This is a genomic window from Pseudomonas baetica (assembly GCF_019733355.1).
In the GTDB taxonomy this organism is placed as follows: domain Bacteria; phylum Pseudomonadota; class Gammaproteobacteria; order Pseudomonadales; family Pseudomonadaceae; genus Aquipseudomonas; species Aquipseudomonas baetica_A.
The window spans coordinates 1-57,671 of record NZ_JAIHLQ010000016.1 but is presented as its reverse complement, the minus strand read 5'-3'; the positions used below and the strand labels follow the sequence as shown (position 1 = coordinate 57,671).

Genomic DNA, 57,671 nt, shown 5'->3' with positions numbered 1-57,671 from the left:
CCCCGCCAGCCCCCCCGGGAACGGCAGACGCTGTTCCCGAAACGACTTGCCTCGCACCACGCAAGGCCACTCACGAACTTTTCACATTCCCTTCGTAATACTGCGCCCATTCTGGCCGTACGTACGCGTGCGGCTTTCGTTCGTCGGCTACATGGATGCTCCGGCGGTGGTTGTAACGAGTGAGCTGGAGCGCCGAATGGCATTGTTCAAACGCAGCAAAACGACTGCGACAGGTTTTGATTGGGCCGGACTTCTCTGGCTGTTCGTGTTTTTCTGGTACTTCTCGGGTATCACCCAACTGCTGATCCAGTTGACCGGCACATCCGGCTTCTCCGGGTTCCGCCAGGCGTTCTTCATGAGTGCGCTGTGGCTGGCGCCAATGCTGATGTTCCCCAAGCGCACAAAAATGCTGGCCGCCATCATCGGCGTGGTGTTGTGGGCCTGCTCGATGGCGAGTCTGGGCTACTTCTTCATCTATCAGCAGGAATTCTCGCAGAGCGTCATCTTCATCATGTTCGAGTCGAACGTGTCCGAAGCCGGCGAGTACATGACCCAGTACTTTGCCTGGTGGATGGTTCCGGCGTTCCTCGCTCACACCGCATTTGCCTATTTCCTTTGGACGCGTTTGCGTCCGGTGCACATGCCCCGTGGCCGCGCGTTCGTGGCCGCAATGGCGATTCTGATTGCCGTAGTGGGTTATCCGCTGGTCAAGCAGACCCTGCGCATGGGCAACTTTGCCCAGGGTTTCGAGAAGTTCGAATCCCGCATCGAGCCTGCCGTGCCATGGCAGATGGCGGTGGCATATCACCGTTATCTCGACACATTGGCCGACATGCAGGACATGCTGCACAGCGCCAGCAAGATTCCTCCGCTGCACAACCTCAAGGCTGCGAATGCCGATCAACCTTCCACACTGGTGTTGGTGATCGGTGAGTCGACCAACCGTCAGCGCATGAGCCTGTACGGCTACCCACGCAATACCACGCCGGAACTGGACAAACTCAAGGATCAACTGGCGATCTTCGACAACGTCGTCACCCCTCGCCCTTACACCATCGAGGCGCTGCAGCAGGTACTGACTTTCGCTGACGAAGAACATCCGGATCTGTACCTGGCCACGCCATCGCTCGTCAGCATGATGAAACAGGCGGGTTACAAGACCTTCTGGATCACCAACCAGCAGACCATGACCAAGCGCAACACCATGCTCACGACCTTCTCCGAACAGGCCGACGAGCAGGTGTACCTGAACAACAACCGCAATCAGAACGCCGCCCAGTACGACGGCGACGTGATCGAGCCATTTAACAAAGCATTGGCCGATGCTGCACCGCGCAAGCTGATCGTCGTGCATCTGCTCGGCACCCACATGAGCTACCAGTACCGCTATCCGCCGAGCTTCGACAAGTTCCAGGATCGCAACGGGGTGCCGGCCGGTGTGCGTGACGATCAGGTACCGACCTACAACAGCTACGACAACGCCGTGCTGTACAACGACTTTGTGGTTTCGAGCCTGATCAAGGATTACGCCAAATCCGATCAGAATGGTTTCCTGCTTTACCTGTCGGACCACGGCGAAGACGTGTTCGACTCGGTGGGTCATAGCACCCTCGGGCGCAACGAAAACAAGCCGACCGCGCCGATGTACACCATTCCGTTCATGGCATGGGCCTCGCCGAAATGGCGGGAGAACCATGACTGGAACCTCGCCGGTGACCTGCAGCGGCCTTATAGCAGCTCGCATCTGATCCACACTTGGGCCGACATGGCAGGTTTGAGCTTCGATGAGTTCGACCCTAGCAAGAGTCTGGTCAGTGACAGCTTCAAACCTCGTCCACTGCTGATCGGTAACCCCTACCAGCGCCAGCAGAAGGCATTGATCGACTTCAGCCTGATGAAGCCGAAAACGCCCGAAAGTCCGACACGCGCAGTGGTTAAGCAATAAAACCGAGAAGGGGCCGAGACTGGCCCCTTTTTCATGCCCGAAATATCTACAAATAATAATAATTCGCGTTTATCACTAAATAGCAGTTCCTCGCTTCGTCTTTGAACAAACGGATTTTTTCTCAAAGACAAGGAGTCGGCTGCGATGCTTGCGCCCATCACCCGTTCCATAACCCTCACTCTCGGCTTCTTTGCAACCGCTCTGAGCCCCGATCTTTTGGCTGAAGCCGAGCCCGACAAAGCCCCGCCGCCAGCGCCTGCGCTGGAGCTGGCATCGACCCACGTCACCGCCCAAGGCCTGGGTCGCACCACCGAAAACACCGACGCCTACACCACCGGAGCCATGAGCACCGCGACACGGCTTAACCTGTCGATCAAGCAAACCCCGCAATCGGTGTCCGTGGTCACCCGCCAGCAGATGGATGATTTCAAGCTCAGCACGTTATCCGAAGCCATGAGCCAGACCACAGGTATTGTGGTGCAACACAACGACTCGGACCGTGTCAGCTATTCGTCACGCGGTTACTCGATCAACAATTTCCAGATCGACGGGATGCTAAACACCTTTGATCGCATGAAGACCGACGCCGACACCATCATCTACGACCGCATTGAAGTTGTGCGCGGCGCCACTGGCCTGACCACCGGCGCGGGCGATCCCTCGGCGACCATCAACATGGTGCGCAAGCGCCCGACGGCGCAATGGCAGACGCTCGCGGGGGTCAGTGGCGGCAGTTACGACGATTACTACAGCTACGTGGATGTCGGCGGCCCGCTGGCCTTCGAGGGTCGCTTGCGTGGGCGCACCGTGTTGGCTTATCGCGACAGCCAATCGTTTCGCGACAAGTACGCGCTACAACGCGAAGTCGGCTACGGGATTATTGAGGCGGATCTGAGCGAATCCACCGTGCTGGCGGTGGGTTATGACTATCAGGACAAACAGGTGCAGGGCTCGTCCTGGGGCACCGTGCCCTACTGGAACGCAGACGGTAGCAAGGCCAGGCTCGGCCGATCGACGAATATGGCGACATCCTGGAGTTCGTGGCCGCTCAAGGACAAGACCGCATTCGCCACCCTTGATCAGGAACTGGCGGGAGGATGGCACCTGAAAGCCGCTTACACTCACCGCCAAAGCGACGTAGACGGCAAGGTTTACTACGGTGGTGAAGGTTTTCCCGAGGCTGACCGTAGCGGCATGGTCGCCTATAGCTCGCACATGATCGGCACGCAGAAAATGAACGTCTATGACTTCAACGTTTCAGGCCCTTATTCGCTACTCGGTCGCGAGCACGAAATGATGTTCGGTTACGGCGAGGCCCAGCACCGCTCCTACTCCCCCAAAACCGTCAATGGTCCGCGCGTTGCGGATTACGGCAACCTAAGCGACTGGAAATACATGGGCGATATCGCCAGGTTCCCCGATACCGTCACCGGACTGACCGGTTCCAAGGGCAGCACCCGTCAGAAGGCTGGTTACATTGCTACCCGCTTGAGCCTGACAGACGAACTGCAGGCCGTGCTCGGCAGTCGTTATGGCAGTTGGGAAGGCAAAAATGCCGATCACTACTATGACGGAAACCTGCAACTGACCAGCGTTGACACAACCCGCCAACACCAAAACGACATCTGGACGCCCTACGCCGGCCTGCTCTATGACCTGACGCCGCAATACACCGCCTACATCAGCTACACCGATATTTTCAAACCACAGAGCAACCGTGACAGCAGCCGCAATTATCTGGAACCGGTCGTTGGCAGCAACTACGAAGTGGGACTCAAAGGCAGTTTGCTCGAAGAACGCCTCAACATGGCAACGGCGCTGTTCTGGAGCAAGCAGGACAACGTTGCCGAAGTCGACAATTCGGTGCCGCCAGACCCCGTCACCCGCGAGCAGTTCTACAAATCCGGCGGCAAGGGCAACAAGGTCAATGGCTTCGAAGCCGAAGTCTCAGGCGAAATCCTCAACGGCTGGAATGTGACCGCCGGTTATACCTACACCCACTCGGCCAACGGCGAAAAAAAGCGCACCCACGAAAACCAGCCACTGCACCTGCTGCGGCTGTCCACGGCATATCGTTTGCCGGGCGAATGGCAAGCGTTGACCGTAGGCGGAGCAGTGAATTGGCAAAGCCGTATCTTCGGCGATTCGAATCGCCCGGTCAGGCGCAATGCTGCGGGTGACTTTGTCACCGAAAATGCCCGAATTAACCAGGGCGCTTACACCGTGGTCAAGCTGATGTCGCGCTATGCAATCGACAAAAATCTCTCGGCCTCGCTGAACGTCGACAACCTGTTCGACAAGAAGTACTACGAGAATGTGGGCTTCTACAACGGTGTGTTCTGGGGCGATCCGCGCACGGTGACGTTGAGTCTGGACTGGAGGCTCTGATGCTGATTGGCGGGACGAGGGGCTTGCTCCCTCACCCAAAATCCACTGTGAACAGACTGCCTCCCAAGATCTGATAGTCCCGTTCTGGCTTGGAGATAGCCAGTTGGGCGCCCTCTCGAGGCGCCTTTTTTACGACTACAGTTCCTTGATCCAGAACAGCATGCGCCCATGAGCCGGGTCGAACATGCCAGGGGCGAAGCCGAACTTGCTGTAGGCGTTCTGTGCCACGGCGTTGCCTTCCAGCACTTCCAGGGTGATCTTGCAGCAGCCGCGCTGCCGGGCAATTTCCTCGACTTTGTGCAGCATCTTCTGGCTCAACCCCAAGCCGCGAAATGTGCTGATCACTGCCACATCGTGGACGTTGACCAAGGGTTTGCAGGCGAACGTGGAAAACCCTTCAAAGCAGGTCACCAGTCCTGCCGGCTCGCCACCGACAAACGCCAACACGCTGAATGCGTGCGGGCGGCGCGCCAGTTCTTCGGGTAGCCGTCGCAATAATTCAGGATCGAGCGAATGGCCGCCACCCATGGGGTCTTCGGCATAGTGGTTGAGCACCACGCCGATGGCCTCGGCATGCAGTGGATTGGTGTAGCTGGCTTGAAGCACAAGAATTTCTGCGGAATCCATTTCCATCCCCGAACACACAAAAGCCCCGGCGCGCAAAGTGCGTACTGAAAGGCTGCTGCGACATTAGCGCGGGGGCCTGCGCGGCGACAACCGGCACTTCAAAAATTATTGTTCAGAGCCCTCGGATCACCCCTTCTGTCCAACCGGGTTCGGCGAAATCCTGCGAACGCAACCCGGCATCGCCCACGCAAAAGAATTCGTCCGAATGATGGATAGCGGCGGGGTCATGATGGCGCCCTCTTCATTCAAGCTTCGGCAAAACGCTGCAACTGCATCTCCTGCAAGCGACTGAGCGTGCGGCGGAACGGGAACTCCAGATAGCCCTCGGTATACAGCGCCTCCATCGGCACCTGCGCCTCGACGTACAGCGGCACCTTTCGGTCGTAGCACTCGTCAACCAGGGCGATAAAGCGCCGTACGCCATCGTCGTGAACCGACAGCTGCGGCAACTCCCGATCGCCCGCCACTACCCGCTCGGCGCCATCTTCGGTGCCACGAGCGATACGGCCCTCGCGTTTCTGCGCGCTGAGGTTCGGCACGTCGCTCACCACAATAGCCCGGTAACGGTCGCACAGCGTGATGAAATCCATGGCGGCGAAGGGTTGCTCGCACAGATCAGCATAACGACACCACAACACCGTTTCAGTGCTTTGCACCACGTTCAACAGCCGATGGCCGATCGCCACGGGATCAGTACAAGAGGGTTGCCCCTCTGTCAGCGCTTCAAAGACCTGCTTCAAGGCGCTGGCCTCGTCTTGTTTAGCGACAAAATAACGCTGCTGGATCGCGCCCGGATGCAAGCGATGATCCTCGGCACCGTTCACCGCCACCACTTGCATATGCGTGTTGATCGCGGCGATCGCCGGGACAAAACGGTCGCGATTGAAGCCATCGGCGTACAAATCATCCGGCGGCAGGTTGGAGGTACAGACAATCACCACGCCTTCGTCGAACATCACCTGAAACAGCCGGCCGAGAATGATCGCGTCGCCGATGTCGTTGACGAACAGCTCATCGAAACACAGCACCCGCACCTCGGCGGCTAACTCTTTAGCCAGCGCCCGCAGCGGATCGGCGATCCCGGTCAATTGAAACGAACGCTGGTGCACCCAGCCCATGAAGTGATGGAAATGTTGACGCCGCGCCGGCACCCGCAGGCTCTGATAAAACTGATCCATCAGCCAGGTCTTGCCGCGCCCGACCGGCCCCCACAGATAAACGCCAGTGACCGAACGCGCATCGGCATGCAGGGCCTCATGGCATTTTTGCAGCGCCCATACGGCATGTTCCTGAGCTTCATCCTGGATGAAGCCCTTGTGTTCGATGGCATGCTGCCAGGCGCTTAGAGGGGAGTCGAAAGTCATGCGCGGGAGTATGCCACGACGGCCTTCTGCATCATGTGGACTTTTGTGGGCGCGGGCTTGCTCGCGCCCACAGGGGCCATTGATGTTTTAGAGGTCGACTTTGTGTTTGGCGGCGTACAGGCAGAGCATTTCCATGGCCAATGTCGCTGCCGCCAAGGAAGTCACTTGCGCTTGATCGTAATCCGGGGCCACTTCAACGACGTCCATGCCCACCAGATTGATCCCGCGCAAGCCGCCCAGAATCTCCAGCGCCTGCACCGTGCTCAAACCACCACACACAGGCGTTCCCGTGCCCGGTGCAAACGCGGGATCAAGGCAGTCGATATCGAATGTGAGGTACACCGGGTTATCACCGACCCGCGCCCGGATTGCGTCAACAATCGCCTCGCAGCCACGTCGATGCACCTGACGGGCGTCGAGCACCTGAAAGCCTTGATGATCGTCGTTGGTGGTGCGTAAGCCGATCTGCACCGACCGCGCCGGATCCACCAGACCTTCGCGCGCCGCGTGCCAGAACATGGTGCCGTGATCGATGCGCTTACCCTCCTCGTCTGGCCAAGTATCGCTGTGCGCATCGAAATGAATCAGCGACAGCGCGCCGTGCTTGCGGGCGTGGGCCTTGAGCAGCGGGTAAGTAATGAAGTGGTCGCCGCCGAAGGTCAGCATCGCGCTGCCGGCATTGAGGATGTGTTCGGCGTGGGCCTCAATGCTTTCGGGGGTCGAGTGCGGCGAGCCGTAATCAAAATCACAGTCACCGTAATCAATCACCGCCAGATGATCGAACGGATCAAACGTCCACGGCCAGTGGCGTTCCCAAGCAATCCCGGTGGACGCGGCGCGAATCCCGCGAGGCCCGAAACGCGCGCCTGGCCGGTTGCTGGTGGCGGTGTCGAATGGCACGCCGCTGACCGCCACGTCGACGCCGCGCAAATCACGGCTGTAGCGGCGGCGCATGAAACTGGTGATGCCGGCGTAGGTACTTTCAGCGGCGGTGCCATAGAGGCTGTCACGGGTTATGGCCTGGTCGTTTTGCATTGGCACGTCCATTGATGTGTTCCTTCTTTTTGATAAGGGGACTATTGGCGGCTACGGAAAGTGGTCCACAAACGGGTGCGTTGACGCATGTCTTTGAGGCTCATGCTGCGGTCGGCATAGAGCCGTCCGCGCACATCGGTCGGCGGGTATATGTCGGGATCAGTGCGAACCGCTTCATCCACCAGCGGCGTCGCTGCCTGGTTGGCGTTGGCAAAAAACAGCGTGTTGGTCAACTCGGCAACCGACTCGGGGCGCAGCATGAATTCAATGAACGCCTGCGCCGCTTCGGGGTGGGGTGCATCGTTGGGAATGGCGAGGTTGTCCTGCCAGATCAGCGTACCTTCCCTGGGAATCCGGTAGGCGACTTTGTAGGGCTTGTTGGCTTTGCGAGCCTGATCGGCCGCCATGCTGGCGTCACCGTTATAGGTCAATGCCAAACACACGTTGCCGCTGGCCAGATCATTGATCTGGCGACCGGTGGCGACGTACAGCACCGACGGCTGAAGTTTGTGCAACAGCGCCTCGGCGGCGGCCAGATCTTGCTTGTCTGTGCTGTAGGGATCTTTACCGAGGTAGTGCAGTGCCAGACCGATGACTTCCTGCGGCGAATCGAGAATCGCCACGCCGCAATCCTTGAGCTTGCTCGCGTACTCGGGGTTGAACAGTAAATCGAGACTGTTCAGCGGCACGCCCGGCAGACGTTTTTTCACGGCCTCAACGTTCATGCCCAGCCCGAGGGTGCCCCAGGTGTAAGGCACCCCAAAGCGGTTGCCAGGATCGACGGCCGCGAGTTTTCCCAGCAGATCCGGATCAAGATTGGCGTAGCCCTTGAGCCCGTCGTGGGGGATCTCTTTCAAAGCGCCAGCCGCCAGCCCGCGGGCTAACACGCTGGAGGACGGCACGACCACGTCGTAACCACTGCCGCCAGTGAGCAGCTTGGTTTCCAGCACTTCGCAAGTATCGAAGGTGTCGTAGCGCACATGAATGCCGGTTTCCTGCTCGAAACGCTGCAAGGTTGGCGGCGGCACGTAATCGGCCCAACTGTAGAGGTTGAGGGTCTTGTCCTCAGCGTGAGCATGGATGGCCACGGACAACAACAGCGCGGGGAAACACAGCTTGGATAGGGGAGCCATGACGAACACCTGACCGGAGGAATTGGTGGCAGAATGCGCCGTCGGATACATTAGAAAAATACCCGAATAATTATCCTGACTTTATCCCGGAGTAATGTGATGTTGGGCCAACTCCACGATGTCGATTTGCAGTTGCTGCGCTTGTTTGTCCGCGTCGTCGAATCCGGTGGGTTCAGTGCCGCACAAGGTGAACTGGGCCTGAGCCAATCGAGCATCAGCCAGCAAATGGCCAAACTGGAAACTCGCTTGGGTTATCGCCTGTGCAGCCGTGGCAAGGGCGGTTTCAGCGTCACGCCCAAGGGCGAGCAACTGTTGATCGCCATCCGCACGTTGTTTGAATCGATTGAAGTGTTTCGTCATCAATCCAACGGCGTTGCCGGGCGCCTGATCGGTGAGGTGCGTTTGGGCATTTCCGAGGCCGTTGATCAATCGGTTTTGCAACGGGTCGCCGAAGCGATCCGACGTTTTCGCGAGCGAGATGAATCTGTGCGCATCGAGTTGATCAGCGCGATGCCCGGCGAGATGGAGCGCTTGCTGCTGCAACAGCGGCTGGACCTGGCCATCGGCTATTTCTCACAGGTACAAAGTGCTTTCGACTATCGCCAGTTGTTCAGCGAAACCCAGCATTTGTATTGCGCAACAGGTCACCCGCTGTTTACCGACGATGCCCCCAGCGATACGGCGCTGCAAGCCTGTGACCGGGTCGATCATCCTTACCGGTTCCTGCGCCACGACGAGCCGTTTCAGGGCAAGCACTGCTCAGCGCGTTCGGAACAGGTCGAAGGCACCCTTGCGTTCATTTTGTCGGGCAAGCATGTGGGTTATCTGCCAGATCACTATGCGCGCGGCTGGCAGGAGAAAGGCCTGTTGCGCCCAGTGCGCGAAGGCACGTTGAGTTTTGACGTGGCGTTTCATCTGGCCCGGCATCGGGCGCAGGTTCCCGGCGATGCGCAGATTGCCTTTGAAGAGGATTTGCTCCACGCGTTTGCTTGAATCGATTTAGCAGGCGCACCCCGCAAAAGCTGACCTTTCAGGCAGTTTTATTGCGTTGCCCTCGCCGCCCTCTTCCGGCATCCTGCGCCTCCATTTTCTGACCCGGCCCCGCCTCACGGCGCGCAAAACACCATGACCGCCTCTGAAAAAGCCCCGCGCAACAACGATCTGATCTACGGCCTCAACGACCGTCCGCACCTCACCGCCACTGTATTTGCCGCGTTGCAACATGTGCTGGCGAGCTTTGTCGGCATCATCACCCCGACCCTGATCATGGGCGGTGCCCTGGGCCTACAAAGCGAAATCCCGTACCTGATCAGCATGGCGCTGTTCGTCTCCGGCCTCGGCACTTTCGTGCAAGCCAAGCGATTCGGCCCGGTAGGCTCAGGTCTGTTATGCCTGCAAGGCACCAGTTTTTCTTTTATCAGCGTGATCCTCAGTGCCGGGTTCATGGTCAAGGCGCGGGGCGGTGGTACTGACGAGATTCTTTCAACGATTTTCGGCGTGTGCTTTTTCGCCGCGTTCATTGAAGTGGTGCTGAGCCAATTCATCGGCAAGCTGCGCATGCTGATCACCCCGGTGGTGACCGGCACAATCATCACGCTGATGGGCCTGTCACTGATCAAAGTGGCAATGACCGACATTGCCGGCGGCTTCGGCGCGGCGGATCTGGGCGCGGCCAGCCATATCCTTCTGGCGGCGCTGGTACTGGGCACCATCGTGGTGCTGAACCGGGTCGATGTGCCGTTCCTGCGTTTGGGCGCGATCGTGATTGGCCTGACCTTCGGCTATGTCGTCGCGTGGCTGATGGGCACCGTCGATTTCGCCAGTTTGCCCCAAGTGCCGCTCGTCAGCGTGCCAGTGCCGTTCAAGTACGGTTTCAACTTCGATTGGGTGGCGTTCGTGCCGGTGGCCGTGATTTTCCTGGTGTCGCCGCTGGAGGCGGCCGGCGATCTGACTGCCAACTCGATGATTTCCCGGCAGCCGGTCAAAGGTCCGCTGTACATCCGCCGGATCAAGTCCGGGCTGCTCGCCGACGGTCTCAACTCGGCCATGGCCGCGGTGTTCAACAGCATGCCGATGGTGACTTTCGCCCAGAACAACGGCGTGATTCAGCTCACCGGCGTGGCGAGCCGCTATGTGGCGTTTTTTATTGCCGGCCTGCTGGTGGTGTTGGGGTTGTTCCCGATGATCGGCGCGGTGCTGCAACTGATGCCTAAGCCGGTACTCGGCGGCGCCGAACTGGTAATGTTCGGCACCGTGGCCGTGGCCGGGATCAAGATCCTCGCCGAAGCAGGCCTGCATCGGCGCAACATGCTGATCGTGGCGATCTCCCTCGGCATGGGTCTGGGCATCGCTGCCGTGCCGGAAGTCCTGCGCGAGTTGCCACAAGCACTGCGCAACATCTTCGAATCGCCGATCACCGTCGGTGCGTTGTGCGCTATCGTGCTGAACATCTTCCTGCCGGAAGAATTCATTGAACTGGAAGAAGACGACTTCGATCCTGAGGCCTCTATTCTTCAAGTGATGGAAAACCCGGATGTTGCGGCCAAAGGTGAACCTGCCTCACCGGCGGCTGTCGCACAGTTGAACCGCTGACGCTGCGCTCTAAACACAAAGGGCTGAGCCGTCAATGGTTCAGCCCTTTTTTGTTGAGAGACTGTTTATGCGCCGCCTCCACGCCGTCATCCTGTCCCTGCTTGTGCTTTCCCTCAGTGCCTGCGCGCTGTTCCCCAACCGTGACCCGGTGAACATCAATGTGGTCGGTATCGAACCGCTGACCAGCCAGGATCTGGAAGTACGCTTCGCCATCAAATTGCGCGTGCAAAACCCTAACGAAACCGCGATCGACTACAACGGCATTGCCTTGGATCTGGAGGTCAACGGCCATTCACTGGCCTCCGGCGTGAGCGACCAGAGCGGCTCGATTCCGCGGTTCTCCGAAGCCATCGTCAGCGTACCGGTCAGCGTTTCGGCGTTTTCCGTTCTGCGCCAGACCCTCGGCCTGAGCCAGACGCAAACCCTCGACAACCTGCCCTACGTGCTGCGCGGCAAGCTCGCGGGCGGCTTGTTCGGCACCATGCGTTTTGTCGACAGCGGCAAACTCAGCCTGCCCAAGACCAGCGCCGCGACGTGGTAAAAATGCGTTAACTTGGCACGTTCAACAAAGACACTCATTGAGGCCGCAGTTTCATGGAAGAAACACCGACGTTAAACACCGAACGGCTGGTCCTGCGCCCACTGCAACTGGCGGATGCAGAAGCCGTGCAGCAAGCATTCGCACATTGGGAGGTGGTTCGCTACCTCAATGCTGCCGTCCCGTGGCCGTACCCTGAGGATGGCGCCCTCACCTACCTGCGCGACATTGCTTTGCCGGCAGTAGCGGCCGGCACACAATGGCACTGGTCCATTCGGCTGAAGTCGGCGCCCGAGCAATTGATCGGCAATATCAGCCTGATGGATCAACCAGACAACAACCGAGGGCTCTGGCTGGCGCCGGCGTGGCAAGGTCAGGGCTTGATGACAGAGGCCTGCGCGGCGGTCAACGATTACTGGTTCAGAACCCTAGGGCGCCCACTGATGCGCGTGCCAAAAGCGGCACCGAACATTGGCTCGCGCAAGCTCTCAGAGCGTGCCGGGATGCGCCTGATTCGTACCGATGAAGATGATTTCGTCAGCGGCCGCTTCCCCCAGGAAACCTGGGAAATCACCCGCGAAGAATGGCTGCACCCGCGATAACCCCGAACACAACACAACCCCCCCTGTGGGAGCGGGCTTGCTCGCGAAGACGGCGTAACAGACAGCATCAGTGTTGAACGTAAACACGCTTTCGCGAGCAAACCCGCTCACATAGGTTTTTATCAGTCGGTGAAACGCACGCCAGGTTTGGCCCGTTCGTCCACGCTCAGCTCGAAGATGTCCGGCCGGGCGTAATGGCCAACCACGTCGTAGTCATACCGCGCGCGCACCAACTCGTCAGTGTCGATTTCAGCAGTGAGCAACCCCGCCTCACCGCGTAATGGCCCCGCCAACACATCGCCCATCGGGCCGACGATCACACTGCCCCCGACAATCAACGGACGATCCGCCGGCCAGTTGGCAATCTCTACGCCCAGTTCATTCGGTGAGGCTTGCACTTGACAGGCGCTGACCACAAAGCAACGGCCCTCATGGGCGATGTGGCGCATGCTGACCTGCCACATCTCGCGCTCATCGACGGTCGGGGCACACCAGACCTCCACGCCCTTGGCGTACATCGCCGTGCGCAGCAACGGCATCATGTTTTCCCAGCACACCAGCGCACCAAGCTTGCCGACCTGACTGTCGAGCACCGGCAACGTCGAGCCGTCGCCCTTGCCCCAAATCAGCCGTTCCGTGCCGGTGGGCATCAGTTTTCGGTGCTTGGCGAGCAGCCCGGCCTGCGGATCGAAATACAGCGCTGTGCAATACAGCGTGCTGCCGGCGCGCTCGATCACGCCGATCACCAGATTGGCCCCGGTGCGCGCAGATAACCCAGCGAGCGCTTCGGTTTCCACCCCCGGCACATCGATGGCGTTGGCGAAATATCGCGCATACGCCTCGCGACCTTCGGGCAAGCGATAACCCAGTTGCGTGCCGAAAGCCTCACCTTTTGGATACCCGCCGAGCAAAGCTTCGGGCATCACCACCAGCGCCGCGCCGGATTCAGTGATAGCCGCTTCCCAATTGAGAATCTGTTCCAGGGTGTCGCCCTTGCCACCGGGCAAGGCGCCGATTTGCAGCGCAGCAACGATTGATTTAGGCATGACGCTCACTCCATCAAGATCAGGTGTTGCTGATTCTCCAGCGCGGCGGGATCATGAATAAAGCCCCGTTTGCTGCTGAATGATATGAGCCATATGAATATCACCACCGTCGACCTCAACCTGCTGAAAGTCTTTGAAGCCCTGCATGAGGAGTCGAGTGCCAGCCGCGCTGCGCTGCGTCTGAGCGTGACGCAATCAGCGGTCAGCGCAGCATTGCGCCGTTTGCGCGAGGTCTATGGCGATCAATTGTTTGTCCGCACTGGGCGCGGCCTGGCGCCGACGCTCAAGGCCAATCAACTGAAACCGGTGATCAGCGAGGCGCTGAACAAATGCCGGCAAAGCCTGGCGATGGTCGACCCAGCGGCCAATCAATACGACGGTCGTTCCGTCACGGTGGGCCTGTCGGATGATTTCGAGATCGCCTACGGCCGGCGCTTGATCGAAGAGATCGCCCGAAGCGCACCGAAACTGCGACTGATCTTCCGTCAGACCCACAGCCAGATCGTCGCCAGCGCCCTGATGGAGCGCAGCATCGACCTGGCGATCACCGCTGGCGGTTTTGCCGAACGCTTGCTCAGCCGTCAGGTGTTGGGTGAAGGGGGTTATGCGTGCCTGGTCGATCCGGCGAGCCTTGCGCCCGGCCAGCAACAGATCGCTCTGCAAGAGTTTGTCGCCCGCGAGCACATTCTGGTGTCGTCCGGCGGTTTTATCGGGATCACCGATGAAGGGCTCGCAGCGCTGGGCTTGAGTCGCCGGGTGTGTGCCTCGACAACGCATTTCGCGGCGCTGCCGTACCTGCTCAAGGGCAGTCAGGCGGTGGCGACGATTCCGGCACATGCCGCCGAGCGCATCGCCGCACTCAGTGGTCTGGCGCTGCTGGCCTGCCCGCTGGCCTTGCCGCGTTATCCGATTGAACTGGGCTGGCGCACCAGCACGCAGATCGATCCGGTGGTGGTCAAGGTCCGCGAGGCGATTGCAGCCAGCTTCAGGTAAAACGTGTTACTTGTTGGCGGCCATCAAGCGGTTGACTTCACTGCGCACCATATTGGCAAACTCCGGCGGCGACATGCCGTCCAGTTCAGCCCGGACCCACTCAGCCCATTTGCCCTTGCGCTTGGCGCGTTCGCCGAACAAACGCGCGGCTTCGCCTTTGGCTTTGCCCAGATTGTTCTGCCAGAGTTCGAACAGACGGGATTTCTCGTCTTCCAGCGCGGCGCGCTCTGCGAGGGATTTGTCGGCCAGATTGAAACTCATGGGGAATTATCCTGCTGCGTAAAATGGCGACATCTTACACGCTCGGCGGAAATCTCCGGCGCAGGTTTTTATTCCTGAGCTAAATTCAGTGCAACTTTTTAGCTGACGCCGGACTCCATTCATCACTGTCCATTCAACTGCAAGGAGTCACCCAATGGCCCGCAAATCCGCCGCTCAAGCCGCCGAAGATCAAATCAAGGATCAAGCCTTCAGCGAACTTCAGGCTCTGATCGAAGAGTCCGACAAACTGCTCAAGAGCAGTGCTTCACTGGTTGGCGAGGAAGCAGAGAACCTGCGCGGACAAATCACTCTCAAACTGCAGCAAGCGCTGGATTCCGTATCAAGCGTGCGCGATCGCACCAAACCGGCCATCGATGCCACCGAGAACTACATCGGCGGCCATCCGTGGCAGACCGTGGCGATCTCGGCCGGTTTCGGTCTGGTGGTCGGTTTGTTGCTCGGTCGCCGTTAAGCCCCGTGCTACATGAAAAAGGCGAGTCTGGTGACTCGCCTTTTTCATGTGGCCGCAACACTCAATAACCGGCCAGTTCCCGCAACTGCGCGCGGGTGTGCTCATCCAGCACAATGCCCTCGACCTGCGATCTGGCACGCTGCAAATGCCGACGATCACCCGGCAATCGTTTAAGCCCGACTCCGTGCATCTGGCGCACCAGTTCTTCGCTGCGTTCGGCAAATCCTTGTCCGGCCGCTTTGCTCGGGTCAATCACGATCAGCAACTGCCCGGTCCACGGTGTTTTCGCGCCGGGGTGGTTCGACCAGTCGAACTCGAATGAGAAATTACCGCCGGTCAGCGCTGCCGCCAGTAGCTCCACCATCATCGACAACGCCGAACCCTTGTGGCCGCCAAACGGCAACAACGCCCCGCCTTCGAGAATCGCCCTGGGGTCCTGAGTTGGCTGACCGAGGCTGTCCACGCCCATGCCTGCCGGTAGCCGTTCGCCTTTGCGCGCAGCGATCTGCACGTCGCCATGAGCAATTGCGCTGGTGGCCAGGTCGAAGACAATCGGTGCAGCGCCGGCCCGTGGCGCGGCAAAGGCAATCGGGTTGGTGCCGAACAATGGCCGATCAGCGCCGTGCGGCACCACACAGGTCATGCTGTTGACCACACTGAGTGCTACCAGACCCTCTTCAGCGAAAGGCTCGACATCCGGCCACAGGGCTGCAAAGTGATGCGAGTTGCGAATCGCCAACACCGCGATCCCTGCACTACGCGCCTTCTCCACCAGCAACGGCCGGGCGGCTGCCAGCGCTGGCTGGGCAAAACCGTTGCCGGCATCGACGCGCACGAAACCCGAGGCGACGTCTTCGACCTGCGGTATGGCATGTCCGTTGACCCAGCCGCTTTTCAGGGTCGAGACATAGCCCGCAATCCTGAACACGCCGTGGCTGTGGGCACCATCACGTTCGGCCCCGGCGCAGTTGGCGGCCAGCACCTTGGCGACCTCCGTCGACGTGCCATGGCGCAGAAAAATCGTTTCAAGCAATTGCGTCAGCGCTTCGAAGGTTAACGAGGACGAGGCAGCAGAAGACACAGGATTGAGTGGCGCAGACATCTGAAGCTCCAGAATGATTATTGGAGGGAACAACAGCGTACCGAGAACTTGCGAACCGATTAACCACGCCCAAGCGCCCCCCTGTCAACCCTGCAACAGCATGACCCGCGCTCGCGCTCGCAATGCGATAACTATCTACCACCTTTGCCCGCAGCACACCGCTTAGTCTCTGGCCTCATTTTTTGCGCCCAGCGCGCCCTACCGAGACTCGATGATGCCTGAGACAGCCTCCCCACTGCTGTTCCCCGAAACCCTGAATTTCCCCGGTCTTTGGGAACAAACAGGCAAGTCCCACAACCTCAACAGTAAGGACTTCAACTGGCTGGCCCATGTAAAACTGGCCACACACGCGCTACGCAGCGAGCAATCGCCGCCCATGCTTGCCCGGAACATTCGCATCAGCGCCGGCACGGCACCGCCCATCACGCTGGCCGGCAGTTTCATATTCAGCGAAACCCCCGACGACAAAGGCGTAATCCTCTACACCCCTTACGAAGACATCAAGAAATACGACAGCCTTGCGACCCTAGAGGCGTTACTCGAAAAACGCTTGGAGGAAGCCAAAGAAGAGGATCAGTTGCTGGCTTTTCTCGCTTTATCCCAGCGCAGAGAAGTGGTCGAACAGAGCAGCCTTACGCTGAGCTACGAAACAATCGAGGGGGATATTTTCGATAGCCAGAAGAGCGCCATTCTGGCGTGCCAGAAATTGAACGCGGCGGCCATGCTTGGCGAATTGAAGCGTTTGCCCTCGCTCACCTCCCTGATAGAAACGATTCTCGATGATCTGTTGAAAGACGGTTTCCCCAACCTGAAGCAGAGGCAAACCCGGGTCAATTTTTACACGGACGCCGCCGTCACCAACCCTGACACCGCCTCAGGTTCGGAACCGGCCCGGCACTGGCATGACTCAACAAGCCTGAGCGAAGCCGTGCTGATGCTTTACCGGCATCGAAGCTGGCCGCCGGACCCATTGCATGAGTTCTCCAATCCCGGGCATGCACCGGTCGAAGGCGATCAGGCGATTTGGGAAGAGGCGCTGCAACAGGCGTCGGGCAAGTTGCAGATGCTGCTGTTTCACGAAATGGAACGCTATTGGAACGCTCCCGCCACGGAGGGATCAACACGGCGCGTCTTCTTCGGTGAAGCACTGAAAGAACAGGCACGCGCCGAACTGCTGATCAAGCGCGAAACCGGCACCCTCGACGCCAGTCAGTTCGCCACACTGCACCAGATGATTCAGCCGGACGCCTTGTCGCCCCCTCGCCCAACCCTCGAGAAAGTGCGCCTGTGGGAGTACGAGCCCAATTATGTCGAGCTGGCGGGCTCTTTGATCATCAGTCACACAGATGCCTGCCTTTACACACCGACCATGGGTTTGCAGGTGCTTGAGGATTACAACGACCTGAAAGATACCGTGTTGAGCAAGCTGCGCGCGCCTGGGCACGAGGACGAATTCTACGGCTTGTTGAACCTTGAAGAGCGTCAACGCTTTATCGGCTTCGACCGGCCTCAGGTGAGCGGCGAAAGCATCGGCGGCGAGATTTTCAACGTGCTGTTCGAGGCCATCATCACCAAACAGAGGCAAAGCATCGAATTTGCCTTGCAGGTATATCGCCACAGCGATGGCTGCGTTGATATCCATGCCATGTTCGATAAGTCCCTGGATATCCGCTCGATGATCAACGAGCGGTTGCTGGAAGTGGATGCCGGTAAACGGTGGTCGACAAGGCCGGTGCTGGCCGGCGTGCAACAACCTTCCAGGGTGCTGGCACACAGGGTCCGGGAGATCGCGAGATCATGCGATGGCATCGATGCCTTGCTCACTGGCTCATTCAGGGGGCAGCCCACCGCCACCGCGAAGGAGCAGCGCAGTTACCTTGAAAAAATGAGATCACAGTTGGCTCACTCGCTGTTTGTCGGGGTAACCGGTGAAGCGGCGTTGCGGGTGCTCAGTGGCTCGCTTAAAACGGCCGAACAGGCGATTGTCGATACCGTGTTCCATCCCGATCAGCCCAGCCGCGACAACAGACGTTCACTCAATGGATTTCGCCCCGACGCCTGGTCACTTACCCTGGAAAGTCGCGGTGCGAAAGAGCCCTTGCCTTTGGCTCACTGCGTTTTGCTGACAGAACGTGGCGGGCTCGACGACCTGCACTCGGGAAGGGTAATTGTGTGGACGCCCGCGCTGGGGCTGGAAGTATTGGCCAATATTACTGTTGCGCGGCAGGCGCTGAGCCGACGGTTGAAGGACAGCGTGGCGCGTCTGGCTTTTCTGGAAAACCTTGCTCCCCAAGCACGCCAGCACCATCAGGCGTACACCCTGGGTCCCTTACGGTTGATCGAGGACAATATTCTGCACAACCGCGCACAATCTGGCATTGAGCACTTCCTTGCACGTTGCGACGCGGTACGCGAACGCCTGAAGGACCGCGCCGGACTCGCGCCAGCCCTGGCCACGCTCAAAAGAACGGCAATCGATACCAACCTGCTGCGAACGATTCACCTGGCAACGGCCATCAACCAGCAACAATCGCTACCCGCCTGGCTGGGCATGGCGCCAGTGGACGAGCAGCAGTTGCATCTCGAACTGCTTGAGCAATGGCGCCGTAGCGTGGTCGATCACAAGGACTACCTCAGCGGCCTGCCCTCTCTGGCCGATTACGTCAGTCAGACGTTGAAGTCATTGCTCGACGCTCGATTCAAAGGCAACCCGCTCGAGCCGCAAGACATCCAGATCATCCCCAATCTGGCCTTGGCGGGCCCTGCCCTCGCGCTCACCGATTTTGCGTTGAACCATATCAACATCGCCCAGGGTACCGGCTTCAAAGTCGCCGCGAGGACGAAAAAGCCACTCCCCGCAGGCCTGGATCAAAATACTGTCCGGCAACTGTTGTTGTCGCTGGCGATTCCGACGGTTTTCGCCAGAAAAATTACCGATGCGCTCTCCGACGACGCTGCTCAGTCCCAAGCACGCAAAGAACGCTTCATTCGGCAGACGCCCTGGCAACTGTTGCAACATGCACATGGATTGAAACTGCAACAGCAATTGTCCGCCAGCGCCTTCGATTGCCTTTGCCAAGTGCTCGACATACCGGACGGCATAGCACGGGCAACCGTTGAGGGAGCTCATGCCATGGCGTATCCGTTGTCGCTGGTCAAAACAGCAGGCGCAAGCGCTGTCGAAACGCTTGGACTTTACATCATTGGCCCGGGCGGCGGTCAGCCCGGGCCACTGGTCCTTTATGCGCCCTATGCGCAACAGCTTTTTCGCGAATTCGCCAATGAGCAGAGCCTGATCGCGGCCGTGAACACGCCGGGCAGCTTTCAGGATCTGGTGATTCGCCGTCTGCCGATAGCACAGCAATCAATATTTCGGGGGCTTTTGCAGGCGAGCGTCGGCGAAACCAGTGAAATGGCACTGTCGGGCCGCGCCATTACCGGCAACCTGTTGCACAGGCTCTTCAGTGACAACCTCAAGCTGCTGCCGCAATTGTTGAGTTGCCAGGCGCTCAGCCATGCTCAAGACGATTGGGAAGCGGCGAAAAACCTGTTCAGTCATGGCCCCCATCCGATCTCGGGGTTGCTGCCGGGCAAACTCTCGTACGTGACATTCCTTTGGCAGGCGTACAAGGATTTCAAGAATTCGGCTGAAAACCTGCAGGATCATCATTGGACGCAAGCCCTGAAATCATTTATCGACGGCGCGGTGCAGATGATCAGTCTGGGCCGCCTGACGAGCGAAGGCGCCGCCTCGGCAGAATCCGCTCTCTCCATTCTTTCTTCAGCCAAAACAGAGAGCACCGCCGGTAACGTTGACGCATTGTCGAACTCGCCCGCCCTGGTGGCCCCGGCGTGGTCGCAGATCCGTTTAACGTCACCCAGGCGCACCGAGCTACAGGCGTTTGAAACCACGGCAGTGGCGCTTGAGGATCTCAAGCGTGACGCTAAAAACGGCACCTATGAGGATCCGATCAGCAAGCGTACGTATACCGCTATCGCCGGCAAGGTTCATCGTGTCGACCAACCGGGGGCGGTCTGGCAGATTCTTAACGATGAAAAGCCCGGTCCGTCATTACGATTGACCGGCTCGCGACTCTTGCTGGCGCCCGATCGCCATGCGGTGCACTACGGCAAAGCAATCTCCAGACTGCACAAGCGATATACCCTGGAGTTGGATCGCAGGGTCATGCTGAACATCGAAGCCATCGGTATGAAGGAAATACGCCGCAACCATCCCCAGAAAGCGCAAATACTGCAACACGCTGTTGATCTTGCCCGCGTATATGCGTTCAACAGCCTGCACAATCTGGTCCAGTTGAAAGCCAACGTTCCTGGCACCCGTCTGGATGGATTTCTCAAAGTGTTTTTCGGCGTGGCCCAAGTCGATAGCGGTTTATTGAGCAAACTCAACAAGGCGATCGTGCCCATTTGCCAGGCGTTGGTGGATCCCGACGATGACCTGTTGAACACTGATCGCTTCGTTGTGGGTTCCAATGCCTTCCAGTCCTGCGTCATTGCGTTTGTGCTGAACAACGACCACCGCAAAATGGTTCACTTCACCGAAAACTTTTTCAACCCGCAGTTGAGCTGGTACGCACCCTCCCTCATCGAGCCTTTCGACATTGATGGCCACGCTCAAGCAGCGACACTGATCCACGAGTTTGCCCACCAGTATTCGAAGGCCAAGGATATTGCCACCCTGGAGGCACGGCGCCCGTTTCACGACTTGATCGAAACCCTCACGGTGTACGGCCAGACTATCCAGCAGGAGTTGCTAGACCTCCAGACTCAGGCGTTGTCGCTCACTACCCCCCGAGAAGCCCTGTTTGCACGCTGGAGCAAGAAAAAAGGTTTATTTTTCAGTCTGGATAAAATCCCGGGGGCTGAAGACATCAGCAAAGACATTCTCGATCTGACCCTCACCCCGACCATGGACGAGGCCCGCAATGCGTTTCTTGATAGGCACTCAGCGGATGTGCGCATCGATGTGATTTTGCGCAACGCCGACTCCATCGCCCGCCTCGTTTGCGAGATGGGTCGGCAACTGGATCCGGTGCCGCTTCCCTGAAAAAGCGCAAAAAAATGCGCAGGGCTCGAAACCTGCGCACGCCTTCACACCCATCACTCGGGTACGCGAATCAGTCCTTCAGGTTGGGTAGCTGAGAAAAAATAAGTTCCGTTTTGATGGGCAAATGCCATGACGGATGTTCTCGGCAACTTCCCGTCAAGGTTAGAATGTGCGAAATCAGGACGACTCAATGACCCAAGACACTCTCTCGGAAGCCGAATACGATGCCGTCACCGATGCCGCTGCGCACTGGTGCATGCGTCTGCACGCCGCTGACTGCACAGATGAAGAGCGTCGCGCTTTCGAGCATTGGCACGCCGCGCATCCGCTGCATGCGTTCGAGTATGAGGCCATGCTGGAGATTTGGGACGTTGCCGGACACCTGCCACGCCCCGAACCTGCCGTTGCTTCGCCGATTCCCCAGCCTGCCCGCTCGTGGCGTCAATACGTTATAGCGGCGACGGTCTGCGCGCTCGCGTTACCGCTGGCGGCCTACACCGGATGGAATCTTGGCTGGCTGCCCAACAGCTATCAGCATCTCTCAGCCACCGACAATGTCCGCCAGGTCACGCTCAGTGACGGCAGTCAGCTCGAACTGAACCTGAACACTGATCTGACCTTCAGCAATTTCAAAAACGAACGGCGCGTCACCCTGAAAAAAGGTGAGGCGTACTTTGCGGTCAGTCACGACCTGTCTCGCCCGTTCATCGTACGTGCTGGCGAGGGCCGGATTCGGGTAACCGGTACGCGTTTCAACGTCTGGAAGTATGAGGATCAAGTGCGGGTCAACCTGATCGAAGGTTCGGTGCGGGTGACCAGCAACACCGCATTACCGGGCGATGGTTTGCGTCTCGGACCGTCCATGCAGGCACGCTACAGACACGGCGACTACACGCCGCAGGTCAGCCAGACATACCCCAACGACACTTCACTGGCCTGGCGCAGCGGCAAACTGGTGCTGGACAACATGGCACTCGATGACGCGTTGCCGCTGATCAACCGTTACCTGGCCAAGCCGTTGATGCTCGCCGACACCCACACCGGTTCGATTCGGGTAGGCGGCATCTACAACATCAAAGAACTCAACAACCTCGCCAACTCTCTGCCCAAAGTCTTGCCCGTCTATCTGACGCGCAACAAGGAAGGCAACCCGGTAATCAATTCGATGCCCAAGCAACCGCCAAAAAGCTGAAGGCCGCGCCCTTGCGGGTGCGGCCTTCATGCCTGGCTCAATTAACGCTGTGCTTATTGCGCAGCCACTTCTGCGGCCTTGCCCAGCGAACCACCAATGGTTTGCACCTGATACTGCGGATCCGCCAGGATCTGTTGTTCCGTAAACGGCAGCACACTCCACCGTTTCTTAGAGAACGCCTCGGTCTGGTCCCGCGAATACTTCGATGCCGGGTCGCTGGACAGCGAGAACGCCAACAGTCCCTGCGCGTGCGGACCTTTCTCATCGAAGGTCACGACTTGCAGATAACTGGTGCCGCTGACCACTTCAAGTTTGCCGTCTTCGCGGGGCACGCTCTGGATGGCATTGTAGATCCCCAGCGTACCCGGTCCGCCATGAATCGGCGTCTGCTGCCCACCACTGCTGGCCACTTGAATATCACCCCAACGGGTTTGCGGCGCGAGACCCATCTTGTCGACCGACGCGACCGACGCCAGCATCGCTTCACGCAGTGCCTTGGCCACCGCTGGCTGCTCGACAGCCAGACCGCGCGGTGTGTGTTGTGCGTCTTTCGGATCGAAGGCCACGCGCCAGATATCCCCTGACGTCTGCAACGCTTGCATGATGTTCTGGAAATGCACCAGACCCAGGCCCGCATCCAGATTGGCCCGACCGTCCCACGCCTTGAGGCTGGCACACAGCGGTTTCAGTGCTTGCGCATCGGCACCAAGGTCGGTGGCGCAGAACGCCAACAGATCGGGTGCAACCTGGCTCGCCAGATAGACCTGATCATCCATCACCATTTGCTGCAGATCCTGCACCGCCACCGACCCTTTTTTACTCAGGCCAGCCAGACGCTCCAGCGCAAACCGGGAGCGCAAGCCCAACGGCTGGCCTTCCTGACTGATCAGCGGCGAGAAACCGGTGAGCGGTTGCGCCGGGTTGGCCAGCCAAGCGGAATCGTTGGAGTGCTGGACGAAGTCCTTGCGCAGCAATTGCGGCAATTGGCTGGACGCATAAATACCCTTTTGCGCTGCTTTCGGATCAATGTCCCAGGCGCAATCGCTGTTGGAGCCGTCCAGCACGATCATCTTGGTACCGGCTCGCGGGTCGCTGCACCTGGCCAGTTTTTCACGGCTGACGTTCGGCACCACGGACAGGTTCATGTACAGCGTTTGCCCCTTGTCATCCGCTGCGAGCGTATTGACCCACGGGATTCCCTGGATCTTGTGCACCGAGTTCTGCAATTGCTCGAGCGAGGAAGCCTGGTTCATTGCATACCATTGCTTGAGCACACGATCGTTATCGAGGTTGGCATCACGCAGGCTGTAGGCAAACTGATTATCCCAGTCGAGCTTGCCCGGCCACTGCACGATCGGCCCGAACTTCGAGCTATAGACGTCACGTACGACCGGCACTACCTGCCCATCAGCCTGTTTGATCTGCACGGTTACCGTCTGCTTGCTCATCGGCACTGATTGACCATCGAGCAAATAGTGCGTCGGGTCTTTCGGATCGAGTTGCAGCCGATACAGGGTGAAGTGCTTGGAAGAGTCGACTGTGTGAGTCCAGGCCAGGTGCTGGTTGAAGCCAATGTTGATCATCGGCAATCCCGGCAAGGCCGCGCCCATGACATCGAGCTTGCCAGGAATGGTCAGGTGCATTTGATAGAAACGCATACCGCCAACCCAGGGAAAGTGAGGGTTGGCCAACAGCATCCCGCGACCGTTGAAGGAGCGTTCACTGCCCACCGCCACGGCATTGCTGCCACGGTCCAGTGCGAAGCGCTGCAGGCGGGCGTCGGCCAACGCGTAGGCGTGACTGACGTGTTCAACCCGAGCCGTGGCATGAGGCGGCGTGGCGCCCGCCAGGGCTTCGGCGAACTGGCCGACACCCCCCTCGACCAACAGGCGACGCGTCAGTTTCACCAGGTCTTGAGGCGAAATATCGCGCACCCACTCGCCCTGACATTGTTGCGGCAGGCCCTGCTCACGGCGCTGGGCTAGATAGCGGTTATAGCCGGCAGCATAACCCTGCACCAGATCCCGCACCTGAGCAGGTTGCGCCCGCCAGAATTCGTTGACCGCCTCAGGTGTATTGAGCCAGGTGAAAAACACATCGCTGACACGGTTTTCGCGCTGTTCGACGGTGAACTGCTCCGGCCCGAAATAGCGTGAACGCTGACCATTGACCGTTACGATCTCGTTGGCCAAAAGACACAGGTTGTCCTGCGCATAGGCGTATCCGATCCCGAAACCGAGACCACGTTCGTCCTGCGCACGGATATGCGGTACGCCAAAACCGGTGCGCCGGATTTCAGCGCTGGTATCGAGGGCCGGGCTGAACGCATGGGCCGACAGGCTCAGCCCAAGAAACATACCGGCAGAGGTCAGTCTGGTTAAGTGCCTGGAAATAATCACGCTCGCTCCTGATCGAAATACCGAAGAGCGGACCCGGCGTTGCTGCGCCAAGCCTGTGAGGGGCCGCGGGTCCGCTCTGGAAACACCCATGCGTCCACGCGCAATGAGCCTGTGATGGAGACGAACCTGTAGAAAAAAATTTAGCCCTCGCAACAGCGGTTATGTGCCGTGATTACACAGAGAGGACGAATTTCCGACAAAATTTCTACATTTTTTCTTTCATGATTTGTCGCGTTGATACGTCTTGTTTGAAAGACCGTCAAAAACCTTTCCCGATCAGGCTCTGAAAAGGAGTAATCGCATGTACAACTCGCAACTACCAACGGACGGTAGCCAGGCCTCACAAGGAGCTTCCATGAGCCCCCACGCGAGCGATTTCGGGCAGCGCGTCGACCGTCACGGCAATGAACGTATCCGGTTGCTGCTGAAAAGTTTCGGCCTGCGCACCAGCCTGATCCGTCTGAAAGTCATCGACGCCCTACTGGTTGCGGCACAAAGTGATCGGCATCTGGGCGTGCGCGGCGTCCACAGCCAATTGCTGGATCTGGGTATTCCGCTGTCGTTTCTCAGTGTGCGCGAAGTCCTCAAGCGTCTGTGCGCCGAGGGTGTGATCACCTTCAATGCAGACAAGAGCTACAGCCTGCATCCGCAGGCTGCTGCCGTTCTCAACAACGATTGATGCGTGCTGCGAGCGCCGTCAGGGTTTGACCTTGCGGCGCATCACGCCGTTGATCACTACCACGACCACCGCCACGCCGATAGCGATGTACTGGAATGTCTTCTCACTGATCATGCCGGCGTTTTGCAGCCAGGACAGGCCGAGCATGATTGCCAGCACGGACACGGCGATCACAATCGAAAAAATCAAGCGTTGCTTCTGGGTCATTGCGGCTTCCTGAAACTTTGGAATGTATCCGGTTTGTATCTGTTTGCATGCCATGCGCTTACCGTTTTACGGGGATGCGCCGCTGCAAACGGGGTCTCATATTACAGCCGCTGAAGAGTTTTGGCTTCATGACGGCGTAACCATGAGGATTTTTGAAATGCTGCGTCGAATCACCTGGCTGATTCCCGTTCTTGCCCTGCTGACCCTGAGTGGTTGCATCATTTTCCCCCACGGCGGCTGGCATGGTGATCACCATCGCCATTACCAGGGAGGCCCTGGCTATTATCAACATCGTTAGAAGAAAGTCGCTCACCCTGCCCGTTTACCAATAATTGCGGCAGGTGGAGGCACACAAAACCGGCCCTATAAACAATGCCCGCCATTCAGCGGGCATTGTTTTATCACCACTCGCCGACAACTTAGTGCGCCTCACAACTTTTCTGATCCATTAAATAACCTGCAAGCATTTGAAATTTAATGTCTCAGCAAAGCGTTAGGTGACAAGAGCACCTACGCCTAGTCTCTGCAAACTTTTCCGCGACTATAAACAAGGAAGTCTATGCAGAGAACATTGATTAAAATCGCCCCACGACAAGTTGTCGGATTCTGTCTGGCCCTTACGGCTTTTGAGTTACTGACTTATATGGCCAGTGACTTGATCATGCCGGCCATGTTGAACGTTACCGCGCAACTACAGGCAGATGCCCGTCATGTACCCAATGCTTTCAACCTTTATCTACTGGGGGGTGTTTGCCTGCAGTGGTTGATCGGAGCGCTATCCGATCACTGGGGACGACGGCGCGTGTTGTTGATCGGCTGCGCGCTGTTCGCCGCCGCCTGCACAGCCGCTTTCACCATCCACAGCATAGAAGCGTTCAATGTGCTGCGACTGGTGCAAGGCATGGGCGTGGGTTTTGTTGTGGCGGTCAGTTATCCGGCGCTTCAGGAAGTGTTCAGCGAGGCCGATGCTGTGCGCTTGATGGCGCTGCTCGGCAACGTTGCGCTGTTGTCGCCGCTGCTGGGGCCGATACTTGGCAGTCTGTTGCTGGAATGGCTGACTTGGCGCGATCTGTTTCTGGGCCTGGGTCTAGCAGCCGCCGCCGTGTGGCTGGGGCTCTATGCCTACATGCCGGAGACCGTCGGCGTTGTGCGCCGAGATGGCAGCCTGCAAGCGCCGGTGCCCTTCTCCTTGCGCCAGATCCGCCGGCGCTACCTTACCCTGCTCGGCAACCGAAGGTTCCTCGGCGCAAGCCTCGCACTAGGATTGATGAGTCTGCCCTTGATCGCCTGGATCGGCCTGGCACCGTTGCTGCTGATCCAGTTGCAGGGCCTGACGCCGCTTGAGTACGGACTATGGCAAATCCCGATTTTCTCTGCCGTGATCGTTGGCAACCTGATTCTCGACCGCTTGCTGGTCACTCACGCGTTACCACAGTTGATTCGTCTGGCGCTTTGGCCGTTCTGCCTGGGCCTGCTGACACTGATAGGTTGCGCACTGTCTGGCGCAGGTGTGGGGCCAGTGGTGGCCGGTCTGTCGCTGTACGCCGTTGGACTGGGTATCAGCAATGCCGCGCTGTATCGCCTGGCGCTATTCAGTACTGACGACAGCAAAGGTCTTGTCTCAGCCATGATCGGCATGCTTTCCATTGCCGTGATGGGTGTCGGCGGCTCGATCATTGCGGCGATGGGAGGCGGCACACGTCTCGAACTCTTCGCCATTTGCGCCGCGCTCAGTGGCCTGATGTGCCTGCCCTTGCTTCACGGGTTCTTGCGAGCAGCAAAAAACTGTTTCGCCCCTCCTCGATAAAGGAATATTGATGATCCACTTACCCTCAAGCGACGCGCTCTGCGCGTTGACACAGCCTTATTGCCCGGATTCAGTGCCCTCGGGGCTGTTTGACCGGGCCATGGCCGAAATCAGCCGGTATCACTGCCAGCAGACGCCGGGCTACGAACACTGGTTGAACGCCAACGGGATCGACGCCAGCGATCTGGACAGCCTGGATGACTGGTCACGACTGCCGCCGATCTTTGCCAACTTCTTCAAACAACAACTGCTGCTCAGCAGCGCTGGAGAGCAGGCTCTGGAACTGACATCGTCCGGCACCAGCGGCCAGAAAAGTCGCATGCGCTATGACGAACGTAGCCTGTCTGCGGCCCAATTCATGGTCGCGCAGATCTTTCGTCATTACGGCTGGGATACCCCGGACACGCCGTGCAACTACCTGCTGCTCAGTTATGAGCCGCAAGGTCGCATCACACTGGGCACCTCATTCACTGATCAGTTTCTATGCCGTTTCGCTCCAGCCAATCGTGTGGTCTACGCCCTGCGCAGCAGCGGTGACGGTCATCAGTTCGACCTGTTTGGTGTCATTGCCGCGTTGCAGGCGTTTGCCGAAGAAGGTCTTGCGGTACGCATTCTCGGCTTTCCGGCATTTTTGTGGCAAACCCTGCAACGGATGGAAGATAGCGGCGTGCCCGATCTGCAACTGCCCGCGGGTTCGTTGGCGTTCTTCGGTGGTGGCTGGAAAACCCAAGCGGCCCAAGAGATACCCAGACAGCAGTTATATGCGCGCATCCACCGGCAATTGGGCATCGAAACGTCGCGCTGTCGCGATGGTTACGGCGCAGTCGAACACGCCGTGCCTTACATCGAATGCGAGCACCATCATTTCCATGTCCCGGTCTATTCGAAGGTGTTCGTGCGCAATCCCCAGGACTTCTCTGTTCAGCCCTATGGCCAGCAAGGCTTGCTGGGATTTGTCTCGCCCTATATCTCGTCCAGCCCCGCGCACGCCGTGGTGATGAGCGATCTGGCCACACTGCACCCTGGCGCGAGTTGTGGCTGCTCACTCGCCGGCGACTGGTTCGAACTGCATGGCCGCGCTGGCACTACGGCAGGCAGAAGCTGCGCGATGGCGGCGTCCGAGTTATTGGGGAGGCACTGATATGTATTTGATCAACGGCCATTTGCATAACGATTTCACGCTCGACCAGGCGCTTGAACACCTCGACCATGACCTGGTGCAACACCTGAGCACGCCGCTTGAAAGCAACACCGTGATGGCGGCTGCCGCACGGTTTGCCGAGCAATTGCGCAGCCCCGATTACACGTCGGTACTCGATGCAGGGCAACGACAAAGCCTGATCGATTTCTGCGACCCGCAAGCGTTGCAAGTCAAATTGCAACGCGAACTCGGCACGCAACCTGAATCATTGCGCCGAATCAATTATCGGCAAGCGTGTTTCGAGTGTTGGAGCCCGCTCGGACTGGTCGTGCACATCACCCCGGGCAACGCGCCGTTACTGGCATTCTGCGCCGTACTGGAAAGCCTGCTGGCTGGCAACGTCAACTGGTTGCGCCCCAGCAGCAGCGATCGGAACCTGACCGCGCAACTGCTCGGTGCATTCGTGCAATGCGATCTTACCGGTCAACTCGCGAATTACGTGGCGGTCTTGCCGGTCAAAACTGAACACATAGGGGCATTGTGCAAACGCGCCAACGGTGTCGCGGCCTGGGGCGGCGAATCGGCCCTGCACGCGATTCGCCAGCAGATCCCGGCTGGCTGTCGCTGGATCGATTGGGGACACCGCATCAGCTTCGTTTATCTGACACCCGATGCCGCCACGTCGCAGGCGCTGGATGCCGTCGCCGATGAGGTCTGCCGGCTGGATCAACAGGCCTGCTCCAGCCCGCAATGGTTGCTGGTGGACAGTGACGATCCGGTGGTGTTGCAAGATATCGGCGAGCGCCTGGCTGAAGCTTTCGAACGACGCAGCGGGCAGTGGCCGGCGCTGTCGCCCACGCCCGAAGAAGCCTCACAAATCATCACACACACGCACATGGCACGCCTGGCGCAGAGTTTCGCCCGGCAAACCGGTCGCGTGTTCAGTGCGTCGGGCTGGCGAGTGATCTGGGCGCATGACCGCCAACTCAGTCCGTCGCCACTGTTTCGCAGCGTGCTCTTGCACCCTGTGCCCCGCGCGCTGATCACCGCCACCCTGTTGCCTTGGCGCAATGTCCTGCAAAGCTGCGCGCTGCTGTGTGCCGAACCGCATATCGGCGAATTGGCGCGAACACTGATCGGCGCTGGTGTGACGCGTATCGCGCCAGTGGATGGCATCCACGACGGCTACGACGGCGAACCGCATGATGGCGTTTACGCGTTACAACGCCTCAGCCGACGGGTATCGGTCAGCGTGCCTGGCGCCGTCCTGCCAACCCACGCCACCCTCGACCGCACGCCGCTCAACGCGCCGCTGTCCGGCCAGCCGATCATGGACAAACACGCCTTCACCCACCAGCCGTTCAACCCAATGGCGCAGTTGTACTTCCGCTCTGGAGGCAGCAGCGGCACGCCGGCGCTGTCCGGCTACAGCTACCGCGACTTTCATCGGCAGATGCGTGCAACCGCTGACGGTTTGTTTGCCGCCGGTCTCGACCCATCGCGAGACCGGGTGATGAATCTGTTTTTCTGCGGCGGGCTCTACGGGGGGTTCCTCAGCTTTGCCAAAGTGCTCGAACTGCTGGACATCACGCACTTGCCGATGGGAGCCCCGGCTGATGACGATTACCGCGAGATTGCCCAACTGATCATCGACCAGCGTGTGACGGTCCTGATGGGCATGCCCAGCACCGTGCATCGCCTGTTCCTCAACGAACGCGAAAGGTTGCAGGCCTATGGCGCAGTCAAAAAGGTTTTCCTTGGCGGCGAGCACCTGAGCGAACAGAACCGGGCGCTACTGAGCGATTGCGGCGTTTCCAGCATTCGCTCGGCGATTTACGGCAGCGTCGACGCAGGCCCCCTCGGTCACGCTTGCCAAGCCACGGGCGACGGTGTGTTCCACCTGATGAATGACACCCAACAGCTGGAAATCGTCGCACTTGACGACGATCTTCCCGTCGTTGGCAATCAGGTGGGTCGACTGCTGTTTACCTCTATCGCTCGGCAAGGGCAGACCGTACAGCGTTATGACGTTGGCGACACCGGACGCTGGGTGCCCGGCCTGTGCCAATGCGGGCTCACGTCGCCACGCTTCGAACTGCTGCAACGGCATGGCACGCTGATCCGCCTCGGCACCGACTTCATCTCACTGAGCGAATTGGCGTTGCACCTGCAGGTCCCGTTCCAACTGCTGCTGGATCATGCCCCCGACGGCATCGAGCGAATCCTGGTGCGCAGTGAACTCGAAGCGGCACAGGTACACACCCGGTTATCAAACTACTCGACCCTGATGACCGTTTATGAAGCCGGACTCTTAATACTGAAAGTTGAAGTCTGTCCGACTGAACACTTCACTCGAAACAAACACAGTGGCAAGACGCCGCTACTGATTGACTCAAGACGAAAATAAAAACCGGCTAACTCGATCAGGCCTTTATATAAAAGAGAACACTATGGAAACAACCGATCCTGTGAACGAGTTGATTACGTTCGTTCGTCAGCACTCACACTTTTACGGGAAACACTTCGCGGATATTCCCGAGAAAAAAACATCACTCGCGCAACTGCCGTTGATTGATCCTGTTGCCTACTGGAACAACAGTCAGAGCCTCAACACTTGGCCAGTGTTGACTGGGCCCGTGGAACACGCACTGGTTTTTAAAACCGGTGGTTCCACCAGCGCCGGCAAACTCTCGGTTTATACCCAGGATGAATGGCGACAACTGGTGAGTGACTTCGGCGACAGCCTGAATGGGCAGTTCAAATCCGGTGACCGGGTAGCCAACCTGTTCTTTGCCGGCGACCTCTACGCCAGCTTCCTGTTCATCCATGATTCATTGGCGCACGTCGCACAAGACATCACCGAGTTCCCGTTCACCGGCGACGTCGGCTCAGACGTTCTGGCCGAAGCCGTGGTGCAGCACTCGATCAATGTGCTGGCGGGTCTACCCGCGCACCTGCTGACCTTCGCCAGTTGGCTCAATCGTCGGGGGCAGACACTGCCCGGCGTCGACACCCTGCTTTATGGCGGAGAAAGCCTGTTCGCTTCGCAACGTCAACGCCTCCATCTGGCGTTTCCCAGCGCACGCATCAGCTCGATTGGCTACGCCAGCGTCGATGCCGGTTTCATCGGGGCCAGCCACCACGACTGTGTCGAAGACGAGCATCGAATGCGTGACGACCACATCATCCTGGAGATCATCGACGAACAGTCCGGTGAAGTGATCGATGCCTGTGACCAGATCGGTGTACTGGTACTCACCCACCTCAAACGTCGATTGATGCCACTGATTCGTTACCCGGTGGGCGACCGCGCCTGTTGGCGAGAGCCCGTTGGCGCGGCGCAGCGCAAATTCGCGCTCAGGGGCCGCAGTGCGAACAGCCAACGGGTTCGGCTGGGTATTTTGTCACTGATCCCTCATGAAATCGGCGATTTGGTCCGGCGCACCGCGGCCAGTGACGACTGGCAACTGGTGATCGAACAGAGTGCGCACAAGGATGTGTTGAGCCTGAAATGGGTGCCAAGCACTCGATCCCCCGACCTGGATGAAGTCAACCGAAGCCTGAAGGCCGGGCTGATCGAACGGTACCCGTTGATTACGCAACTGCAGGCAAACCAACTTCTGGATTTGCATACCCAAAGCTGCACGCTTGAAGATCTTCCACGCCATACGCGTTCGGGTAAATGCCTGCGAGTGCTGGATCGGCGCCGCTACGAACACAACGACAAGGAGGCGCCTGATGGAAACGTTGATCCTGCGTAACTATCGCGACACCGATGCGGCGGCAGTCAGTCAACTGTTCCGGCAAGTGTACGGCGACCATTACGTGCAACCCCATGTCTACCTGCCGCACATGATCAGCCAAAACCACGGCGACAAGCGCTGGCACTCGCTGGTCGCCGTGGTCGGACAGCAGATCCTGGGGCACGCGACCCTGTTCAGGGACAACGGCTCACACAGTGCCGAACTGGCCTTGAGCGTCGTTCACCCTGACACCCGCGGACAAAACATCGCGACGCGTCTAGGCCAGCAACTGTTGATTCACGCACAAGCGCTTGGCTGTCACGACGTTTCAATCAAGCAAGTGACCCATCATCCGTACACGCAACGCATGGCAATCAATATCGGTTTTCACAACACCGGACTGCTGCCGGATTACGTCCCTTCACCCTTCGGCTGCCCAACGCCTGAATCGATCGTCCTGGGTTGTCGCGTCATCGACGGGTATCAACGCCCATTGCCCAGACAGACATGGCCAGCCAGTTGTCGGGTTTTCATGCAGCACCTTTGTCGTGTATTCGGCACGCGAACGCATGCACTTCCCTGGCGTGGCGCACCGGTTCAACTTGAACAACACGCTGATCGGCATGACATGCGGCTAAAGGAGCTGAGTCCGAGCCTACTCAAGCAGTTACAGGCATTACCGCAACATTGGCTGATTTCGATACGCCTGAGACTGTCGCGCCATTTCGCCAGCGATCTGAACAGGCTAACGGCCATCGGTTTTGTATTTACCGGCCTGGCACCCGGCGACGACACGGAAGGGAGTTGGCTCGCGCTCTTTCATCGCGGCGTCCGACAATGCGCGCTAAAGCTGCATTGCCCGCGCATGCAGGTCCTGCATGATGAGGTTCAGCGCAATATCAGGGGAGGCTGGAATTAACACATTGGCCCGTCGCGATTGGAACGGGCCATCTTCTTCTGACGCTCACGCCTTGGAGCTGACGCCTTTGTCGGTTGGCGGCGTCGTGCCGTTACCCTTGCCATAGGTCTTGAGGTTCTGCAGCACGTAAATGGCTTTCTTGTACTCGGGGATCAAACCGTTGGCGTATTTGTCGCCCTTGATCGCGTTGGTCTGAATGGTATCGAGTTGCGTGGCGAAGTACTCCAGTGCACTGAACTTTGCATCCGGATCTTTCTGCACCCCGAAACGATCGAACTTGTCACCGGCGTTGAGCAGGGTCATTGCCGTCAGATCGGAAATCAGGCCTTTGCTGCGCAAGAATGTACTGAGGTTGCCCAACTGCTTCGCCGACACGTTATCCGGGTCGAAACCCTTGATGTTCTTGTGCAGCTTTTGCTTGTCCATCTCAGCGATGTTCAGCGCATTCGGATCGTTGCCGACCAGGGTCAGCATCTGCCTCACCTTGGTGCTTTGCGACACCTGTTTGCCTCTACTGCCGGTGTCCTGCACCAGCAAACCCGCCTTACTCTGCCAAGCACCGGTATAGCCGATAGTCATGAGTGAGTTCCTTGAAGAACGAGCATGAAAATGTCCTTGTTGACCTACTTTGGTGCTCGTAAGTATCGGCGGGCCAACTAGTGGCACCAACCTTTTTATCCGTTTGCTTACAATTCTCGTACATTCAGGTAGAAATTCTCAAAACACCCCAAAAGATGGAACCGCGTGACTCATCTGAAATTGTCACGGGTTGCGTTTTTTGCACTGATCAACCAGGCAAACCGCTTTGTTGTATCAAAGACGATACCTACCGTTCGGCCATACACTGCACGTTCTTGTACGAAAGTACCTAAAGCTTCTTCCCATCCCGACGATACCCATGGATACCCGTGATGTTTTCCCCCTGAACCCATAATAAAAAACGTAGCTAAAGGACCGGTCTCCATGCCCGCATTGCGCACTATTCAGGCTCGCTACACGCTGTTTCTGGTTCTGTTCATGCTGTTGTTGTCGGTGCTGACCGTGGTTGGCATCAGTCAACTGGTCGCCCCCAAACTGCGTCATACCGAAGAACAGGTTGTGCTCAACCGTATCGCCGAAGTCGCCGAGCAGATTCAGGGCGAATTGAACAAAGTTCAGGCGCAACAGCGCAGCATCACCCAAACCATCCCGTTGCTCGACAGCGCTGCCATCGATACGGTATTGCCGGGCTTGGTCGATCAATACGGCGAGCCGAAAGTCTTCGGCGGCGGGATCTGGCCGCTGCCGGGGCAGCGTGAGGCTGGGCGCAACAAGTTCAGCACTTTCTGGCATCGCGATGCCTCGGGCAAACTGGCGGTCAACACCTTCTGGAACAGCGACGCCGCGCCCAACTATTACGACCAGAGCTGGTACAAGGGCGGCATGCAGACCCCGCGCGGTCAGTGCGCCTGGGCCGCTGCCTATAAAGACGATGCCAGCGCCGAACCGCGCACCAACTGCGCCATGGCCATCCAGAAAAACGGTAGCGCCTGGGGCGTGTCGACCATCGACGTGACCCTCGGTTTCTTCAATGATCTGGTCGCCCGCAAGGAAAAAGACCTCAACGCCGAGATGCTCATCGTTGAGGCCGACGGCAAGATCATCAGCAACAGTTCGCGCATCAGTGGGCCGATCGTGCTGAAAAACATCAGTGAACTGGCCGCCAGCTCGACCTTCGCCAGCCAGGTCAAGGCTGGCCTGCAGAACCGCGATCAGGCGCAGCGCGTCGAGTTCGACAACAACGGTCAAGACAGCACCTTCTTCATGCGGCCGATCGAAGGCACCCCCTGGTTCCTCGCCACCGCCCTGCCGACCAAAATGCTGACCGCCCAGCGTGATGACGTACTCAGCACGCTTAGCCTGTTGCAGATTCCGTTGGTGCTGTTGCTGGTGCTATTGCAGGTTTATGCCATCCGCCAACTGGTGTCGCGCTTGAAGGCGTTGAAAGCCAACATCGACTTGCTGTCCAGCGGCGATGCCGACCTGACTCGCCGCATCACCATCCGCGCCGAAGACGAACTGGGTGCCATCGGCCACTCGGTCAACACCTTTATTGCCTATCTGCAAAACATGATCGGGGAAGTCACGCAGGCCACAGGGGCCATGGCCTCAAGCCTCGACAACCTGCAACGTACCTCGGCGCATACCAGCCAGATCCTGCTGCGCCATGCCTCGGAAACCGATCAAACCGTCACCGCTATCACCGAGATGAGTTCCACCGCGGAAAGCGTGGCGCAGAATGCTGCCGAAACCGCCGCGTTTACACAGCGTGCCAACGAAAACGCCGATCGATCGCGCGTAGTGGTGGGCGAAGCGACCAACAGCGTGGTTGCGCTGATTGACGAAGTGGCCAGTGCCACACACAAAGTTGAAAACATGCAGCAGGATGCTCAACGCATCACCGAGATTCTCGGGGTCATCGGAGCGATTGCCGGTCAGACCAACCTGCTGGCCCTAAACGCCGCGATTGAAGCGGCCCGCGCCGGCGAGCAGGGTCGTGGTTTTGCAGTGGTCGCTGACGAGGTACGCGCCCTCGCCGCCCGTACCCAAGCCAGTACCTCGGAAATCAACGAAATGTTGACCCGCCTGACCCAAGGGGTGAGCTCATCGGTCAGCGCGATGGAAAACACTCAGGCCAGTTGCCAGTCCGCCGCTGACGCTACGGCGCGGGTCAACTCGGGGCTGGACGAAATGGCCGGCTCGGTCAGCCACATCAACAGCCTCAGCACCCAAATCGCCACTGCCGCCGAACAGCAAAGCGCAGTGACCGAAGAGATCAACCGCAGCATGGTGCAGATCCGTCACATGGTCGATGAACTGGTGAAAAGCGGCCAGGCCAGCGAACTCAACACCCGTCAGTTACTCGAAGCCAACAGCCAGGTGAGCGCGATCATGGGCCGGTTCAAAGTGCGTTGACAGGCCTGTGGCGAGGGCGATTGCGCCCTCGCCACAACGGGTTTCTACCGCCGTTGCCCGGCGGTTCAACTGACAGATTTGTAATCTCTCGCTCATCGGGCTGTCAGCCTTGATCTACGATGATCCCGACAGCCTGCCTCGTAGCAACTGGAAACAATCCGTTGATGCCTGCCAGGAAAAACCGGTCAAAATGCGTTCTTTTTGACCGCCAATCCGAGTCGAGAACCCATCATGCGAACCCCTTTGCGTCTGGTCGCCCTGAGCGCCCTGTTCCTCTCCTCCCTCGCCCAGGCTGCCGACCTGATCCCGATCGAAGTCCATCGCGACGCCAACTGTGGCTGCTGCAAAAAATGGATCAGCCACCTGGAAGCCAACGGCTTCAAGGTCGAAGATCACGTCGAAAGCGACATGAGCAGTTTCAAGCAACAGCATGGCGTGCCGCCGCGTCTGGCGGCATGTCACACCGCAATCATCAACGGCAAGTTCGTCGAGGGCCATGTGCCGGCCGAACAAGTGCTGGCTCTGAGCAAGCGTGACGACTTGCTCGGTGTCGCTGCGCCGGGCATGCCGATGGGCTCGCCGGGCATGGAAATGGACGGCATGAGCGATGCTTATCAAATCATCGGCCTGAGTAAGGACGGCGCTGACGTGGTGGTGGCGGATTACCCGGCCCATTGATGGGTGCCGCGTATATCGGGCTGTTTTTCGCCGCATTCGGCGCCGCGACACTGCTGCCGTTGCAGTCAGAGGCGTTGCTGGTTGGCCTGATCGTCAGTGATCGTTATTGGCTCTGGGGGTTGCTAGCGGTCGCCACGCTGGGCAACGTCCTCGGTTCACTGGTCAACTGGTGGTTGGGACGTCGACTCGAACGGTTTCAGCATCGGCGCTGGTTTCCGGTCAGTCCCAAACACATGGCCACGGCGCGCAAGCACTACGAGCGTTACGGGCATTGGTCGCTGTTGCTCAGTTGGCTGCCGATCTTCGGTGATCCGCTGACCCTGATTGCCGGCGTGATGCGCGAGCCCCTCGGGCGGTTTCTGGTGATTGTCACCCTGGCCAAGGGCGCCCGCTATGCCGTGCTGGCAATGCTGACACTGGGCTGGCTCGGTTGAACGTTCGGGCCTGGGTATTGCCTGTGTTTAACATCGCCCTAATCCGGTCGTTCCAGCATCAGCCGATTTTCACTGGAGTTTGCACCCATGCCCGTTACGTTTTCCCGCTGGCTGCCCAGCCTGCTTTTGAGCGCTGCGCTGCCACTGCTCGCCCAGGCAGAAACAGCACCTGCGCCCGAAGGCCCCGAATACGGCTCGCAACTGGAAGGCTTCGAATACCCTTACACGCTTAAACACTTTGCCTTCCAGTCCCAAGGTAAATCCCTGCAGATGGGATACATGGACGTCGCCGCCCACGGCAAAGCCAACGGTCGCACTGTGGTGTTGATGCACGGCAAGAATTTTTGCGGCGCCACCTGGGATAGCTCGATCAAGGCTTTGAGCGAGGCGGGTTATCGGGTGGTCGCGCCGGATCAGATCGGTTTCTGCACGTCCAGCAAACCCGACAACTATCAGTACAGTTTCCAGCAACTGGCGACCAACACTCACCAATTGCTCAAAGCGCTGGGCATCCAGAATGCCACCCTGCTTGGCCATTCCACCGGCGGCATGCTCGCCACCCGTTATGCGCTGCAATTCCCGGAACAAGTCGATCAACTGGCACTGGTCAACCCGATTGGCCTGGAAGACTGGAAAGCCCTCGGCGTGCCCTATCGCACTGTAGATCAGTGGTACCAGCGCGAACTGAACGTCAGTGCCCAAGGCATCCGCGAGTACGAACGCAAGACCTATTACGATGGTCGCTGGAAACCCGAATTCGACCGTTGGGTCGACATGCTCGCCGGCCTGAACAAAGGCCCGGGCAAAACCCAAGTGGCGTGGAACTCGGCGCTGATCTACGACATGATTTTCACCCAGCCGGTGTACTACGAATTCAAAAACCTCAAGATGCCGACCCTGTTGCTGATCGGTACCAGCGACACCACCGCCATCGGCAAGGACATCGCGCCGCCAGAAGTAAAAGCGAAAATCGGCCACTACGAGGTGCTCGGCAAACAGGTGGCCAAGCTGATCCCGCAGTCGAAACTGGTGGAATTTCCCGGCATGGGCCACGCGCCGCAAATGGAAGAACCCGAGCAGTTTCACAAGGCACTGTTGAGCTGGCTGAGCAAAACCAATCCCGTTCTTTGAAGAGGTAAGGCTGATGGCGGTGCAGATTGCAGTGATCGATGACTGGCAGGACGTGGCCCATGACGTGGTTGACTGGTCCGCCCTCGATAGCGTCGGCGAGGTGACGTTCGAGCATGAGTATCCGGCGGACAACGCCACGCTGGCCGAGCGTCTGGGCAAGTACCAGGTGATTTGCGTGATGCGCGAACGCACCCGGTTCGACGAAGACTTGCTCAAGCGATTGCCCAATCTCAAGTTGCTGGTCACCGGCGGCATGCGCAACGCGGCGCTGGACATGCAGGCGGCGGCAAAACTGGGCATCAAGGTTTGTGGCACCGACAGCTATAAACACGCGGCACCGGAACTGACCTGGGCGCTGATCATGGCGGCGACCCGTAACCTGCTGAACGAGGCGAACTCGTTGCGCGCCGGCACCTGGCAAAAAGGGCTGGGTGGCGATCTGCACGGCAAGACCCTGGGCATTCTCGGCCTGGGCAGCATCGGCTTGCGTGTGGCGCAGTTCGGCCAGGTGTTTGGCATGCGGGTAATTGCCTGGAGCGAAAACCTCACCGCTGAGCGCGCCGAACAGGCTGGCGTGACGTATGTCAGCAAGCAGCAACTGTTCGAACAGGCCGATGTGCTGTCGGTGCACCTGGTGCTCAGCGACCGCAGTCGCGGGCTGGTCGATGCGCAAGCGTTAGCCTGGATGAAAGCGACGGCACTGCTGGTGAACACCGCACGCGGGCCGATCGTTGACGAATCAGCGTTGATCAAAGCCTTGCACAAGCGACAGATCGCAGGGGCCGCGCTTGATGTGTTCGAGCAGGAGCCGTTACCGGCGCTGCACCCGTTTCGCACGCTGGACAATGTGCTCGCCACACCCCATGTGGGGTATGTCAGTCGGCAGAACTATGAGCGGTTCTTTTCGCAAATGATCGAGGATATTCAGGGCTGGTCGGCGGGAGTACCGGTTCGATTGCTGAATTGAGTCCGAGGGTGGCGGTGCTCCTGCCTGCCTCTTCGCGAGCAAGCCTGCGCGCACAATGATGGGTGTCCGACTGATCACCTGTGGAGCGCGGATGCTCGCCAAGGAGTCCTGAAAGCTCCCTGCGACAAATTGCCCGCACCACAACAGTGCACCTTTCCTTTCCGCTAGCACACATTCGTGACCGATCAGTCACTGTTTTAGCCCTTCCTCGCAAAAAAACCTGCACTTCGTCGGTGCGTTTGCCCTGCTTGATCACGGTTTTCATCAAAGGAAACCGATTGTCGAACAATTTACCCATTTGCTCTGGCCCGCTCTAGGATCTGGCCTAGACTGGTTTTCGCGGGGCAAAACCTGCCGGTCACAAACCCGCAAAATAATCGAAACTTTTGCTGTTGGCGGTGGGTCATCTGAAAGGCGGGGGAACGCGGCTGGTTCATTCCTTGCAGTGGCCTCTTCACCCATTCTGCTTGCGCGTGTCGGGTAGCGTTTGCTCAGCGATGCGTGGCGTGTTTGCGCCCGGCCACAGGACTTTGGCCATGGACATCGCTTGCTAAAGACAAGAATCAGATCAACAAAACGGGAGATTCATATGATCAGTGCGGCATTGGATATTCAGGGAGAACGTGCTCAGCAATCGGTAGGTGAATCGAGCACCGTCAGCGTTCCCGGCAGCCGATCGATCAACGCCCCCGGCACCAAGACGCTGGCTCCGGTAGCGAGTCAGAATCCCAACAAGAAAAAAGTGTTGTTCGTGACCTCGGAAATCGCCGACCTGGTGAAGACCGGCGGCCTGGGTGACGTTTCCGCCGCCCTGCCCCGTGCCATGGCACATCTGCACGATGTGCGCGTGCTGATCCCCGGCTACCCGCAAGTGATGCACAGCGAGAACCCGATTCACATCATCGGTGAACTCGGCGGCCATGCCGCGCTGCCACCGTGCAAGATCGGTCGCATGGACATGCCCGACGGGCTAGTGATCTACGTGTTGATCTGCCCCGAACTTTACGAGCGCGAAGGTTCGCCTTACGGCGCCAACAATGGTCGCGACTGGCCGGACAACCACATTCGCTTCGCCCGCTTAGGTCTGGCCGCTGCGGATATCGCCGCCAACCTTGCGCAGATCCACTGGCGCCCGGATCTGGTGCATGCCCATGACTGGCCGGCCGGCCTGGCGCCCGCTTATATGCATTGGCGCGGGCAACGCACGCCGACCCTTTTCACCATTCACAACCTTGCCTACCAAGGCGTAACCAGTCTGGGTTCCTGCCCGGAACTGGGCATTCCCAACCATGCCCTGCAACAGGAAGGCATGGAGTTCTACGGCAAGATGTCGTTCCTCAAGGCCGGTATGGCGTATTCGAGCCACATCACCACGGTCAGCGCCACTTACGCGCAGGAAATCACCACCCCGGACTTCGGTTGCGGCCTCGACGGTTTTCTTGCCGCCAAGACCCAACAAGGTTTGCTCAGCGGCATCCCCAACGGTATCGATGAAAGCTGGGATGCGGCCACCGATCCGCACCTGTTCGCACCTTTCGCCATTGGCGATTGGGAAGGCAAAGCGGTCAATGCCGCGCATGTTCGCGAGCTGTTTGGTCTGGATGACTGCGAAGGGCCGCTGTTCGCAGTTGTATCGCGCCTGGTTTACCAGAAAGGTCTGGATCTGACCGAAGCCGTCTCGGAGTTCATCGTGCAGAACGGCGGCCAGATCGCAATCATCGGTCGTGGCGAGCCGGAGGAAGAACAAGCCATGCGCGAACTGGCGCTGCGCTTTCCCGGCCAGATCGGCGTGCGTATCGGCTTCAACGAAACCGACGCCCGCCGGATGTTTGCCGGCAGTGATTTCCTGCTAATGCCATCGCGTTACGAGCCGTGCGGCCTGAGCCAGATGTACGCCCAGCGCTTCGGCTCGCTGCCGGTGGCGCGCAACACTGGCGGTCTGGCCGACACCATTGAGAACGGCGTCACCGGTTTCCTCTTCGACGAATCCACGGCAGACAGCTATCGCGAGGCCCTGAGCCGCGCATTCAAGGTGTTCGCCTTTCCGGAACTGCTCAACGCCATGCGTTGCCGAGCCATGGCCGCGCCTTTCAACTGGTGCAAAGCGGTTGAACCCTACGCTGAACTGTATGAACAACTGGTCGCCAAGGCGCTGGGTAAAGCCGTCCACAAATAATCAGGGAGTTTCAACGATGCCGTTACGGACCCAAGAGACCTGGCCCCACGGCGCAATCATGCTGGATGCCGAACACACGCAGTTCGCGCTATGGGCGCCGGATGCGTTTTACGTCAGTGTCGAACTCGAAGACGGACGTTCTGTGCCGATGCTGCCTCAGGCTGATGGCTGGTTTGTGATCCAGACACGCTGCCCGGCAGGCAGCCGTTACCGCTACAACATCGATGGCGAACTGGAGGTGCCGGACCCGGCCTCCAGAGCGCAGGATGGCGACCTCGACCGCCAAAGCGTGGTTGTCGACCCCCTCGCCTACCCATGGCAGCACAGTACCTGGCACGGCCGGCCCTGGAGCGAGGCGGTGATCTACGAGTTGCACGTTGGTGCGCTCGGCGGTTTCGCTGAAGTCGAGCAACATCTGGAACGGCTCGCCGCACTGGGCATCACGGCCATTGAGCTGATGCCGCTGGCGCAATTTCCGGGTGCGCGAAACTGGGGGTATGACGGTGTCCTGCCCTACGCGCCGCAAGCCTCCTACGGCACCCCGGAACAACTCAAACATTTGATCGACAGCGCCCACGGCCATGGCTTGGCAGTGATTCTGGATGTGGTCTACAACCACTTCGGCCCTGACGGCAATTACCTGCACCGCTACGCCAAAGGATTCTTTCGCGAAGACAAACACACGCCGTGGGGCGCAGCGATCGACTTCCGCCGTACCGAGGTACGTGATTTCTTCATCGAAAATGCGTTGATGTGGCTGCTCGAGTACCGTTTCGACGGCTTGCGCCTGGACGCGGTGCACGCCATAGACAGTCCGGATTTCCTCCCCGAACTGGCCCAACGGGTACGCCAGCAAATCGACCCGACTCGCCATGTCTGGCTGACCGTCGAAAACGAGCTGAACCAGTCGAGTCTGCTGGAAGAAAATTACGACGCGCAGTGGAATGACGACGGCCATAACGCCTTGCATGTGCTGCTGACCGGCGAAACCGACGCCTATTACGCCGACTATGCCCAGCAACCCACCGAGCAACTGGTGCGCTGTCTAAGCCAGGGTTTCGTGTTCCAGGGGCATATCACTCGCCACGGCGAACCCCGGGGTGAGCCGAGCGAGCATTTGCCCTCCACCGCGTTCGTGTTGTTTTTGCAGAACCACGACCAGATCGGCAACCGCGCCTTCGGCGAACGTCTGCATCAGCTTGCTGATCCGCGCGCGCTGCAAGCGGCAACGGTGTTGCTGCTGATGTCACCGATGATTCCACTGATGTTCATGGGCGACGAGTTTGCCGCTGAGCAGCCGTTCCTGTTCTTTACCAGCCATCACGACGAACTCGCGCAGTTGGTGCGCGAAGGGCGACGCAACGAGTTTGCCGCGTTCAGCGCCTTCACCGACCCACACAAGCGCGAGCAAATCCCCGATCCCAACGCCTTGCAAACCTTCCACGCTTCACAGCCACGCTTGACAGGCAACGGCACCGCCAAACAGCAGGAAACCCTCGCGCTGTATCGGCAACTCCTGCAATTGCGCCATCAGTCCATCATTCCCAACCTTCCCGGCACGCAAGCGCTGGGCGCGCACATGCTCGGCCACGGCGCCGTCAGCGCACGCTGGCGCTTGGGCAATGGCAGCGAACTGCGAATTGACCTGAACCTCAGCAATACGGCGGTGGTCAACCCTCCACGAACCGACGCGGTGTGGCTGTTTCAACAGCCAAGTGCCGTCGGGTTATCGGATGAGGGCCTGCTGCCCCCGTATTGCGCGCTCGTCAGCCTCACGGCCGCAACCCCTTTGCAACCTCTGGATGGAGAGCGCCTATGAGCGATGCGCAACTGGAAATTCTTGCAAGCCGCGCCGGCCTTGCCGTCGACTGGATCGACGCCAACGGCCGCCCGCAAAAAGTCGCTCCGGCGGTGTTGCGCAATGTCCTGATCGGGCTCGGCCACCCAGCCAGTACGACGCAGGAAATCGACGCCAGCCTGCTTGAACTGCAACAAGTCCAGCAAGACCGCCACCTGCCACCGCTGCTGACCGCCGATGTCGGCGCTGGCGTTGATCTGGCGCGCTATTTTGCACCTCAAACCCCTTGTGAGATTCACCTCGAAGACGGTTCGCGACTGAACCTGAAACTGGATGCGCAAGCGATACTGCCCGGGCTGATTCCGGTTGGTTATCAGCAAGTGCACATCGGCGATCAATACTTCACGCTGGCCGTGGCGCCTGAACGCTGCTTCAGCGTCGGCGATGCGGTGGACAACCCGATCCCGCGTGTGTGGGGCCTGAGCGTGCAGCTGTATTCGTTGCGCCGCCCCGGTGACGGCGGCTTCGGCGACACTCAAGCCTTGGAAGACCTCGCTCGAGTGGCAGGCGAACGCGGTGCCGAGGCCTTGGCGATCAGCCCGCTGCACGCGATGTTCAGCGCCGACACCGGCCGTTACAGTCCTTACTCGCCGTCCAGTCGTCTGTTCCTCAACGCCCTATACGCCGCGCCGGGAGCGATTCTCGGCGAACGCGCCTTGCGTGATGCCATCGACGCCGCGGGCCTGGCAGAGCAATTTACGCAACTGCAAGACCTGAAACTGATCGACTGGCCAACCGCCGCCGACGCCAAACTGCAATTGCTGCAAGCGCTGTACGAAGGCTTCGTTGCCGGTGATCACCCGCTGCATCCGGACTTCACCAGTTTCCGTCATGCCGGTGGCGAAGCGCTGGAAAACCACTGCCGCTTTGAAGCGATCCAGGAAATGCGCGCCGCCCGTGGCGAAAGCCTCGACTGGCGCGAATGGCCCGAGCATTGGCACGACCCGCGCGGCGCTGCCCTGGAAGCCTTTGCCGAGGAATACGCCGAACGCATCGCTTACTTCGCGTTCTGCCAATGGCTGATTCATCGCTGCCTGCAGCGTGCGCAAACCGCCGCCCGCAGCGCCGGCATGGGCATCGGCCTGATCGCTGACCTTGCGGTGGGTGCCGATGGCGCCGGCAGCCAAGCCTGGAGTTTTCAGGATGAACTGCTCGCTTCACTGACCGTGGGTGCGCCGCCCGATATCCTCAATCGCGCCGGACAAGGCTGGGGGATTTCAGCGTTTTCCCCCGAAGGCCTGATCCGCAATGGCTTTCGTGCATTCATCGAGATGCTGCGCGCCAATTTCGCCCATGCTGGCGGCCTGCGCATTGATCATGTGATGGGCCTGCAACGTCTGTGGGTGATCCCCAACGGTGCGGCGCCGGCCGACGGCGCGTACCTGTATTACCCGGTCGACGATCTGCTGCGCTTGCTGACCCTCGAATCCCATCGCCATCAAGCGATCGTCCTCGGCGAAGACCTCGGCACCGTGCCGGAGGGGCTCCAGGAAAAACTCATCGCCCGCTCGATACTGGGCATGCGCGTGCTGCTGTTCGAACAGGACAACACGCGTTTCAAACCGATCCTCGACTGGCCGGACAATGCGCTGGCCACTACCAGCACCCATGACCTGCCGACACTCAACGGCTGGTGGCATGGCCGCGATATCGACTGGAATGCGCGATTGGGCTTTGTCGATGCCAATGGCGAAATCGAATGGCGTCATCACCGTCAACGTGAGCGCGAAGGCCTGCGCAGCGCGTTGAGCCAAGACCCGCAGAATTTTCGAGAGGAATCCCACGAGGCCGACCAAGTGATCGATGCCAGTGTGCGTTTCCTCGGCCATACCCGCGCACCGCTGGTGTTGCTGCCTCTGGAAGATGCGCTGGGCATCAATGAGCAGGCGAACTTGCCCGGCACAATCGATACCCACCCGAACTGGTCGCGGCGCTTGCCCGGCAACAGCGAAACGTTGCTCGATGGCGCTGACGCCGCGCGACGGTTGGAACTCCTAGCGTGCGCGCGCCTTCAGGCTGCCGAGCGTGACCAATGAATCAAACGCTCATCCAACCGCTACGCGCCACCCTGCGACTGCAATTTCACAAAGGTTTTACCCTTGAACACGCGGTGCCCCTGGTGCCGTATTTCGCCCGGCTCGGCATCAGCCATATTTACGCTTCGCCGCTGCTCGCCGCGCGGGCAGGCTCCATGCACGGTTACGACGTGGTCGACCCGACGCAAGTGAACCCGGAACTGGGCGGCGAACCGGCCCTGCGGCACTTGGTCAGCACCTTGCGTGAACACAATATGGGGTTGATCCTCGACATCGTGTCCAATCACATGGCCGTCGGTGGCAGCGACAACCCGTGGTGGCTGGACCTGCTGGAATGGGGACGGTTGAGTCCCTATGGAGAATTTTTCGACATTCAATGGCACTCGCCTGACCCGTTGATGGAAGGCCAGTTGCTGCTGCCGTTTCTGGGCAGCGATTACGGCGTCGCGTTGCAGGAAGGCACCCTGAAGCTGCATTTCAACGCACAAACCGGCAGCTTCCACGTTGAGCATTACGACCATCACTTCCCGATCTGCCCGAATGATTACGGCGAGTTGCTCAAGTCTGATGAAACACTGAAAACCCTCGCGGATCGTTTCAGTGCCCTCAGCTATCAAACCGACGCCCATTCGCTGGCGGCTCCACTCAAGGAAGAGTTGCAACAGCGAGCGAGTGACCCGCGGATACTGGCAGCCATCCACAGCCATCTGGCGCATTACGACTCCACCACCGAAGAAGGCTTTCACAAGCTGCATGAGTTGCTGGAACGCCAGAGTTATCGCCTGGCCAGTTGGCGCACCGCCGCGGATGACATCAACTGGCGGCGTTTTTTCGACATCAACGAGCTCGGTGGTTTGCGTGTCGAACGGCCGGCCGTGTTCGAGGCCACCCACGGCAAAATCTTCCAGTTGGTCGCCGAGGGGTTGGTCGACGGCTTGCGCATCGACCACATCGACGGCCTCGCCGACCCACGCGGTTATTGCCGCAAGCTGCGCCGACGTCTGGATCGGTTGGCGCCGGGAAGGCATTTGCCAATCTACGTCGAGAAGATCCTGGGCGCCGGCGAAACCCTGCGCCGCGACTGGGCAGTGGACGGCACCACCGGTTATGAGTTCATGAATCAGTTGTCCCTGCTGCAACACGATCCGGATGGCGAACATGTGCTCGGTGAGCTGTGGCAGCGGCGCACCGAACGCCCGGCTGCGTTTATCGAAGAGGCGCAGCTGGCCCGTCAGCAGATCCTCAACGGTTCGCTGGCCAGCGATTGCGAAAGCGTCGCTCAGGCGTTGCTGCAAGTGGCCCGTGATGACCTGATGACCCGCGACTTGACCCTCGGCGCAATCCGCCGGGTCTTGCAGGCGTTGATCGTGCATTTCCCGGTGTATCGCACCTACATCAGCGCGATGGGTCGTTCGGCGCAAGACGATGAAATTTTCCAGCACGCCATGGACGGTGCCCGGCAGACACTGGGCGAAGGCGACTGGCCGGTGCTCGACTGCGTGGCGGCATGGCTCGGTGGCACGCCGTGGCGACGCAAACCCCGCGGGCGCTCGCGCAAAATCCTCAAGCATGCCTGCGTACGCTTTCAACAACTGACGTCACCGGCAGCGGCCAAAGCCGTGGAAGACACTGCGCTGTACCGCTCCGCCGTGCTGCTGTCGCGCAATGACGTTGGCTACAACACCGAACAGTTCAGCGCGCCAGTCAGCGATTTCCATGCAATCAATCAGCAACGCCTGACCGAGTTTCCCGACAACCTGCTGGCCACCGCCACCCACGATCACAAACGCGGCGAAGACACCCGCGCACGCCTCGCGGTGCTGAGCGAGCGCAGCCACTGGTACGCCGAACAGATCGAGTTGTGGCGCGCCCTCGCCCGCCCGGTGCGCCTTGATGATCAAATGCCGTCGACCGGCGACGAACTGATCCTCTACCAGGCGCTGATCGGTAGTTGGCCGCTGGATTTACAGGATGACGATCAGGCCGGTTTCGCCGACTACGCCAAACGCATCTGGCAGTGGCAACAGAAAGCTCTGCGCGAGGCCAAGCTGCAAAGCAGTTGGAGCGCGCCCAACGAAGCCTATGAAAACGCCACGCAGGCGTTCACCGAAAAACTGCTGACCGGCGATGAAGGTGAGTGGCTGCGCGCTGCACTGAGCAAGACCGTCAACAGCATCGCTGCTGCCGGCGCGCTCAACGGCTTGGCGCAAACCTTGCTGCACATGACGGTACCGGGAGTGCCGGATCTGTATCAAGGCAACGAGTTCTGGGACTTCAGCCTGGTTGATCCGGATAACCGTCGGCCGGTGGATTACGCCGCTCGCGAGCACGCCTTGCAGGCACAAGTGCCGACATCGCAATGCCTAGCGAACTGGCGTGACGGGCGCATCAAGCAAGCCTTGATCGCTCAAGTGCTGAACCTGCGCGCTGAACACGCTGAGCTGTTTCGGCGTGGCTCGTACCAGGCCCTTGAGGTACTGGGCAGCCAGGCGCACAACGTACTCGCGTTTGCCCGCGAGCATGAGGACAGGCAGGCCATCGTGATCGTGCCGATCCGTTGCGCAACACTGCTGGAAAACAGTGCTGTACCTCAGGTCGATGCGCTGCGCTGGGGCGACACTCGGGTGGTTTTACCGTTCGCCGCCTCTGACGCAAACCTGAAGGGACTTTTTTCAAGCAGCGCAGTCACAAAAAACAGGGAGCTGAATGTCAGCGACGCGCTGGGGGATGTCCCGGTGAATCTCTTTATCCAACACTTAACGTAAGCACGAGTTCAGTTCAGGAGCATTACGATGAGCACCGACGATAAACGCATCCGCGAATTCGCCTATCAGATCTGGGAATCCGAAGGTAAACCCGAAGGTCATGAAGCGCGTCACTGGGAGATGGCGCGTAAATTGGCCGAGGCTGAAGCGCTGGCACCGAAGAAATCGCCGAAAGCTGCCGGCAGTAAGACTGCTACCAAGACCGCTGAGGTGAAAGCTCCGGCAGCCAAGCCCAAAGCGCCGGCCAAAGCCAAGCCATCGAGCGCCGCAAAAGTCGTCCCGCCGGGCGAAAAAACCGCTGAGAAAAAGCCGCGCGCACCGCGCAAGCCTCCGGCGAACTGACGCTCTCCCGATTATTGAACTGAATGAACGTGTGGCGGGCTTGCTCGCCACCGAGGGGGCGTTCGCCCTCAAGAAACAAGCCCCCCTGTTTCAGCCCAGAATTCATCCGTTTTGCAGGAGCAATCATGACCCATCCAAAGAAAGCCGAGCCCGCACAGCACGCCGAACCCTCAAGAATCCGCGAAGGCCTGCCCTTCCCGCTCGGCGCGACCTGGGATGGTTTGGGGGTGAACTTTGCCCTGTTCTCCGCCAACGCCACCAAAGTTGAACTGTGCATTTTCGATGATGCCGGTGAAGTCGAGCTCGAACGCATCGAACTGCCGGAATACACCGACGAGATCTACCACGGCTACTTGCCCGACGCACATCCGGGACTGATCTACGGCTACCGTGTCTACGGCGCATATGACCCGGCCAACGGCCACCGCTTCAACCACAACAAGTTGCTCATCGACCCGTACGCCAAACAGCTGGTCGGTGAACTCAAGTGGTCGGAGGCGCTATTTGGCTACACCATCGGCCACCCCGACGCCGACCTCAGCTTCGATGAACGCGACAGCGCCCCCTTCGTGCCCAAGTGCAAAGTCATCGACCCGGCGCACACCTGGGGCAACGACCAGCGCGTCAGCGTGCCGTGGGACAAGACCATTATTTATGAGACCCACGTGCGCGGCATCAGCATGCGGCACCCCTCGGTTCCGGAAATCGTACGCGGCACTTTCGCCGGACTGATGAACGACGATGTGCTCAAGCACATTCGCAGTGTCGGGGTTTCGACCGTTGAGCTTTTGCCGATCCACGCGTTCGTCAATGACCAGCACCTGCTGCACAAGGGCATGACCAATTACTGGGGCTACAACAGCATCGCGTTTTTCGCTCCCGACCCGCGCTATCTGGCCAGCGGCAAGATCGCCGAATTCAAGGAGATGGTCGCGCACCTGCACGAAGCCAATCTCGAAGTGATCCTTGACGTGGTCTACAACCACACCGCCGAGGGCAACGAACAAGGCCCGACCCTGTCGATGCGCGGCATCGACAACGCCTCCTACTACCGCTTGATGCCGGATGACAAACGCTTCTACATCAACGATTCCGGCACCGGCAACACGCTGGATCTGAGCCACCCGTGCGTGCTGCAAATGGTCACCGACTCGCTGCGCTACTGGGCCAGCGAAATGCATGTCGACGGTTTCCGCTTCGATCTGGCGACCATTCTCGGCCGCTATCACGACGGTTTCGACGAGCGTCACAGCTTCCTTGTTGCCTGCCGCCAGGACCCGGTGCTGCGTCAGGTAAAAATGATCGCCGAGCCCTGGGATTGTGGCCCCGGAGGCTATCAGGTCGGCAAATTCCCGCCGGGCTGGGTCGAGTGGAACGACAAGTTCCGCGACACCGTGCGTGCATTCTGGAAAGGTGACGACGGCCAGGTGGCCGACTTCGCCAGCCGCATGACCGCTTCGGGCGAGATGTTCAACCAGCGCGGACGACGGCCGTATTCGTCGGTGAACTTCATCACCGCTCACGACGGTTTCACCCTCAACGATCTGGTGTCGTACAACGACAAACACAACGAAGCCAACGACGAGAATAATCAGGACGGCAGCAACAATAATCTGTCGTGGAACCACGGCGTCGAAGGCCCGACTGACGACCCTGACATCAACGCCCTGCGCCACCGGCAGATGCGCAACTTCTTCGCCACACTGCTGCTGGCCCAAGGCACGCCGATGATCGTTGCCGGTGACGAATTCGCCCGAACCCAGGACGGCAATAACAACGCCTATTGCCAGGACAGCGAGATCGGCTGGGTCAACTGGGACCTGAGCGAAGACGGGCAAGCGCTGCTCAAATTCGTCAAACGTCTGATCAAGCTGCGTCTGGCGTATCCGATCCTGCGCCGTGGACGTTTTCTGGTCGGCGAGTACAACGAGGACATCGGCGTCAAAGACGTGACCTGGCTCGCGCCGGACGCCACCGAGATGACCACCGAGCATTGGCACGACGCACACAACCGCTGCCTGGGCATGCTGCTCGATGGCCGCGCACAGGAAACCGGCATCCGTCGCAAAGGTGCCGATGCGACGCTGCTATTGGTGGTCAACGCGCACCACGACATCGTCAACTTCACCTTGCCGGAGGTTCCTGAGGGCAGTTTCTGGACGTGCATGGTCGATACCAATCAACCGTCGATTCGTGGCCAGGAACGCTTCGAGTTCGGTCATGAATACTCGGTCACTGGCCGTTCACTGCTGCTGTTTGAATTGCAACGCGAAGAAGAAGACTGACATGGACTTGCAACGCTATCTCGCTCGCCGTCCGCCGGACTACGCAGACACTGTCTCGCTCGGCCTGTGCCTGCGGGCGATGGTAGAGGCCGGGCTGGACCGATTGCCGTTACCCGGCAGCGGCAGCACGCTGGAGCGATTTCAGCGTCTGGCCGATGTTGGTGGGCATGATCTGGGTTTGTGCAAACTTTACGAGGGCCACACCGACGCGTTAGCGATCATCGAGCAACTGGGAGGCGCGCCAACGCCCGGCAGCACGTGGGGCATGTGGGCGGCAGAACCGCCGCAAGCGCGGGTGCAGGTGCGACCCGCCGGGCATATGGTGGAGCTCAACGGCCGCAAGGCCTGGTGTTCCGGCGCGGCGGTACTCAGCCATGCGCTGCTCACCGCGTGGGACGCTGATGATCAGCAGCAACTGGTTGCCGTGGCCCTCGATCAACCCGGCGTGACCATCACCGATCAAGGTTGGCAGGCTGTGGGCATGGGCGCCACGGGCAGTGTCGAGGTGCTGTTCGACGGCGCCGAAGCTCAAGCCATCGGCAATCCCGGCGATTACCTGCAACGGCTAGGTTTCTGGCAAGGCGGGATCGGCATTGCTGCCTGCTGGTACGGCGCCGGGCGGCAGATTGCCGAACGCCTGCGCCAGGCATGTGCGCAACGGCAGGAGCCGCATGCCCTTGCCCACCTGGGCGCGGTCGATAGCACCTTGCAAGCAGCCGCCGATGTCTTGCGTTTCAGCGCCCTGCACATCGACGCGCATCCGCAAGCCGATACCCAACTGCTGGCCCGGCGTGCCCGGGCCGTGGTTGAACAGTCGGTCGAGCAGGTGATTCGCGAAGTCGGCCGTGCCTTGGGGGCCGGGCCATATTGCAAGGATCGGCACTTCGCCCGACTGATCGCCGACTTGCCGGTGTTCCTGCGCCAAAGCCACGCCGAACGGGACCTCGCCGCCCTCGGCCACATGGTTGCCGCGCTACCTGACGGAGCATGGGCGCTATGAAAACCAATCCCATCGTCGGCCAAGGCACGTCGTTGCAGCAATGGCAGAGTTCACAGCATCTGGCCGATATGGAAAGCATCAACATCCTCAGTCTGGTGCCTCCGGGTGCTCGCGCGGTGATTGTCGCGCCGCACCCGGACGATGAAGTGCTGGGCTGCGGCGGCCTGCTGCAAGTGCTCGCCGCTGCCGGCCGCTCGTTACAACTGATCTCGGTCACCGACGGCAGCGCCAGCCACCCTGGCTCCACGCGCTGGCCGGTGGAGCGCCTGAGTGTGATCCGGCCACAGGAGTCCGCCGAAGCGCTGCGGCGCCTCGGCCTGCCGATGCATCGTTTGAAATGGCTGCGCGGCGGTTTCAGCGACACGCAGGTGGCGGCGCGAGAATCCGAGCTGAGCGGCTTTATCGAACGCCATCTACATCCCACCGATGTGCTCTTCACCACTTGGAGCGAGGACGGTCATTGCGACCACGAAGCCGTCGGCCGCGCCAGCGCTGAAGCGGCGCGCAGAGTCGGCGCGACGTGCCACGAACTGCCCGTATGGACGTGGCACTGGGCAACGCCTGAAGACGCTCTGGTGCCCTGGCAACGGGCGCGCAAAATTCTCCTTTCACCGGCTCAAATCGCTCGAAAACGCCACGCCGTCCATGCCTTTGCCAGCCAGTTGGAGGGTGACCCTGAGGCAGGGCTCGCGCCGGTACTGGCGCCCTATGTGCTTGACCGCTTACTGCAACCTTTCGAGGTGGTATTCCTATGAGCGTCGAAGATCGCTATTTCGAAGGGCTGTTCGCCGGCAACGATGACCCATGGGCATTTCGTCAGCGCTGGTACGAACAGCGCAAACGGGCGATCACCCTCGCCGCGTTGCCTCGTGCACACTATCGGGCGATCTTCGAACCGGGCTGCGCCAATGGCGAACTGAGCGCCGAACTGGCGGCGCGCTGTGACCGACTGTTGTGTTGCGACACCGCCAGCGCGGCAGTGAAACTGGCACGAACCCGTTTAAGCCTTTTTGACCACGCCCAAGTGCGTCAAAACCGTCTGCCCGGTGACTGGCCCCAGGAAAAATTCGACCTGATTGTATTTAGCGAAATCGGCTACTACCTCGACGCCAAGGATCTGACAGAAGTGATTCGCCGGATCAGTGAATCCCTGACCGCCGACGGCCAACTCCTCGCTTGTCACTGGCGCCCGCCCATCGAGGGCTGCCCGCTGAACGCCCGACAGGTTCACGACCTGATCCACGAACAATTGCATTGGCCGCGCTTGGTGCTGCATCAGGAGGCTGATTTCATTCTTGAAGTGTGGAGCCGCGAACCGCGCTCGGTGGCGGCGCTGGAGGGTTTGCGATGATTGGCATTTTGATCCCGGCGCACAACGAAGAAGACCTGCTCGATGAATGCCTGAGCGCGGCCATGCGCGCCAGCCGGCACGGTTTGCTGGCCGGTGAGCGGGTCGAAGTGTTGGTGGTGCTCGACAGTTGCACCGACCGCTCGGCGCAGATTGTCAGCGGTTATCCGGTGCTGAGCCTGAGTATCGAGGCGCGCAATGTCGGTCGGGCCCGCGCCGTCGGCGCTCAGGTGCTGCTGGAGCGCGGGGCACGCTGGATCTCCTGCTCGGACGCCGACAGCCGCGTCGCCGATGACTGGCTGGTGGCGCAAATCGGGCTGGGCGCAGATGCGGTGTGCGGCACAGTCACCGTGGAGCACTGGCATGAATCGTTCGATGAGGCGGCGCAAATTCGCTATCACCGCCACTATCGGGCCAGTGAGGGCCATCGGCATATTCACGGCGCCAATCTGGGCGTCAGCGCTGATGCCTATCGGTGGGCCGGAGGCTTTAAACCGCTGGCGTGCGACGAAGATGTGCACCTGGTGCGGGATCTGGAACTGGCCGGTGCGAACATCGCCTGGAGCCATCGTCCGCAAGTCCACACCAGCGCTCGTTTCGACAGCCGGGCCCGGGGTGGATTTGGCGACTACTTGCGAAACCTGGCACAGATGTAATAAAAAAAACCGTATCAGATTGATCTGTGACGCGACGAACGTCACTTCATGAGCAATACTCTGCTGCGCGGCAATCCAGGGTTCGGAGCGTCGCATGGCAATCAACCAGCCTTCACGGGTCGGCCGCGTCACAGGTTTATGGCTGTGGGCACGATTGAGGGCGAAACAACACAAGGACGTCGCACCCATGAAACCGTTATCGCTCATCGAAAACAGCCCGTCGGCGCAAATCTGGAACAGCGCCCCGCAACTGCACAACGTTCCCGTCATCAACACCCGCAGCCTGGTGCCACCTGGTGCCCGCGCCGTGGTGATCGCCCCGCATCCCGGCGATGAGGTGGTGACGTGCGGTGGCCTGCTGCAATTACTCTCAAGCCTCGGTCATCCGCTGCAACTGCTCTCGATCACCGACGGCAGCGCCAGCCATCCCGGTTCACGACAATGGTCGGAAAAACGCCTGAGCGTGTTCCGCCCGCAGGAAAGCGTTGAAGCATTGCGCCGCCTCGGTTTACCGATGCACAGCCTGAAATGGGTACGCGGCGGTTTCACCGACAACGCACTGAGCGATCAGCACAGCCAATTGGCGGAGTTCATCGGCCGTTACCTGCGCCCCGGCGACGTGGTGTTCAGTACCTGGCGCGGCGATGGCAACGACGATCATGAGGCAGTCGGACGTGCCGCCGCAGCGGCCGCCGAACTGGCCGGGGCGAGCTTCCACGATGTACCGGTCTGGGCGTGGCACTGGCCGGAGCGTGATCAGAAGCGGATCCCTTGGGATCGCGCACGCAAGCTGCGCCTCGACACCTGGACCGTGGCGCGCAAAAGCCACGCCACCCACGCCTACGCCAGCCAGCTCAAAGGCGAACCGGCGATTGGCATAGCGCCAATGCTGCCACCGGTGATTCTGGAACGGATGCGATTGCCCTACGAGATCGTGTTCGTCTGATCCCACGTCAACCATCAAAATCCCTATGCGAGTGGCTCGCTCGCGAGAGGCTTGGGTCAGTGAACTTCGTGATTGACTGAAACGGCCCTTTCGCAAGCAAATCCGTTGATAGCGGGCTAATGACTTCCCCCAATCGCCGACCGTTCATCGGATATTGCTCTGCACCTGTCAGAACTGACAGGTGTGCATTCCAACAACTCCATATTTAATCACTCCGTCGCCCCTACCTATCGACTGGAGTTTCTCTTATGTCTACCAAGACTGATCAAACCCCGACCCCGCAAGCCCTCAAATCGTTGTACTTTCCGACGGTGGTTACACTGAATCCTACCGAGCACTACGCTGGCGGCATTCCCATCAGGGCCGTGGACGGTGACCTGCAAGGTATCGTTCGCGCCTGGGGCGAAATGGCCATCGGCGATAACGTCGAGGTGTACTGGGGCGACGATAAAAACCCGATCTGGAGCAAGGACATTCTCTACGACTACGAACTCAATCAAGATGTATCTTTCACCATTGCCAATACCCAGGTACATGAGGGCGATGCCACGAAGGTGTTCTACCGGGTCAGCAAACAAAATCAGACGCCGGAATATTCCAAGCCACAGTTGACTTACCTGGTCAAGCTCACACGCCCCGGCGAGTGCAACGACATTCCCGGCGAAGACGGCCACTCCGACCTCAAGTTTTCCCTCGACTATTCCGAGGTCGGCGAAACCCTGCCGGTTGAAGGTGTGACGATGAGCATCGTGCCCTACCGCAACCTGACCAAATACGACCGCATCCTCGCCCGCTGGGGCAGCCAGCAGGTCATTCATGTCGTCAGCCCGGAGCAGGCTCAAGACCCGGTCAGCAACCCGATCAAGATAGTCTTCAGCCGGGCCGTGATCGAGGCGGCGGGGGACGGCTCACGCGTGGCTATCGCTTATCAGCCCATCGATCGTTGCGGCAATTACCCGGACAAGCGCGCGCCGTGGTCTGCGGTGAGTTATGTGTTGGTTGACCTGGGTCGCAATCAGTTGGAGGAGCCACAGGTGTTGGTGAAAGGCCGGCCCACCACCAATATCGATCTCGATCAACTCGGGGAGGACGATGTGGTGGCTCGTGTGATTGCCACGAAGACTGATTTTGAGGTGGGTGACACCGTGGTGCTGACGTGGGTAGGCACTACGGCGCAAGGCCCGCAGATCATCGTCGGGCCACTTGAGTTACCCGTCGAAACCGTGTCCTTTAGTCTCGACTTCCGTATTCCCAATGCATCAGTCAGAGCCATCGCCATGAGCGATGCCTCGGTGAGCTACGTGCGTCGGCGCACTGGAGTCGCCGACCGCCCGTCGCTAAACGCGAGCGTCAAGGTGACGGGCGAGATCAGCCAGTTGCGTGCGCCTACCGTAGACGAAGCCCCCGGCGGAACCTTGCCGCCCGACACCACCTGGGCGACCGTGAATATTCCGTGGTACGCCGGTCGCAACAGCAGCGACCTAGTGAACCTGATCTGGCAGGCACCGGTCCCGGGCGGAGGCACCGTTTATTACGAAGATGCTCAACTGACGGGCAACGTACCGGAGAATGCGCCGATCCGGCGCAGTGTGAGCAACGCCGAAATCCAGCGTTTCAAAGGCCTGAATGTCAAGGTCTACTACGTCGTCACCAACAGCGAAACCACATTGCTGAGCGTGCGCGAATCGCTTCCGTTCATGATGCAGGTCGGCGTAGCGCTGCCCACCTTCGACCGACCTGAAGTCGAAGGCGCCGACGACAATGACGCGCGCAACTTGACAGTGATGTCAACTGTAACTGAAGATTTTGAGAGTCTCACTGACGGTAGATACGAGCAAGGGCATGTTTTTACTCTACCGCACTTATCAATAACCGTACTGATCAGCACGGTAAATATCAATAGTACATACCCACAACCGCCATATATTACGGGGCGGTATGTCTACTTACGCAGCAGCGGTAAAAGTGCGAGATTTGATTTGAACAGTGCATGGAATAAAATAGAATTTGGTTGCGCACCAGCCAACGAATTTGGCTTGAAAGGGTTAATTTCGTTTTACGATGAGCAAAATGATTTCATCGAAAGTGTATCTTTTGACCCCGCGTCTAAATTTTTTACCTATCCAGCACCTGCCGGAAAAAAAATAAAGAGATTTGACCTCGAATCTTATCAACTACTCATAGACAACCTTGTCCTTTCCAATTAATGAATAACGCAAATGTAAAAAGAGGAGGCATTTATTCGCCACTGAACAAGCAACTAGATTAAAGATCATAGCCTGCGGCAGCTCCTAATAAACGGGTGAGCTGCCCCGGGTTGCGACCTTTTTCTTTAAAAACTAACGTTTAAATAACACGGCAAGACTAGTAATCAGGCTACACATTCTTGCGTCATTGCCCACAGCTACACCAGACTCGGCCGGCCTGTGTGCCTTGGGACGGGTTTAGCCGCCCGGCGATTTTCAAGGCGCGCGAGCAGCGCCATTACGTTATGCCGGCTTTGCGTGGGGCACTTCGGTGCGCTGGGATCCTTAAGCCTGGTCTGCTCACCCGCGTACAGCCGCCACCTCTTCGTTTACTTGTGTTTTTTGACATTGCCATCCACGACCACTCGTCGGAATACCTTGCGCACCTGTCAGATCTGACAGGTGCGTCCTTCCCGCAATCGGCGTTCAATCTCTCCAGTCCCCTTCTCGACCGGAGTCGCCCCCCATGTCCGCCAATGACCAACCCGATGACAACCAGACGTTGATCCTCAAGGAACTCGACATCCCCGGTCGCACCGGCCCGATATCCGAGAATCCGGACGTGTATGGCATCAACCTGGCCGCCGCGCAGGAC

Annotated in this window: 43 protein-coding genes and 2 pseudogenes; 35 read left to right on the top strand and 10 right to left on the bottom strand. The window is 59.2% G+C overall.

What is annotated here, in order from left to right:
- The first annotated feature begins 196 nt into the window (after window positions 1-196).
- A complete protein-coding gene (locus K5E40_RS16000; protein WP_221731649.1) occupies window positions 197-1,945 on the top strand; it encodes a phosphoethanolamine transferase CptA in 1,749 nt (582 codons plus the stop codon).
- A 144-nt stretch (window positions 1,946-2,089) separates the two neighbouring features.
- The gene (locus K5E40_RS15995) at window positions 2,090-4,333 is read left to right on the top strand and encodes a TonB-dependent siderophore receptor (RefSeq protein ID WP_221731648.1); all 2,244 of its coding nucleotides are present in this window, start codon (window positions 2,090-2,092) and stop codon (window positions 4,331-4,333) included.
- Window positions 4,334-4,468: 135 nt separating this feature from the next.
- Here K5E40_RS15995 and K5E40_RS15990 read toward each other — a convergent pair whose 3' ends face one another.
- From K5E40_RS15990 to K5E40_RS15975, 4 genes are all read right to left on the bottom strand, one after another.
- On the bottom strand, window positions 4,469-4,960 hold the full coding sequence (locus tag K5E40_RS15990) for a GNAT family N-acetyltransferase (RefSeq protein WP_221731647.1): 492 nt from the start codon (window positions 4,958-4,960) through the stop codon (window positions 4,469-4,471).
- A gap of 245 nt (window positions 4,961-5,205) precedes the next feature.
- Window positions 5,206-6,324: a cell division protein ZapE gene (zapE, locus tag K5E40_RS15985; RefSeq protein WP_221731646.1), complete on the bottom strand. Its 1,119-nt coding sequence runs from the start codon at window positions 6,322-6,324 to the stop codon at window positions 5,206-5,208.
- An 87-nt stretch (window positions 6,325-6,411) separates the two neighbouring features.
- Window positions 6,412-7,371, bottom strand: coding sequence for an agmatinase (speB, locus tag K5E40_RS15980; protein ID WP_221731645.1), 960 nt, complete (start codon window positions 7,369-7,371; stop codon window positions 6,412-6,414).
- Window positions 7,372-7,400: 29 nt separating this feature from the next.
- On the bottom strand, window positions 7,401-8,492 hold the full coding sequence (locus K5E40_RS15975) for a polyamine ABC transporter substrate-binding protein (RefSeq protein ID WP_221731644.1): 1,092 nt from the start codon (window positions 8,490-8,492) through the stop codon (window positions 7,401-7,403).
- A gap of 99 nt (window positions 8,493-8,591) precedes the next feature.
- Between K5E40_RS15975 and K5E40_RS15970 the strand changes: the two genes are divergently transcribed.
- The 4 genes from K5E40_RS15970 (at window position 8,592) to K5E40_RS15955 (ending at window position 12,224) form a co-directional block, all read left to right on the top strand.
- Window positions 8,592-9,485 carry a LysR family transcriptional regulator gene (locus K5E40_RS15970; protein WP_221731643.1) on the top strand — a complete coding sequence of 298 codons (894 nt, stop codon included), beginning with the start codon at window positions 8,592-8,594 and terminating at the stop codon, window positions 9,483-9,485.
- 132 nt (window positions 9,486-9,617) lie between these two features.
- Complete coding sequence (locus tag K5E40_RS15965; RefSeq protein WP_221731642.1) at window positions 9,618-11,084, top strand: nucleobase:cation symporter-2 family protein; 1,467 nt, start codon at window positions 9,618-9,620, stop codon at window positions 11,082-11,084.
- A gap of 67 nt (window positions 11,085-11,151) precedes the next feature.
- On the top strand, window positions 11,152-11,625 hold the full coding sequence (locus K5E40_RS15960; RefSeq protein WP_221731641.1) for an LEA type 2 family protein: 474 nt from the start codon (window positions 11,152-11,154) through the stop codon (window positions 11,623-11,625).
- 53 nt (window positions 11,626-11,678) lie between these two features.
- Window positions 11,679-12,224, top strand: a complete 546-nt coding sequence (locus K5E40_RS15955) for a GNAT family N-acetyltransferase (protein ID WP_221731640.1) — start codon at window positions 11,679-11,681, stop codon at window positions 12,222-12,224.
- A 122-nt stretch (window positions 12,225-12,346) separates the two neighbouring features.
- Here the strand turns inward: K5E40_RS15955 and K5E40_RS15950 are convergent, their stop codons facing one another.
- Entirely contained in the window at window positions 12,347-13,270 is a 924-nt protein-coding gene (locus K5E40_RS15950; protein WP_221731639.1) for a carbon-nitrogen hydrolase family protein, read from the bottom strand.
- A gap of 84 nt (window positions 13,271-13,354) precedes the next feature.
- Between K5E40_RS15950 and K5E40_RS15945 the strand changes: the two genes are divergently transcribed.
- Window positions 13,355-14,263 carry a LysR family transcriptional regulator gene (locus tag K5E40_RS15945; RefSeq protein ID WP_221731638.1) on the top strand — a complete coding sequence of 303 codons (909 nt, stop codon included), beginning with the start codon at window positions 13,355-13,357 and terminating at the stop codon, window positions 14,261-14,263.
- Between the two features lie 6 nt (window positions 14,264-14,269).
- On the opposite strand, the gene K5E40_RS15940 is transcribed toward K5E40_RS15945, so the two are convergent.
- Window positions 14,270-14,524 carry a hypothetical protein gene (locus K5E40_RS15940; RefSeq protein WP_038363082.1) on the bottom strand — a complete coding sequence of 85 codons (255 nt, stop codon included), beginning with the start codon at window positions 14,522-14,524 and terminating at the stop codon, window positions 14,270-14,272.
- A gap of 154 nt (window positions 14,525-14,678) precedes the next feature.
- Between K5E40_RS15940 and K5E40_RS15935 the strand changes: the two genes are divergently transcribed.
- Window positions 14,679-14,996 (top strand): YqjD family protein, encoded by a 318-nt coding sequence (locus K5E40_RS15935; protein WP_221731637.1) that lies wholly within the window; start codon window positions 14,679-14,681, stop codon window positions 14,994-14,996.
- Window positions 14,997-15,057: 61 nt separating this feature from the next.
- Here the strand turns inward: K5E40_RS15935 and K5E40_RS15930 are convergent, their stop codons facing one another.
- Window positions 15,058-16,098, bottom strand: coding sequence for an Ldh family oxidoreductase (locus K5E40_RS15930; protein WP_221731636.1), 1,041 nt, complete (start codon window positions 16,096-16,098; stop codon window positions 15,058-15,060).
- Between the two features lie 214 nt (window positions 16,099-16,312).
- On the opposite strand from K5E40_RS15930, the gene K5E40_RS15925 reads away from it, so the two are divergent.
- Complete coding sequence (locus tag K5E40_RS15925) at window positions 16,313-21,166, top strand: dermonecrotic toxin domain-containing protein (protein WP_221731635.1); 4,854 nt, start codon at window positions 16,313-16,315, stop codon at window positions 21,164-21,166.
- A gap of 190 nt (window positions 21,167-21,356) precedes the next feature.
- Entirely contained in the window at window positions 21,357-22,358 is a 1,002-nt protein-coding gene (locus K5E40_RS15920; protein WP_221731634.1) for a FecR family protein, read from the top strand.
- Window positions 22,359-22,411: 53 nt separating this feature from the next.
- Here the strand turns inward: K5E40_RS15920 and K5E40_RS15915 are convergent, their stop codons facing one another.
- Window positions 22,412-24,757, bottom strand: a complete 2,346-nt coding sequence (locus K5E40_RS15915; RefSeq protein WP_221731633.1) for an acylase — start codon at window positions 24,755-24,757, stop codon at window positions 22,412-22,414.
- Window positions 24,758-25,058: 301 nt separating this feature from the next.
- Here K5E40_RS15915 and K5E40_RS15910 point away from each other — a divergent pair, with 301 nt between their 5' ends.
- Window positions 25,059-25,436: a fe2+ zn2+ uptake regulation protein gene (locus K5E40_RS15910; protein ID WP_221731632.1), complete on the top strand. Its 378-nt coding sequence runs from the start codon at window positions 25,059-25,061 to the stop codon at window positions 25,434-25,436.
- Between the two features lie 18 nt (window positions 25,437-25,454).
- On the opposite strand, the gene K5E40_RS15905 is transcribed toward K5E40_RS15910, so the two are convergent.
- Entirely contained in the window at window positions 25,455-25,643 is a 189-nt protein-coding gene (locus K5E40_RS15905; RefSeq protein WP_221731631.1) for a hypothetical protein, read from the bottom strand.
- 157 nt (window positions 25,644-25,800) lie between these two features.
- Between K5E40_RS15905 and K5E40_RS15900 the strand changes: the two genes are divergently transcribed.
- The 6 genes from K5E40_RS15900 to K5E40_RS15875 all read left to right on the top strand — a co-directional run bounded on the left by K5E40_RS15900 (window position 25,801) and on the right by K5E40_RS15875 (window position 33,253).
- Complete coding sequence (locus K5E40_RS15900) at window positions 25,801-25,941, top strand: hypothetical protein (RefSeq protein ID WP_221731630.1); 141 nt, start codon at window positions 25,801-25,803, stop codon at window positions 25,939-25,941.
- 261 nt (window positions 25,942-26,202) lie between these two features.
- A complete protein-coding gene (locus tag K5E40_RS15895) occupies window positions 26,203-27,450 on the top strand; it encodes an MFS transporter (RefSeq protein ID WP_221731629.1) in 1,248 nt (415 codons plus the stop codon).
- A gap of 10 nt (window positions 27,451-27,460) precedes the next feature.
- A complete protein-coding gene (locus tag K5E40_RS15890; protein WP_221731628.1) occupies window positions 27,461-28,591 on the top strand; it encodes an acyl-protein synthase in 1,131 nt (376 codons plus the stop codon).
- 1 nt (window position 28,592) lies between these two features.
- Window positions 28,593-30,998: an aldehyde dehydrogenase family protein gene (locus tag K5E40_RS15885; RefSeq protein ID WP_221731627.1), complete on the top strand. Its 2,406-nt coding sequence runs from the start codon at window positions 28,593-28,595 to the stop codon at window positions 30,996-30,998.
- Between the two features lie 43 nt (window positions 30,999-31,041).
- Complete coding sequence (locus K5E40_RS15880) at window positions 31,042-32,352, top strand: phenylacetate--CoA ligase family protein (protein WP_221731626.1); 1,311 nt, start codon at window positions 31,042-31,044, stop codon at window positions 32,350-32,352.
- Window positions 32,330-33,253 carry a GNAT family N-acetyltransferase gene (locus tag K5E40_RS15875; protein WP_221731625.1) on the top strand — a complete coding sequence of 308 codons (924 nt, stop codon included), beginning with the start codon at window positions 32,330-32,332 and terminating at the stop codon, window positions 33,251-33,253. Before K5E40_RS15880 ends, K5E40_RS15875 begins: the two co-directional genes overlap by 23 nt.
- 45 nt (window positions 33,254-33,298) lie before the next feature.
- On the opposite strand, the gene K5E40_RS15870 is transcribed toward K5E40_RS15875, so the two are convergent.
- Window positions 33,299-33,832 (bottom strand): hypothetical protein, encoded by a 534-nt coding sequence (locus K5E40_RS15870; protein WP_221731624.1) that lies wholly within the window; start codon window positions 33,830-33,832, stop codon window positions 33,299-33,301.
- Between the two features lie 384 nt (window positions 33,833-34,216).
- On the opposite strand from K5E40_RS15870, the pseudogene K5E40_RS35660 reads away from it, so the two are divergent.
- The 18 genes and pseudogenes from K5E40_RS35660 to K5E40_RS15785 all read left to right on the top strand — a co-directional run.
- Window positions 34,217-35,347, top strand: a pseudogene (locus tag K5E40_RS35660) (cache and HAMP domain-containing protein); the annotation flags it as partial.
- A 333-nt stretch (window positions 35,348-35,680) separates the two neighbouring features.
- Window positions 35,681-36,208, top strand: a pseudogene (locus K5E40_RS35655) (methyl-accepting chemotaxis protein); the annotation flags it as partial.
- 231 nt (window positions 36,209-36,439) lie between these two features.
- Complete coding sequence (locus K5E40_RS15860; RefSeq protein WP_221731622.1) at window positions 36,440-36,886, top strand: DUF411 domain-containing protein; 447 nt, start codon at window positions 36,440-36,442, stop codon at window positions 36,884-36,886.
- The gene (locus K5E40_RS15855; protein ID WP_221731621.1) at window positions 36,886-37,320 is read left to right on the top strand and encodes a YqaA family protein; all 435 of its coding nucleotides are present in this window, start codon (window positions 36,886-36,888) and stop codon (window positions 37,318-37,320) included. Before K5E40_RS15860 ends, K5E40_RS15855 begins: the two co-directional genes overlap by 1 nt.
- Window positions 37,321-37,407: 87 nt before the next feature.
- Window positions 37,408-38,451: an alpha/beta fold hydrolase gene (locus K5E40_RS15850; RefSeq protein ID WP_221731620.1), complete on the top strand. Its 1,044-nt coding sequence runs from the start codon at window positions 37,408-37,410 to the stop codon at window positions 38,449-38,451.
- A gap of 13 nt (window positions 38,452-38,464) precedes the next feature.
- Window positions 38,465-39,418 (top strand): D-2-hydroxyacid dehydrogenase family protein, encoded by a 954-nt coding sequence (locus K5E40_RS15845; RefSeq protein ID WP_221731619.1) that lies wholly within the window; start codon window positions 38,465-38,467, stop codon window positions 39,416-39,418.
- Between the two features lie 589 nt (window positions 39,419-40,007).
- Entirely contained in the window at window positions 40,008-41,594 is a 1,587-nt protein-coding gene (glgA, locus tag K5E40_RS15840; protein ID WP_221731618.1) for a glycogen synthase GlgA, read from the top strand.
- Between the two features lie 16 nt (window positions 41,595-41,610).
- Complete coding sequence (gene treZ, locus K5E40_RS15835) at window positions 41,611-43,413, top strand: malto-oligosyltrehalose trehalohydrolase (protein WP_221731617.1); 1,803 nt, start codon at window positions 41,611-41,613, stop codon at window positions 43,411-43,413.
- Window positions 43,410-45,488 carry a 4-alpha-glucanotransferase gene (malQ, locus tag K5E40_RS15830; RefSeq protein WP_221731616.1) on the top strand — a complete coding sequence of 693 codons (2,079 nt, stop codon included), beginning with the start codon at window positions 43,410-43,412 and terminating at the stop codon, window positions 45,486-45,488. The genes treZ and malQ overlap by 4 nt, the downstream gene beginning before the upstream one ends.
- On the top strand, window positions 45,485-48,253 hold the full coding sequence (locus K5E40_RS15825) for a malto-oligosyltrehalose synthase (RefSeq protein WP_221731615.1): 2,769 nt from the start codon (window positions 45,485-45,487) through the stop codon (window positions 48,251-48,253). Before malQ ends, K5E40_RS15825 begins: the two co-directional genes overlap by 4 nt.
- Window positions 48,254-48,280: 27 nt before the next feature.
- Complete coding sequence (locus tag K5E40_RS15820) at window positions 48,281-48,595, top strand: DUF2934 domain-containing protein (protein ID WP_221731614.1); 315 nt, start codon at window positions 48,281-48,283, stop codon at window positions 48,593-48,595.
- Between the two features lie 125 nt (window positions 48,596-48,720).
- Window positions 48,721-50,880, top strand: a complete 2,160-nt coding sequence (gene glgX / locus K5E40_RS15815) for a glycogen debranching protein GlgX (protein ID WP_221731613.1) — start codon at window positions 48,721-48,723, stop codon at window positions 50,878-50,880.
- A 1-nt stretch (window position 50,881) separates the two neighbouring features.
- On the top strand, window positions 50,882-51,880 hold the full coding sequence (locus K5E40_RS15810) for an acyl-CoA dehydrogenase (protein ID WP_221731612.1): 999 nt from the start codon (window positions 50,882-50,884) through the stop codon (window positions 51,878-51,880).
- Window positions 51,877-52,635 (top strand): PIG-L deacetylase family protein, encoded by a 759-nt coding sequence (locus tag K5E40_RS15805; protein ID WP_221731611.1) that lies wholly within the window; start codon window positions 51,877-51,879, stop codon window positions 52,633-52,635. The genes K5E40_RS15810 and K5E40_RS15805 overlap by 4 nt, the downstream gene beginning before the upstream one ends.
- Window positions 52,632-53,231 (top strand): SAM-dependent methyltransferase, encoded by a 600-nt coding sequence (locus tag K5E40_RS15800; RefSeq protein WP_221731610.1) that lies wholly within the window; start codon window positions 52,632-52,634, stop codon window positions 53,229-53,231. Before K5E40_RS15805 ends, K5E40_RS15800 begins: the two co-directional genes overlap by 4 nt.
- On the top strand, window positions 53,228-53,884 hold the full coding sequence (locus K5E40_RS15795; protein WP_221731609.1) for a glycosyltransferase family 2 protein: 657 nt from the start codon (window positions 53,228-53,230) through the stop codon (window positions 53,882-53,884). Before K5E40_RS15800 ends, K5E40_RS15795 begins: the two co-directional genes overlap by 4 nt.
- A gap of 187 nt (window positions 53,885-54,071) precedes the next feature.
- Window positions 54,072-54,830, top strand: a complete 759-nt coding sequence (locus tag K5E40_RS15790; protein ID WP_221731608.1) for a PIG-L deacetylase family protein — start codon at window positions 54,072-54,074, stop codon at window positions 54,828-54,830.
- A 248-nt stretch (window positions 54,831-55,078) separates the two neighbouring features.
- Window positions 55,079-57,037, top strand: a complete 1,959-nt coding sequence (locus K5E40_RS15785) for a hypothetical protein (protein WP_221731607.1) — start codon at window positions 55,079-55,081, stop codon at window positions 57,035-57,037.
- Window positions 57,038-57,671 lie beyond the last annotated feature (634 nt).

Bases quoted from the DNA above. Each gene is read 5' to 3' on its own strand.
- treZ (WP_221731617.1), top strand. From the start codon at position 41,611: ATGCCGTTACGGACCCAAGAGACCTGGCCCCACGGCGCAATCATGCTG.
- K5E40_RS15935 (WP_221731637.1), top strand. From the start codon at position 14,679: ATGGCCCGCAAATCCGCCGCTCAAGCCGCCGAAGATCAAATCAAGGAT.
- K5E40_RS15800 (WP_221731610.1), top strand. From the start codon at position 52,632: ATGAGCGTCGAAGATCGCTATTTCGAAGGGCTGTTCGCCGGCAACGAT.
- malQ (WP_221731616.1), top strand. From the start codon at position 43,410: ATGAGCGATGCGCAACTGGAAATTCTTGCAAGCCGCGCCGGCCTTGCC.
- K5E40_RS15875 (WP_221731625.1), top strand. From the start codon at position 32,330: ATGGAAACGTTGATCCTGCGTAACTATCGCGACACCGATGCGGCGGCA.
- K5E40_RS15825 (WP_221731615.1), top strand. From the start codon at position 45,485: ATGAATCAAACGCTCATCCAACCGCTACGCGCCACCCTGCGACTGCAA.
- K5E40_RS15890 (WP_221731628.1), top strand. From the start codon at position 27,461: ATGATCCACTTACCCTCAAGCGACGCGCTCTGCGCGTTGACACAGCCT.
- K5E40_RS15960 (WP_221731641.1), top strand. From the start codon at position 11,152: ATGCGCCGCCTCCACGCCGTCATCCTGTCCCTGCTTGTGCTTTCCCTC.
- glgA (WP_221731618.1), top strand. From the start codon at position 40,008: ATGATCAGTGCGGCATTGGATATTCAGGGAGAACGTGCTCAGCAATCG.
- K5E40_RS15965 (WP_221731642.1), top strand. From the start codon at position 9,618: ATGACCGCCTCTGAAAAAGCCCCGCGCAACAACGATCTGATCTACGGC.
- K5E40_RS15845 (WP_221731619.1), top strand. From the start codon at position 38,465: ATGGCGGTGCAGATTGCAGTGATCGATGACTGGCAGGACGTGGCCCAT.
- K5E40_RS15940 (WP_038363082.1), bottom strand. From the start codon at position 14,524: ATGAGTTTCAATCTGGCCGACAAATCCCTCGCAGAGCGCGCCGCGCTG.
- K5E40_RS15970 (WP_221731643.1), top strand. From the start codon at position 8,592: ATGTTGGGCCAACTCCACGATGTCGATTTGCAGTTGCTGCGCTTGTTT.
- K5E40_RS15805 (WP_221731611.1), top strand. From the start codon at position 51,877: ATGAAAACCAATCCCATCGTCGGCCAAGGCACGTCGTTGCAGCAATGG.
- K5E40_RS15885 (WP_221731627.1), top strand. From the start codon at position 28,593: ATGTATTTGATCAACGGCCATTTGCATAACGATTTCACGCTCGACCAG.
- K5E40_RS15820 (WP_221731614.1), top strand. From the start codon at position 48,281: ATGAGCACCGACGATAAACGCATCCGCGAATTCGCCTATCAGATCTGG.
- K5E40_RS15945 (WP_221731638.1), top strand. From the start codon at position 13,355: ATGAGCCATATGAATATCACCACCGTCGACCTCAACCTGCTGAAAGTC.
- K5E40_RS15855 (WP_221731621.1), top strand. From the start codon at position 36,886: ATGGGTGCCGCGTATATCGGGCTGTTTTTCGCCGCATTCGGCGCCGCG.
- K5E40_RS15955 (WP_221731640.1), top strand. From the start codon at position 11,679: ATGGAAGAAACACCGACGTTAAACACCGAACGGCTGGTCCTGCGCCCA.
- zapE (WP_221731646.1), bottom strand. From the start codon at position 6,324: ATGACTTTCGACTCCCCTCTAAGCGCCTGGCAGCATGCCATCGAACAC.
- K5E40_RS15785 (WP_221731607.1), top strand. From the start codon at position 55,079: ATGTCTACCAAGACTGATCAAACCCCGACCCCGCAAGCCCTCAAATCG.
- K5E40_RS16000 (WP_221731649.1), top strand. From the start codon at position 197: ATGGCATTGTTCAAACGCAGCAAAACGACTGCGACAGGTTTTGATTGG.
- K5E40_RS15950 (WP_221731639.1), bottom strand. From the start codon at position 13,270: ATGCCTAAATCAATCGTTGCTGCGCTGCAAATCGGCGCCTTGCCCGGT.
- K5E40_RS15850 (WP_221731620.1), top strand. From the start codon at position 37,408: ATGCCCGTTACGTTTTCCCGCTGGCTGCCCAGCCTGCTTTTGAGCGCT.
- glgX (WP_221731613.1), top strand. From the start codon at position 48,721: ATGACCCATCCAAAGAAAGCCGAGCCCGCACAGCACGCCGAACCCTCA.
- K5E40_RS15920 (WP_221731634.1), top strand. From the start codon at position 21,357: ATGACCCAAGACACTCTCTCGGAAGCCGAATACGATGCCGTCACCGAT.
- K5E40_RS15995 (WP_221731648.1), top strand. From the start codon at position 2,090: ATGCTTGCGCCCATCACCCGTTCCATAACCCTCACTCTCGGCTTCTTT.
- K5E40_RS15900 (WP_221731630.1), top strand. From the start codon at position 25,801: ATGCTGCGTCGAATCACCTGGCTGATTCCCGTTCTTGCCCTGCTGACC.
- K5E40_RS15860 (WP_221731622.1), top strand. From the start codon at position 36,440: ATGCGAACCCCTTTGCGTCTGGTCGCCCTGAGCGCCCTGTTCCTCTCC.
- K5E40_RS15925 (WP_221731635.1), top strand. From the start codon at position 16,313: ATGCCTGAGACAGCCTCCCCACTGCTGTTCCCCGAAACCCTGAATTTC.
- K5E40_RS15975 (WP_221731644.1), bottom strand. From the start codon at position 8,492: ATGGCTCCCCTATCCAAGCTGTGTTTCCCCGCGCTGTTGTTGTCCGTG.
- K5E40_RS15990 (WP_221731647.1), bottom strand. From the start codon at position 4,960: ATGGATTCCGCAGAAATTCTTGTGCTTCAAGCCAGCTACACCAATCCA.
- K5E40_RS15910 (WP_221731632.1), top strand. From the start codon at position 25,059: ATGTACAACTCGCAACTACCAACGGACGGTAGCCAGGCCTCACAAGGA.
- K5E40_RS15880 (WP_221731626.1), top strand. From the start codon at position 31,042: ATGGAAACAACCGATCCTGTGAACGAGTTGATTACGTTCGTTCGTCAG.
- K5E40_RS15810 (WP_221731612.1), top strand. From the start codon at position 50,882: ATGGACTTGCAACGCTATCTCGCTCGCCGTCCGCCGGACTACGCAGAC.
- K5E40_RS15870 (WP_221731624.1), bottom strand. From the start codon at position 33,832: ATGACTATCGGCTATACCGGTGCTTGGCAGAGTAAGGCGGGTTTGCTG.
- K5E40_RS15795 (WP_221731609.1), top strand. From the start codon at position 53,228: ATGATTGGCATTTTGATCCCGGCGCACAACGAAGAAGACCTGCTCGAT.
- K5E40_RS15895 (WP_221731629.1), top strand. From the start codon at position 26,203: ATGCAGAGAACATTGATTAAAATCGCCCCACGACAAGTTGTCGGATTC.
- K5E40_RS15905 (WP_221731631.1), bottom strand. From the start codon at position 25,643: ATGACCCAGAAGCAACGCTTGATTTTTTCGATTGTGATCGCCGTGTCC.
- K5E40_RS15930 (WP_221731636.1), bottom strand. From the start codon at position 16,098: ATGTCTGCGCCACTCAATCCTGTGTCTTCTGCTGCCTCGTCCTCGTTA.
- speB (WP_221731645.1), bottom strand. From the start codon at position 7,371: ATGGACGTGCCAATGCAAAACGACCAGGCCATAACCCGTGACAGCCTC.
- K5E40_RS15790 (WP_221731608.1), top strand. From the start codon at position 54,072: ATGAAACCGTTATCGCTCATCGAAAACAGCCCGTCGGCGCAAATCTGG.